39 protein-coding genes (1 of these 39 only partly in view) are annotated in these 45,078 nt (G+C 74.3%); 18 read left to right on the forward strand and 21 right to left on the reverse strand.

The window, feature by feature from the left end; genetic code table 11:
* From ACZ7MY_RS37845 to ACZ7MY_RS37855, 3 genes are all read right to left on the reverse strand, one after another.
* A protein-coding gene (locus ACZ7MY_RS37845; RefSeq protein WP_499609472.1) for a type III polyketide synthase crosses the window boundary here: on the reverse strand, positions 1–805 show its 5' portion. The gene continues 302 nt to the left of window position 1, outside the view; 805 of the gene's 1,107 nt are visible here — the first part of the coding sequence; it begins with the start codon at positions 803–805; its stop codon lies beyond the left edge, outside the window.
* Between the two features lie 360 nt (positions 806–1,165).
* Positions 1,166–2,371 carry a cytochrome P450 gene (locus tag ACZ7MY_RS37850; protein WP_499609473.1) on the reverse strand — a complete coding sequence of 402 codons (1,206 nt, stop codon included), beginning with the start codon at positions 2,369–2,371 and terminating at the stop codon, positions 1,166–1,168.
* A 224-nt stretch (positions 2,372–2,595) separates the two neighbouring features.
* Positions 2,596–2,751 (reverse strand): DUF6131 family protein, encoded by a 156-nt coding sequence (locus tag ACZ7MY_RS37855; protein ID WP_499609476.1) that lies wholly within the window; start codon positions 2,749–2,751, stop codon positions 2,596–2,598.
* Between the two features lie 636 nt (positions 2,752–3,387).
* On the opposite strand from ACZ7MY_RS37855, the gene ACZ7MY_RS37860 reads away from it, so the two are divergent.
* Complete coding sequence (locus ACZ7MY_RS37860; RefSeq protein WP_499609573.1) at positions 3,388–4,746, forward strand: glycoside hydrolase family 16 protein; 1,359 nt, start codon at positions 3,388–3,390, stop codon at positions 4,744–4,746.
* A gap of 200 nt (positions 4,747–4,946) precedes the next feature.
* Here ACZ7MY_RS37860 and ACZ7MY_RS37865 read toward each other — a convergent pair whose 3' ends face one another.
* The 3 genes from ACZ7MY_RS37865 to ACZ7MY_RS37875 all read right to left on the reverse strand — a co-directional run bounded on the left by ACZ7MY_RS37865 (position 4,947) and on the right by ACZ7MY_RS37875 (position 8,954).
* A complete protein-coding gene (locus tag ACZ7MY_RS37865; protein WP_499609480.1) occupies positions 4,947–5,669 on the reverse strand; it encodes a dienelactone hydrolase family protein in 723 nt (240 codons plus the stop codon).
* 224 nt (positions 5,670–5,893) lie between these two features.
* Positions 5,894–6,760, reverse strand: coding sequence for a GNAT family N-acetyltransferase (locus ACZ7MY_RS37870; RefSeq protein WP_499609481.1), 867 nt, complete (start codon positions 6,758–6,760; stop codon positions 5,894–5,896).
* 121 nt (positions 6,761–6,881) lie between these two features.
* The gene (locus ACZ7MY_RS37875; RefSeq protein ID WP_499609484.1) at positions 6,882–8,954 is read right to left on the reverse strand and encodes a SpoIIE family protein phosphatase; all 2,073 of its coding nucleotides are present in this window, start codon (positions 8,952–8,954) and stop codon (positions 6,882–6,884) included.
* Positions 8,955–9,168: 214 nt separating this feature from the next.
* On the opposite strand from ACZ7MY_RS37875, the gene ACZ7MY_RS37880 reads away from it, so the two are divergent.
* The gene (locus tag ACZ7MY_RS37880; RefSeq protein ID WP_499609487.1) at positions 9,169–9,735 is read left to right on the forward strand and encodes a type 1 glutamine amidotransferase domain-containing protein; all 567 of its coding nucleotides are present in this window, start codon (positions 9,169–9,171) and stop codon (positions 9,733–9,735) included.
* 30 nt (positions 9,736–9,765) lie between these two features.
* Here the strand turns inward: ACZ7MY_RS37880 and ACZ7MY_RS37885 are convergent, their stop codons facing one another.
* Together ACZ7MY_RS37885 and ACZ7MY_RS37890 are read right to left on the reverse strand one after the other, a co-directional pair.
* The gene (locus tag ACZ7MY_RS37885) at positions 9,766–10,425 is read right to left on the reverse strand and encodes a response regulator transcription factor (protein WP_499609489.1); all 660 of its coding nucleotides are present in this window, start codon (positions 10,423–10,425) and stop codon (positions 9,766–9,768) included.
* Positions 10,422–11,384 carry a HAMP domain-containing sensor histidine kinase gene (locus tag ACZ7MY_RS37890; protein WP_499609492.1) on the reverse strand — a complete coding sequence of 321 codons (963 nt, stop codon included), beginning with the start codon at positions 11,382–11,384 and terminating at the stop codon, positions 10,422–10,424. Before ACZ7MY_RS37890 ends, ACZ7MY_RS37885 begins: the two co-directional genes overlap by 4 nt.
* Positions 11,385–11,645: 261 nt before the next feature.
* Between ACZ7MY_RS37890 and ACZ7MY_RS37895 the strand changes: the two genes are divergently transcribed.
* Positions 11,646–11,927 carry a DUF3040 domain-containing protein gene (locus ACZ7MY_RS37895; RefSeq protein WP_499609495.1) on the forward strand — a complete coding sequence of 94 codons (282 nt, stop codon included), beginning with the start codon at positions 11,646–11,648 and terminating at the stop codon, positions 11,925–11,927.
* 158 nt (positions 11,928–12,085) lie between these two features.
* Positions 12,086–13,666, forward strand: a complete 1,581-nt coding sequence (locus tag ACZ7MY_RS37900) for a multicopper oxidase family protein (protein ID WP_499609497.1) — start codon at positions 12,086–12,088, stop codon at positions 13,664–13,666.
* 31 nt (positions 13,667–13,697) lie between these two features.
* On the opposite strand, the gene ACZ7MY_RS37905 is transcribed toward ACZ7MY_RS37900, so the two are convergent.
* On the reverse strand, positions 13,698–14,924 hold the full coding sequence (locus ACZ7MY_RS37905; RefSeq protein WP_499609499.1) for a DUF6777 domain-containing protein: 1,227 nt from the start codon (positions 14,922–14,924) through the stop codon (positions 13,698–13,700).
* A gap of 273 nt (positions 14,925–15,197) precedes the next feature.
* Here ACZ7MY_RS37905 and ACZ7MY_RS37910 point away from each other — a divergent pair, with 273 nt between their 5' ends.
* The 4 genes from ACZ7MY_RS37910 (at position 15,198) to ACZ7MY_RS37925 (ending at position 20,112) form a co-directional block, all read left to right on the forward strand.
* Positions 15,198–17,291 (forward strand): SpoIIE family protein phosphatase, encoded by a 2,094-nt coding sequence (locus ACZ7MY_RS37910; protein ID WP_499609502.1) that lies wholly within the window; start codon positions 15,198–15,200, stop codon positions 17,289–17,291.
* A 125-nt stretch (positions 17,292–17,416) separates the two neighbouring features.
* On the forward strand, positions 17,417–17,977 hold the full coding sequence (locus ACZ7MY_RS37915; protein ID WP_499609505.1) for a hemerythrin domain-containing protein: 561 nt from the start codon (positions 17,417–17,419) through the stop codon (positions 17,975–17,977).
* A gap of 181 nt (positions 17,978–18,158) precedes the next feature.
* Positions 18,159–18,695: a hypothetical protein gene (locus tag ACZ7MY_RS37920; RefSeq protein ID WP_499609508.1), complete on the forward strand. Its 537-nt coding sequence runs from the start codon at positions 18,159–18,161 to the stop codon at positions 18,693–18,695.
* A 70-nt stretch (positions 18,696–18,765) separates the two neighbouring features.
* Entirely contained in the window at positions 18,766–20,112 is a 1,347-nt protein-coding gene (locus ACZ7MY_RS37925) for an FUSC family protein (protein ID WP_499609511.1), read from the forward strand.
* Positions 20,113–20,165: 53 nt separating this feature from the next.
* Here the strand turns inward: ACZ7MY_RS37925 and ACZ7MY_RS37930 are convergent, their stop codons facing one another.
* The 3 genes from ACZ7MY_RS37930 to ACZ7MY_RS37940 form a co-directional block, all read right to left on the reverse strand.
* On the reverse strand, positions 20,166–20,759 hold the full coding sequence (locus ACZ7MY_RS37930; protein ID WP_499609514.1) for a malonic semialdehyde reductase: 594 nt from the start codon (positions 20,757–20,759) through the stop codon (positions 20,166–20,168).
* A 187-nt stretch (positions 20,760–20,946) separates the two neighbouring features.
* Positions 20,947–21,774 carry an alpha/beta fold hydrolase gene (locus tag ACZ7MY_RS37935; protein WP_499609516.1) on the reverse strand — a complete coding sequence of 276 codons (828 nt, stop codon included), beginning with the start codon at positions 21,772–21,774 and terminating at the stop codon, positions 20,947–20,949.
* 163 nt (positions 21,775–21,937) lie between these two features.
* Entirely contained in the window at positions 21,938–22,672 is a 735-nt protein-coding gene (locus tag ACZ7MY_RS37940; protein ID WP_499609518.1) for an SOS response-associated peptidase, read from the reverse strand.
* A gap of 98 nt (positions 22,673–22,770) precedes the next feature.
* Here ACZ7MY_RS37940 and ACZ7MY_RS37945 point away from each other — a divergent pair, with 98 nt between their 5' ends.
* Positions 22,771–23,613, forward strand: coding sequence for an SDR family NAD(P)-dependent oxidoreductase (locus ACZ7MY_RS37945; RefSeq protein ID WP_499609520.1), 843 nt, complete (start codon positions 22,771–22,773; stop codon positions 23,611–23,613).
* Positions 23,614–23,650: 37 nt separating this feature from the next.
* Here the strand turns inward: ACZ7MY_RS37945 and ACZ7MY_RS37950 are convergent, their stop codons facing one another.
* On the reverse strand, positions 23,651–24,247 hold the full coding sequence (locus ACZ7MY_RS37950) for a TetR/AcrR family transcriptional regulator (RefSeq protein WP_499609523.1): 597 nt from the start codon (positions 24,245–24,247) through the stop codon (positions 23,651–23,653).
* A 206-nt stretch (positions 24,248–24,453) separates the two neighbouring features.
* On the opposite strand from ACZ7MY_RS37950, the gene ACZ7MY_RS37955 reads away from it, so the two are divergent.
* The gene (locus tag ACZ7MY_RS37955; RefSeq protein WP_499609526.1) at positions 24,454–25,374 is read left to right on the forward strand and encodes an NAD(P)-dependent oxidoreductase; all 921 of its coding nucleotides are present in this window, start codon (positions 24,454–24,456) and stop codon (positions 25,372–25,374) included.
* Positions 25,371–26,237, forward strand: a complete 867-nt coding sequence (locus ACZ7MY_RS37960; RefSeq protein WP_499609528.1) for an SCO6745 family protein — start codon at positions 25,371–25,373, stop codon at positions 26,235–26,237. The genes ACZ7MY_RS37955 and ACZ7MY_RS37960 overlap by 4 nt, the downstream gene beginning before the upstream one ends.
* A 50-nt stretch (positions 26,238–26,287) precedes the next feature.
* Here ACZ7MY_RS37960 and ACZ7MY_RS37965 read toward each other — a convergent pair whose 3' ends face one another.
* The 3 genes from ACZ7MY_RS37965 to ACZ7MY_RS37975 all read right to left on the reverse strand — a co-directional run bounded on the left by ACZ7MY_RS37965 (position 26,288) and on the right by ACZ7MY_RS37975 (position 28,690).
* Complete coding sequence (locus tag ACZ7MY_RS37965) at positions 26,288–26,686, reverse strand: SsgA family sporulation/cell division regulator (protein WP_499609531.1); 399 nt, start codon at positions 26,684–26,686, stop codon at positions 26,288–26,290.
* A gap of 55 nt (positions 26,687–26,741) precedes the next feature.
* Positions 26,742–27,236: an ATP-binding protein gene (locus tag ACZ7MY_RS37970; RefSeq protein ID WP_499609533.1), complete on the reverse strand. Its 495-nt coding sequence runs from the start codon at positions 27,234–27,236 to the stop codon at positions 26,742–26,744.
* A 101-nt stretch (positions 27,237–27,337) separates the two neighbouring features.
* Complete coding sequence (locus ACZ7MY_RS37975; protein WP_499609536.1) at positions 27,338–28,690, reverse strand: PP2C family protein-serine/threonine phosphatase; 1,353 nt, start codon at positions 28,688–28,690, stop codon at positions 27,338–27,340.
* Positions 28,691–29,006: 316 nt separating this feature from the next.
* Between ACZ7MY_RS37975 and ACZ7MY_RS37980 the strand changes: the two genes are divergently transcribed.
* Positions 29,007–30,554 carry a GMC family oxidoreductase gene (locus ACZ7MY_RS37980; RefSeq protein ID WP_499609539.1) on the forward strand — a complete coding sequence of 516 codons (1,548 nt, stop codon included), beginning with the start codon at positions 29,007–29,009 and terminating at the stop codon, positions 30,552–30,554.
* Positions 30,555–30,639: 85 nt separating this feature from the next.
* Here ACZ7MY_RS37980 and ACZ7MY_RS37985 read toward each other — a convergent pair whose 3' ends face one another.
* Both ACZ7MY_RS37985 and ACZ7MY_RS37990 read right to left on the reverse strand, forming a co-directional pair.
* Complete coding sequence (locus tag ACZ7MY_RS37985) at positions 30,640–33,390, reverse strand: helix-turn-helix transcriptional regulator (RefSeq protein WP_499609541.1); 2,751 nt, start codon at positions 33,388–33,390, stop codon at positions 30,640–30,642.
* A gap of 98 nt (positions 33,391–33,488) precedes the next feature.
* Entirely contained in the window at positions 33,489–34,088 is a 600-nt protein-coding gene (locus ACZ7MY_RS37990; protein WP_499609544.1) for a TetR/AcrR family transcriptional regulator, read from the reverse strand.
* A 259-nt stretch (positions 34,089–34,347) separates the two neighbouring features.
* Between ACZ7MY_RS37990 and ACZ7MY_RS37995 the strand changes: the two genes are divergently transcribed.
* Positions 34,348–35,622: an MFS transporter gene (locus tag ACZ7MY_RS37995; RefSeq protein WP_499609547.1), complete on the forward strand. Its 1,275-nt coding sequence runs from the start codon at positions 34,348–34,350 to the stop codon at positions 35,620–35,622.
* 86 nt (positions 35,623–35,708) lie between these two features.
* On the opposite strand, the gene ACZ7MY_RS38000 is transcribed toward ACZ7MY_RS37995, so the two are convergent.
* Entirely contained in the window at positions 35,709–36,161 is a 453-nt protein-coding gene (locus tag ACZ7MY_RS38000) for a lipocalin-like domain-containing protein (RefSeq protein ID WP_499609549.1), read from the reverse strand.
* A 94-nt stretch (positions 36,162–36,255) separates the two neighbouring features.
* On the opposite strand from ACZ7MY_RS38000, the gene ACZ7MY_RS38005 reads away from it, so the two are divergent.
* Positions 36,256–36,885, forward strand: a complete 630-nt coding sequence (locus ACZ7MY_RS38005) for a cysteine hydrolase family protein (RefSeq protein ID WP_499609551.1) — start codon at positions 36,256–36,258, stop codon at positions 36,883–36,885.
* Position 36,886: 1 nt separating this feature from the next.
* On the forward strand, positions 36,887–38,464 hold the full coding sequence (locus ACZ7MY_RS38010; RefSeq protein WP_499609553.1) for an aldehyde dehydrogenase (NADP(+)): 1,578 nt from the start codon (positions 36,887–36,889) through the stop codon (positions 38,462–38,464).
* A gap of 30 nt (positions 38,465–38,494) precedes the next feature.
* On the opposite strand, the gene ACZ7MY_RS38015 is transcribed toward ACZ7MY_RS38010, so the two are convergent.
* Together ACZ7MY_RS38015 and ACZ7MY_RS38020 are read right to left on the reverse strand one after the other, a co-directional pair.
* Complete coding sequence (locus ACZ7MY_RS38015; RefSeq protein ID WP_499609556.1) at positions 38,495–41,143, reverse strand: tetratricopeptide repeat protein; 2,649 nt, start codon at positions 41,141–41,143, stop codon at positions 38,495–38,497.
* 63 nt (positions 41,144–41,206) lie between these two features.
* On the reverse strand, positions 41,207–42,235 hold the full coding sequence (locus ACZ7MY_RS38020) for a terpene synthase family protein (RefSeq protein WP_499609559.1): 1,029 nt from the start codon (positions 42,233–42,235) through the stop codon (positions 41,207–41,209).
* A 279-nt stretch (positions 42,236–42,514) separates the two neighbouring features.
* On the opposite strand from ACZ7MY_RS38020, the gene ACZ7MY_RS38025 reads away from it, so the two are divergent.
* The 3 genes from ACZ7MY_RS38025 to ACZ7MY_RS38035 all read left to right on the forward strand — a co-directional run bounded on the left by ACZ7MY_RS38025 (position 42,515) and on the right by ACZ7MY_RS38035 (position 44,899).
* A complete protein-coding gene (locus tag ACZ7MY_RS38025; RefSeq protein WP_499609561.1) occupies positions 42,515–43,057 on the forward strand; it encodes a hypothetical protein in 543 nt (180 codons plus the stop codon).
* A gap of 80 nt (positions 43,058–43,137) precedes the next feature.
* Positions 43,138–43,920 carry a class I SAM-dependent methyltransferase gene (locus ACZ7MY_RS38030; RefSeq protein ID WP_499609564.1) on the forward strand — a complete coding sequence of 261 codons (783 nt, stop codon included), beginning with the start codon at positions 43,138–43,140 and terminating at the stop codon, positions 43,918–43,920.
* 19 nt (positions 43,921–43,939) lie between these two features.
* Positions 43,940–44,899, forward strand: coding sequence for a GNAT family N-acetyltransferase (locus ACZ7MY_RS38035; RefSeq protein ID WP_499609565.1), 960 nt, complete (start codon positions 43,940–43,942; stop codon positions 44,897–44,899).
* Positions 44,900–45,078: the final 179 nt, after the last annotated feature.

Genomic DNA, 45,078 nt, shown 5'->3' on the forward strand with positions numbered 1-45,078 from the left:
TGATGTAGTAGTCCAGCTTGGCGGCGTTCCACGCGTGGTCCTCGGCGACCTGGCGCAGCACCGGCGCCAGGGGTTCCATGGTGCCGGGGACGCGCTTGTCGAGCTGGAAGTGGAAGCCCGTCTGGCGCACCGCGTAGGAGATCCACTCCTCGGTGTTCGGGATGAGGTAGGAGGCGTTGCGCTCCAGCCGCATCCCGGTACCGCCGCTGCCCCGGACGACGGCGGCGGCGATGCCGTCGCCGAACAGGCCGTTGGAGAGCAGCGTTCCGACACTGAAGTCCGTGGGCTGGTAGCACAGCGAGCAGAACTCGCAGGCCACGATGAGGGCGTTGGCCTCGGGGTACGCCGTGCAGAAGTCGTGGGCGCGGTTGATGGCCGCGCCGCCCGCCGCACAACCGAGCTGCGCTATGGGCAGTTGCCGGGTGTCGTGGCGGAAGCCCATCTTGTTGATGAGCCACGCGGTGAGCGAGGGCATCATGAAGCCCGTGCACGAGACGTACACGATGATGTCGATGTCCTCGGGCTCCAACTCGGCCTGGTCGAGAGCCTTTCGTACGACGGCCGGTACCCGCGCCTTCGACTCCGCCTCGTAGATCTGGCTGCGCACGTCGAAGCCCGGATGCTTGAGCACCTCTTCGATCGGCTGGATCAGGTGCCGCTTCTGAACGCCCGTGTTCTCAATGAGCCTGAGGGTCAGGCCGAGTTGCGGGTGGTCCTTGTGCAGCCGCCGTGCCAGCTCGAGCGTTTGTTCGCAGGTGATAACGTTGTCGGGTACCGAAATCACCGGCTTGCACAGAACAGCCATGGGTGGCTCCATTTCCTGCCCCTCGGCGGGCTATGGTCCATGTGGTGCGCTGCTCCGGGATTTCCGGAGCAGGCCCGTACCTGTCACGAAAATGCGGTAGGGGGTACGGGCGCATTCATCGGCGCACCCACAGGGGGACTCTCAGGAGGTCCCGGCAAAAGTCGGTTCACAAAAGGGGACCGGCCGCTGTCGAAGTGGATTCATGGCCTGTTCAGATTTGCGTCCACCAGGAAAACGTACGTCACTTGGGCGGATTCCGCATGTCGGAGCGGCCCGCACCCGTCGCCACGAGGGACGACGTGACGGGACCGGCCCCGCACCCGTGCGGGGTGCGGGGCCGGTCCGGGCCGGGGCGACGCGTCACCAGGCGACGTGCAGGGCCACCGGGTAGCGCCAGATCGACGTGGCGCTCCACCGCACCTCGTCCGCGGGCTTGGCCAGCCTCAGGTCCGGGAAGCGCCGCAGCAGCTCCCTGAAGGCCACCTGGAGCTCCATGGTCGCCAGGGGCGCGCCCAGGCAGTGGTGGCCGCCCCAGCCGAAGGTCATGTGGGGCGTGCCGGTGCGCTCCAGGTCCAGCTCGTCGGGGCGGTCGAACTTCTCGGGGTCGCGGTTCGCCGTCAGGTACGAGACGTGGACGACGTCTCCGGCCTTGATCAGCACACCGCCCATCTCGACGTCCTCGATGGCGATCCGCGGGATGCCGACGCCCTTGCGGAACGGGATGTGGCGCAGCATCTCCTCGATGGCCTGCGGGATGAGGTCCGGCCGCTCCCGCAGCATCGCCAGCTCGCGGGGGCGGGTGAGCAGGGTGTAGGCGATGTTGCCGATCTCGTTGGACGTGGTGTCCTGGCCCGTGATGAGCAGGACCATCGCCATGACGGCGAGTTCCTTGTCGTTGAGGATCTCGTCCCCGTCACGGGCGGTGGCCAGCACGCTGACCAGGTCGTCGCCCGGGCGGGCGCGCCGGTCGGCGGTGAGCTTGGTGAAGTAGTCCCGCAGGAAGGCCTTGGAGTGGACGGCGTTGGCCCGGTTGTCGGGGCTGAAGTCCATCATGGTGCGGGCGTGGCCCCGCAGCTCCCAGCTGTCCTCGTCGGGGATGTCGAGCACCTCGCAGATCGCGGCCAGCGGGAGCGGCGCGGCCAGGTGCTCCACGAGGTCGGCCGGGGAGCCGCTCCGCTCCATGCCGTCGAGCAGTTCGGCGACGACCCGCTCGATGCTGGGGCGCATGTGCTCGACGTTCCGGGGGGTGAAGCCCTTGGAGACCAGCGACCGCAGCCGGCTGCTGTCCGGCGGGTCCATGACGTTGATGGCCTCGTCCTGGACGATCGGCTCCGGCGTCATGCGGGGGAAGTCCTTGCCGACGACGGCGGCGCGGCTGAAGCGCCGGTCGGTCGTCACCGTACGCACGTCCTCGTACCGCGTGACCAGCCAGGCCTCACCCTCACCGTGCGGCAGCTTGATGCGGGAGATCTGCTCGTTCTCCATGAAGTGCTTCAGCTGCGGGTCGAACTCGAGGGCTTCGGCGAAGTCGAAGGGGCAGTTGTGCGCGGAGGAACCGGATTCCATGCGAATACTCCAGTGCACCTGGGCGTCGGGGGGACATATCACAACCAATCCCCAGCGCGCGCCGGTGACCACTGCAGGCGGCCCATCCGGGCGACCCCCGCCGCGACCGGGCGCAGGCGCGAGGACGGCCGGGCGGACGGGTGGGCGGGGCCGCGCCCGCGGCCCCGCACCCATGGGCGTGCCGCGCCCCGGAGGACGCGGCACGCGGGCGGGCTCACCCGCCGTCAGTAGTAGTGGCGGCGCCCCGCGACGGCGTGCCCCATGGCACCCAGGACCCAGAGCACGAGGCCGATGACCACGAGGATGACTCCCAGGGTCCACAGGATGGAGATTCCGGCGAGGAATCCGACGATCAGCAGGATGATGCCGAGGATGATCATGATGCACTCCCTTGCTCGGCCCTGGTCGCCGTTGCCGCGCACCGGGCCGGACGCGCCGCGGGGGCGGGCCCCGGGGCATTGACCGCGCGGTGCGCGGCCGGGCCGGGTCCCGCTCGGACGGGACCGGCCCTCGGCGTCGCCCGCCGTCCACGCCCGCGGCGTGGACCTGCCGGCTTCGCATTCACCCCCATTCCTACAGGGATCGGCTACCCGGCTCGGCGCGTTTCATGACGGCCTGATCGGTCCGGCCCGATGCCGGACGGGGTCACGACCCCTGGGAGAGAGCGCTCTCAGCAGCCGGAACACACACGGTGACATGCCCTGCCGAGGCGCGGAGGACCGCTCAACGGTGCTCTTTCGGACACCACTTGGCCCCGGCGGTGCGGGCCGCGCCCGCCCCGGCAGGACCCGCCGCCTCCAAGCAGTGAAGGCAGGGACGCATGTACTACTTCTTCTGTTCCATGTATTGACCGCGGTTCACCCCGGCGGGAAGGTGTTCCCGCCAGATGAGAGCGCTCTCAACGCTCAACCCTGAACCGCACCCTTCCCCGGCACCGATCCCGAGGAGGCATCACCCCCGTGTCCACGCGAACGACCCCCCGCAGGCGGTACGCCGCCAGACCGATCACCCTGGTGATGGCTGCCGCAGCCACCGCCACCGCCCTCTGCCTGGGCCTGCTCGGCTCGGCCACGGCCGCCGTCCCGACGGCACCGTCCGGCTGGACCACCGTCTGGAGCGACGACTTCAGCGGCGCCGCCAACACCCTCCCGTCGAGCGACAACTGGATCGTCGACACCGGCACCAGCTACCCCGGCGGCGCCGCCAACTGGGGCACCGGCGAGGTGCAGACGTACACCTCCGACACCGCCAACCTCCGCCAGGACGGTTCCGGCAACCTGCGCATCACCCCGATCCGGGACTCCGCGGGCAACTGGACCTCCGGGCGCGTCGAGACCCGCCGCAGCGACTTCGAGCCCCCGTCGGGCGGCAAGCTACGCATCGAGTCCCGCATCCAGATGCCGAACGTCACCGGCGCGGCAGCGGCCGGCTACTGGCCCGCCTTCTGGACGCTGGGCGCGCCCTACCGGGGCAACTACTGGAACTGGCCCTCCATCGGCGAGTTCGACCTGATGGAGAACGTGAACGGCGTCAACCAGGTCTGGGGCACCCTGCACTGCGGCACCAACCCGGGCGGCTACTGCAACGAGACCACCGGCCTCGGCGCCACCCGGGCCTGCCCCGGCAGCGCGTGCCAGGGCAACTTCCACACGTACGCCTTCGAGTGGGACCGCAGCGTCAGCCCCCAGCAACTGCGCTGGTACGTCGACGGTGTGCAGTTCCACTCGGTGAACTCAAGCCAGATGGACGCCTCCACCTGGAACGCGGCCACCGCGCACGGCCACTTCATCCTGCTCAACGTCGCGATGGGCGGGGCCTTCCCCGACCCGGTGGCCGGGTACAAGACGCCGACGGCCTCCACCGTCTCGGGCGTGCCGATGCTGGTCGACTACGTCGCCGTCTACAGCTCCGGCGGTGGCGGCACGCAGCCCCCGACCGATCCCCCGCCGACCGGGGGCACCGGCAGCGCGTACGGCACCCTCCAGGCCGAGTCGTACACCCAGCAGTCCGGCACCACCGTGGAGACCACGACGGACAGCGGCGGCGGCAAGAACCTCGCGTCGCTCGCGAACGGCGACTGGGCGCTCTACTCCGGCGTCGACTTCGGGACCACCGCGGCCCGGCAGTTCAAGGCCCGGGTCGCCTCCGGAGCCGCCGGAGGCGTCAGCGGCCTGGTCGAGGTACGGCTGGACAGCCGGAGCAACGCCCCGATCGGCAGCTTCTCCGTCGCCAACACCGGCGGCTGGCAGAACTGGACGACGGTCCCGGCCAACATCTCGGGCGTCACCGGCAAGCACGACGTGTACCTGACCTTCACCAGCGGCCAGCCGGCCGACTTCGTGAACGTCAACTGGTTCACCTTCAGCACGACCTGACGCACCTCCTGCCGCCCGCGGCACCCCCGGCCGGGCCCCTCCCCCGGCCGGCAGCCGCGGGCGGCAGCGTCGCCTTCGAACCGCGCGGCACCGGCGGGACCGTCACCGCCGTCGAGGAGGGCCGGGGCCCGTCCTCGACGGCGGTGCACCGGTCGTTGCCGCTGCCGCCTACCGTCCGGTGCGCGCCGGACGGCGGGGCGTCACTTCAGGTGCCGGTCGAAGAAGCGGCACCCGTCCTCCAGTTCGAACCAGGGGGTGCCGGTGTGCCCGCCCAGGTTGGCGTGCAGCGTCTTCTCCTTGCTGCCGAAGGCGTCGAACAGGTCCAGCGCCCGCTGCCGGGGGTTCCCCTCGTCGTCCCACTGCAGCAGGAACAGCAGCGGGACGGTGACCTGCCGGGCCTCCTCGCGCTGGGCCCGGGGCACGTACCCCCCGGCGAAGAAGCCCGCGGCGGCGATGCGCGGCTCGGTCACCGCGAGGCGGATGCCGAGGGCGGTCCACCCACCGGAGTACCCGACCGGGCCGCCGATCCCGGGCAGTTCGAGGAGGGCGTCCAGCGTGGCCCGCCATTCCGGGACCGCGTTCTCGACCAGCGGGCCGATGAAGGACTCGAAGATCTCGTCGACCGGCTCGCCGGCCTGCATCGCCCGCCGGAGGTCGGCGCGGGCCCGCTCGTCGGCGGCGGAACGGGGGCGGTCACCGCAGCCGGCGGCGTCGATGGTGGCCACCGCGTAGCCGCGCGCCGCGGTGTGACGGGCCCGGGCCACCAGCCGGGGATCGGCCTTGGGCAGGCCGTTGTTGTGGGACATCAGGACCAGCGGTACGGGTGCGGGTCCGGGCGTCCACAGGGTGCCGGGGGTCTCGCCGAGGAGGAATTCGCGCTCGAGGACGCCGTCGTCGAGGCGCTGTTCGGAAGTGAAGTGCACGGTCGTGCCTTTCGGGAGGGCTGTTGAACGGCGCTCCCGGACGACCTATCGCCCGACCGTGACCCCGGAGGGGAGCACCCACGTCGACATGATGTTCACGGGTACCACCTCCTGGTTCTCTCGCACGGCCTCGGGGAGACTAGCAACGCCCGCCCCGTTCCGCCAACGGGTTTTCGGGCCGGCCCGTCAGCGGCACGTGCCCTCCGGTCGACGGCCGCGACCGGCTACGCGTCCCTGCGCCGGTCCCTGACCTCGGGTCGCGGCCGGAAGCCCGCCGCGGTGTAGGTCGCGACGGCGGCGGCATTGGAGCTCGGCGTGCAGACGATCGCGCTCGACGAGCCGAGTTCCCGCAGCGCGGCCGCGGCGGCGACACTGATCGCCGTGCCGTAGCCGTTCCTGCGGTGTTCCCGGTGGACGCCCATCGGCTCGAGCAGCCCGGGCCGCCCCGGGCCGGCCGACCACACCGTCACCGCCGCCACCGCGTCACCCCGGTGGTCGTGGGCGACCAGGCACCGGGCGCCGGCGTACGGCAGGCCGCCCGCCATCGCGTGCCAGCGCTCCTCCGTGAACGTCGACGCGTCGAACGCGGCCCGTTGCACGGCGGCCCGCACGCCGGCCCGCCCCGGCCCGGTCACCTCGATCCGCACGCCCGGGTCCTCCACCGGCTGCGTGAGGTCACGGCGCAACGGCGTCCACGGCTCGTCGGTGTCCCAGCCGGCCTCGGCGAGCAGATCCTGGACCAGCGCGCCCGCCGGGGCCTCGACGTACGCCTCGCCCGCCCGCAGCACGCCGCGTCCGGGGTCGGTCACGTCCGCGACGACCTGCCGCGCCAGTTCCTCGTCCCGCAGGACGTCCGGCGCGAGGGTCAGCCGCAACAGCCCGGCACCGTCCAGCAGTCCGACGGCGAGGATCCGTCCGCCCCGGCTCCAGGTCCGTACCGCCGCGGCCGTCGCCTCCGCGCCGAACCGCCAGAACCAGCCCACGTCCCCCGGGTGCAGCTGCATCGGCGCCCCCTCGTACTGCCACTCCCCCAGCACGCCCACGGCCGCGCCCAGCCCGTCGGCTCCCGGCCTGCCCACCACGATCGCCATGCCCCGATCCCACACCACCGCACCGCCGTCCCGCACCCCGGTTTCGCGGGGCGCGGCCCCGTCGATCGCGGCGGGGCCCGGCCCCCGGTGGACGGCGAGCTCTGCGCTGCCCTGCGCTCCGTCACACGTCCTTCGGGCGCGCGATGAGGAGGGCCACGTCGTCACGGTCGGCGGGGTGGCGCAGGGCCGCGAGGAGGCGGTCGCAGGTCTCCTCGACCGGCTCGTCGGGGGCGTCGAGGAGGCGGAGCAGGTCGTCGAGGCGTTCGTCGATGGCGCGGTCGCGGGTCTCGACCAGGCCGTCGGTGTAGAGGACGAGGCGGTCGCCCGGGACGAGGTCGACGGTGGTGCTCTCGAAGGGCACGCCGCCGACCACCCCCAGCGGGGTGCCGGTGGGCAGGTCGAGCAGTTCGGGGCGCTTGCCCGCACGGACGACGACCGGGGGCAGGTGGCCGGCGTTGGCGAGGTGGCAGACCCCGCGCGCGGGATCGTGGACCGCGTAGACGCAGGTCGCGATGTAGGGGTCGAGCCCGTGGGTGATCCGGTCGAGGTGGCCGAGGACCTGGGCGGGGTCGAGGTCGAGGCCGGCGAGGGTGGAGGTGGCGGTGCGGAGCCGTCCCATGGTGGTCGCCGCGGGGACGCCGCTGCCCATGACGTCGCCGACGACGAGGGCGACCCGGCCGTCGTCGAAGGGGATGACGTCGTACCAGTCGCCCCCGACCTCGCTGCTGGCCTGGGCCGCGCAGTAGCGGGCGGCGAGTTCGAGGCGGGGGTGGGCGGGCGGGAGCTGCGGCAGGAGGCTGCGCTGCAGGGTCTCGGCGGTGCTGCGCAGTTGCTGGTGGAGGCGGGCGTTGTCGATGGACACCGCGGCGCGGGAGGCCAGTTCGCCGGCGAGGGTCTGGTCGTCCTCGTCGAAGGGCTGGGGGGTGCCGGCGCGGGCCAGGCCGAGGACGCCCAGGATCACGCCCCGGGCGATGAGCGGGACCGCCATGGCCGTGTGGACGCCCGCGCGGGCCAACAGCGATGCGGCGTCGGGGTCACGGGCGACGCGTACCAGGCTCCGCTCGTCGGCGTGGGTGATCAGACCCGGGCGGCCGGTGTCCAGGCACCGCGCGGCGAGGTGGTCGGGGGCGTAGCTGACGAGCCGGCCGGCCCTGCCGAAGGCACCGGCCGCGTCACCGGCGTCGACGCACTTGGAGGAGAGCGCGCGGAAGCGGGGGCGGTCGAGGCCGGGCTCGCCGCCGTCGTCGCGCAGCGCGGAGTCGAGGACGTCGACCGCGGCGAAGTCGGCCAGCTCGGGGACGACGACGTCGACGAGTTCGCGGGCGGTGTCCTCCACCTCGAGGGAGGTGCCGATGCGGGCGGAGCTGTCGGCGATCACGGCGAGCCGCCGCCGGGCCCGGTCGGCCTCCTGGGCGGTGCGGTGCCGGTCGGTGACGTCCACCACGGAGGTGGCGATGCCCAGGACGTTCCCGTTGCGGTCCTCCAGCCGGAAGTAGGACACCGACCAGGCCCGGTCGGCGGTGGGGTCGGCGGCCGTGCGGCCGACGACGTACCGGTCGACGATCGGTGTGCCGGTGCGCAGGACCTGCCGGAGCGCGTCCTCGGCCATCCGGAACCTGGGCCCGGGGAGCACCTCGCGGAAGCGGCGCCCGATGTGGTCGCCCTCCGTCATGCCGTGCATCCTGGCGAGGGCGGGGTTGACGGACAGGTAGCGCAGCGAGGTGTCGAGCACCGCGAGCCCGATCGGGGACTGGGCGACCAGTTGGAGCGAGAGGGCGAGGCCGCGTTCGAGCCGTTGCAGCACGGGGCGGTCGGTGGCTATCCCCAGGGCGTAGACGCGGCCGCGGCTGTCCGTCAGGCGGACGTTGCGGAACTCCGCCAGCCGGGTCGAGCCGTCCTTGTGGCGCACCGGAAACGCCCCCGACCAGCTGCGGCCGGTCTCGAGCACCTCGGTGAACAACTTCATGGCGTCGTCGCGGTGCTCGGGCCGGACGAGCAGCGGCGCCGCGTAACGGCCGACGGCCTCACCCGCGGTGTAGCCGAACAGTTGCTCCGCCTGCGGGCTCCACATGTCGATGCGCCCGTCCGACTCGAGCAGGACCGCGGCGACTCCCAGCAGGTCCATGAGTCCACTGGGGCCGAGTGCCCTGGCCTCGAGCTGATCGGCGCCGAGCGGCTGCCGCGCTTCGCTCATCGCAGGCTCCCTCTTCGCCCGCCCCTTCGCCGATCCCTTCCTCGCTTTCCGACCGTCCGCCTACCCCGGCTGCGGCGAGTGAGTCCTGCTCGTCGCCGGCCGGGCGGCCCGTACGGCCACGTTTCCCCGGCCGACTCCCGGGCAGGTGCCCATTTCGCAGGAGAAGCGCGCAGAATGCACAGAAGGCATAGAAGGCACAGAAGAGGAAAAATCCATGGCTGCAGAGTTTCCGGGCGGCCGCCGCGTCCTGGCGGTCGTCAGCAATTACGGGGTCGAGCAGGACGAACTGGTCGTCCCCGTCGAGCACCTCCGTGAGAAGGGCGCCGACGTGACCGTCGCGGCGACGCGGCGGGACGTCGTGCAGACACTGGTCGGCGACAAGGACCCGGGCAAGGTCGTGGAACCGGACACCACCCTCGACGAGGTGGACCCCGCCGGTTTCGACCTGCTGCTCATCCCGGGCGGCACGATCAACGCCGACAACCTGCGGCTGCAGGGCAGGGCGATGGACGTCGTGCGGGCGTTCGCCTCGTCGGGGCGTCCGATCGCGGCGATCTGCCACGGCCCGTGGGCGCTGGTCGAGGCGGGCGTGGCCAAGGGCAAGACGCTCACCTCGTACGCCTCGGTGCGGACGGACCTGCTCAACGCGGGCGCCGCGTCCTGGGTCGACGAGCCGGTGGTGAGCGACGCCTCCGCCGGGTACCCGCTGGTCACCTCGCGCACGCCGAAGGACCTGGACGCCTTCCTGGGAGAGGTCGACAAGGTCCTCGCCGGGTCGTGAGGCAGCCCGGCGGCCGGGGTCAGGGCGGGGTCAGGGCTCGATGAGTCCGGCCCGGATCGCGTAGCGGGTGAGTTGGAGGCGGTCGCGCAGACCGAGCTTCTGCAGGAGGTTGGCGCGGTGGCGCTCGACCGTCTTGACGCTGATGAAGAGCAGGCCGGCGATCTCCTGGGACGTGTGGCCCTCGGCGACGAGCTTGAGGATCTCCTCCTCGCGTTCGGTGATGGCGCGGGCGGGCAGGGGCTCGCCCTGGCGGGCGCGTTCGAGGTAGCTGCGGATCAGGGTGGTGACGGCGCCCGGGTAGATGAACGGCTCGTCGCGCACGGCGGCCCGGCAGGCCTCGACCAGGTCGCGGTCGGCGACGGACTTCAGGACGTATCCGCTGGCCCCGGCCTTGAGGGCCTCGAAGAAGTACTGCTCGTTGTCGTACATCGTCAGGATGAGGATGCGCAGGCCAGGGCGGAGCCTGCTCAGTTCCCTGGCGGCCTGCAGGCCGGTCATGCGGGGCATGGCGATGTCCAGGACGGCCAGGTCGACGGGCTCCGCGCGGGCCTTGGCGACGGCTTCGGCGCCGTCGCCGGCCTCGGCGACGACGGTCAGGTCGGGTTCGCCGTCGAGGATCAGCCGGACCCCCCGCCGCACCAGCGCGTGGTCGTCGGCGAGGAGGATGCGGGTGGGGGGCGGGGCGGTCATCGGGGTCCGTCCGCCGGCGGCGCGGGTACGTCGAGACGGACGTCGGTGCCGCCGCCGGGGGCGGCGCCCACGGTCAGCGCGGCGCCGATGAGCAGGGCCCGTTCGCGCATGCCGCGCATCCCGGCACCTTCGGGGACCTGGCCGAGGCCCTTGCCGTTGTCCCGGACGAGCAGTTCGGCGCCGCCCCCGGGGACGGCACCCAGGTGGATCTCCACCCGGTCCGCGCCCGAGTGCCGGGCCGCGTTGGTGACGGCCTCCTGGGCCACCCGGTAGAGCACCAGCTCGGTCTCGTGGTCGAGCGCCGGAAGGGCGGGCGCCGAATGGTCCACGTCGACGACCGTGAGCCCGGGGGTGGTGAACTCGCCGGCCAGGGCGCGCAGGGCGCTGCGCAGGCCGAGTTCCTCCAGGACGCCGGGGCGCAGCCGCCGCGCTATGCGGCGGATCTCGTCGAGCCCGGCGCGGGTGGTCTCCTGCACCTGCCGCAGGTCGTCGCCCAGGGGTCCGGGGGCCAGGTCCGCGCTGCGCCCCAGCTGCAGGACGACGGCGGTGAGGGTCTGGCCGACCTCGTCGTGGAGTTCCCGGGCGATGCGCTGCCGTTCGGCCTCCTGCGCGGACAGCACGCGGGCGCTGGTGGTGGCGCGTTCGGTCTCCAGACGGTCGAGCATGGTGTTGAACGTCGTGATGAGCGCGGACACCTCCCCGGATCCGGTGACGGCGGGGCGGCCGCCGGGGCGGAGCAGGTCGGCGGAGTTCATCGCCCGGCTCAGCCGCTGCAGCGGCGCGAGGCCGACCCGCAGCAGCAGGGCGTTGGCGCCGAGCATCGCGGCCAGTCCCACGCCGATCACCAGCGCCTCGCCCAGCAGGACGGGAGTGGAGACGGTAACGGGCCCGAGCAGCAGGACCGTGGCGACGACCAGCACCGCGCCGTTCAGCAGGAAGATCCGCCAGTACAGCGACATGGTCCCGCCTTCCTCCGGGGCCCACCCCCACCGTCCGCCGGCACCGCGGTGACGCCCGGGCGGGGACGCCGCGCTCCTCCCGCCGCGGGTGGTGGGCACCCGGGTCCCGCTTCCAGCCTGCCCCGGCCCGGGGGGTGGCCGCCATCGGGGCCGGCACCCATTTCCGTACCGCGTGATTGGGTGCCGGACCCGATGGTTCCGCAGGCGGGCGCGGGTGACGGTGGACGTGACAGGGCCCACCGTCTCCGGGAGGAGGACACCATGCCGCACCTGCACAAGGCCATCGAGGACATCGCAGCCGAGACGAGGCGCACGGACCCCCGCTTCGCCGAGGGGTTGCGGACCGGCCGCCCCTGCGCGCCACGTGAGTACCGGCGGCGGACGGGCTGGTTCCTGCTGACCGTCGCGCTCGCCTGGATCCTCATCGGCATCGTGCTGCCACAAGGGTTGCTGCTGGCGGCCGGGCTCGTCCTGGCAGGCGTCGGCGCGGCGGTGCTCGACCCCCGGCACGACGTCGTGGGACGGGGCCGCCGACGTCCCTGATCCGGGCGCCGGGCGGCGGGACGGCGGGCCGGACGGGCGCCGGGCCGGTCCGAAGGTTGTTCGCGGGGCCCGCGTGTGGCGCCGTTGCGCACGGCTCGGGCGGGCTATTGTGTCGCCGACCGTAAAATTGCGCAAATCGTCACATTTGGGAGCCCTACGTGATCGAAGGCATCGGCAGGCGCCGTTTTCTCGCCGCGGGGGCGGCCGTCGTAGGGGCGGGCGCGACGAGCAGGGCATGGGCGGGCACACCGCTTGCCGATGTACCACCGGGCGGGGTCCTGCGGAGCAAGGCCCGGCTCCCCCGCCCGTACCAGGTACCCCTGCCGATCCCACCGGTCCTCCAGCCCACGCTGCGGACCCCGACGACCGACTACTACAACATGACCCAGCGCGCGGCGAAGCTGGAGATCCTCCCGGGACTGCACACCAGCTGCTGGACGTACGACGGCTACTTCCCCGGGCCCACGATCCTCTCCCGCTCGGGGCGCACCACGGTCGTCACGCACCGCAACGAGCTGCCCCAGCCGACCGTCGTGCACCTGCACGGCGGCCACACGCCCGAGGAGAGCGACGGCTACCCGATCGACCTGACGATGCCGGTCGGCAGCCGCATGTCGTACGACGACGCGATGGCGGGCATGCCCGAGATGCACGGCTCGTCCGGCCGCATGAGCCACGGCCAGCGCAGCTACACCTACCCGATGCTGCAGCGCGCCGCGACGCTCTGGTACCACGACCACCGCATGGGCTACACGGGCCCGGCGGTGTACCGCGGCCTCGCCGGGTTCCACCTGCTGACGGACGACGAGGAGGACGCGCTCGACCTGCCGCGCGGCTCCCGCGACATCCCGCTGCTGCTCGCCGACCGGGCGTTCGGCGAGAACGGGTCGCTGCTCTACCCCGCGGTCGACTCGGGCATGCACAAGCCGGGCGTCGTGCACGCGCACCACTTCGGCATGATGGGCGACGTCATCCTGGTCAACGGCGCCCCGTGGCCGGTGCACCGGGTCAAGCGGCAGCGCTACCGGCTGCGGTTCCTCAACGGCTGCAACGTCCGGGACTTCCGCCTGGAACTGGACCCCCCGCCGCCCGGCGGCAAGGGCCTGCTGCAGATCGGCAGCGACGGCGGACTGCTGGGCCGCCCGCTGGCGCACGACAGCCTGCGCATCGCCCCCGCCGAACGCTTCGACATCGTCGTGGACTTCGCCCGCTACCGGCCCGGCACCAAGGTGCGCCTGGTCAACCGGTACGGCAGCGGCAGCACCGCGCAGGTCATGCGCTTCGACGTCTCGCCGTCGTCCCGGAAGCCGCACGACGACAGCCACATCCCCAACCGGCTGTCGCGCCACCCGGCGACGGTGCTCGACCCCAGCAAGGCCGTGGCGCACCGTACGTTCGCCTTCCGGCACTCGCGTGACGGCTGGACGATCAACAACCTGCCGTACAAGCCCGGCCGCTCACTGGCCAACGTGAAGCTCGGCTCGGTCGAGATCTGGAAGTTCACCTCGGTGTTCTTCCACTCGGTGCACGTGCACCTCGACGCGTTCCGGGTGCTGTCCCGCAACGGCAAGAAGCCGGGGGCGTTCGACGCGGGGTGGAAGGACACGGTGGCGACGGGCCCCGGCGAGACCGTCGAGGTGGCCGTCCGTTTCACGGACTACACGGGCAAGTTCATGATCCACTGCCACAACCTCGAGCACGAGGACATGGCGATGATGGCGGACTTCACCACGCACTGAGACCGGGGCACCGGTCCCGGCCCGGCATGCGTCACCTGGACGCGGCCGGGCCGGACGGCTGTCCGGGGCCCGTACCGCCGGGCGGGGGACTCTCCCCTCCCGGAGGTGCGGGCGTTCCGGGCCCGGGGGTGCGCGGGGCGGGGCCCGTACCGGGCGGCGGGGACTGCGGGGCGGTCCCGCCCCGTTCCCCCGTCGGCGTGGCGGGGGCCGCCGCCGAACCCCCGGGGGAACCCGGCGGGCTGCCGGACGGCACGCTCTGCGGCGCCGTCGTCCGCTCGTCGCCGGTGGCCTTGCCGTCGCCGCTGTCCCGGGTGAACCACTGGCCGCCGGCGGGGTCGCGCACCACGAACTCCTTCACCGGCCGGGACGCCGGCGCCACCACCACCGTCCTGGACGGCTGGTAGCCGGGCCACGCCTGGCCGACGGTGTCGGCGCCGTCCTTCTGCTCGACCGGCCGGGTCAGCGGATTGCCGCAGGCGCAGCGCACCCGGGGCAGGCCCCGGTCGTCCACCAGGACCGCGGTCCCGGCCTGCAGCACCGACTGGAAGGCGGTGGGCCGGCCGCCGCGGTAGCCGTGGTTGGTGACCCGGGTGTCGGCGCGGAGCTGGAGCGGGGTCAGGTCCCGCAGGTAGGCCGGCACCTCGGACGGCGTGAGGCCCAGCACCCTGGCGAACGCCTTGTTCTTCGACGGGTCCGCGGACAGGGCGCTGACCTGCTTCTCCACGTCGCAGCTCGCGACGTCGCGCGTGCCGCCGTACAGGCCCGGCGTGCTGCCGCTGTAGACCTGCCGCACGGTGCCCCCCGTGGCCGACGGGGTCGGCAGGGCCGGCGGCTGCGAAGGGGCGGCGGTCCCCTCGGCCGTCGACCGCGTGAACGGGTCGGGTCCCGCGCTGCCCGCGGTCTGCAGGAACAGCTCGCCGGGCTTGCCGCCCGACACCCCGCCGGGCCGGGTGTACACCACGGCGAGGGCCACCGCGGCCACCACGGCCGCGGTGAGCAGCGCCACCTTGGGCACCGAGCGCCACCACGGACGTCCGGGACCACCGTCGTCCCCGTCGCCCCCACCGCCGCCTCCGCCGTCGTCCGGCGGTTCGCCCGGTGGCGGGGGCGGCTCCCCCACGACGACCGTCGGGGTCCGGCGCCGCCGCCCGGGCGGGTCCTGGCCGGGGGGCCTGCCCTCGTCCGTTCCGTCCGGGCCGGACAGCGGACCGGCGGGCGGGCCCTCGGGACGGGCGAGCGAGGGCGGTAGAACGCTCACAGGGCTTTCCTCCACTGGTCCCGGACCGGCACGCAGGACGGACGGTGCCGCCGGCCGCGTCAGAAGCCCCACCTGCTGACCCATTGTGTGCGTCTTCCTCGCGGTCCCCGCAAGCCGACGTGTGCCGTGACGGGGCGCGCCGCGGGCCCCGTACCGGGCCGCCGCGAGGGGTGCGCCGCCACGGCTGCGGGGGGACCATGGAATCCCACCCGCAAGGGCGTCGGGGGACGGCGGACCGACCGGCCGGAACGGCAGGCGGAAGAGGCCCCCACCATGGACGACGCGGATCGGCGCACGACCGGCCCGGAGGGGCAGGACGAGGTCTCCACGGGCCCGAGCGGACTGCTGGACCTCCTGGGCGTGGCCGCGGTGCTCCTGCAGGGTGACGGCCGGGTCGACATGTGGAGCCCGCAGGCCGAGGAGCTGTTCGGCTACACGGCGCAGGAGGCGGTCGGCCGCCACGCCGCCCACCTGCTGGTGCACGACGCGCACCGCAGGCTCGTCGACCGGCTGTTCTCCGAGATCATGAAGACCGGCGAGAGCTGGGCGGGGTCCTTCCCGGTGCGCCGCAAGGACGGCAGCCGGCGGCTGGTGGAGTTCCGCAACATGCGCCTGATGGACAGCCTGGGCGACCACTACATCCTCGGCCTCGCCACCGACCGCTCCACCATGCGCGAGGTGGAGCAGGAGGTCGCCCTGTCCACCCGGCTGATCTCGCAGTCGCCGATCGGCATCGCGGTGCTGGACACCGGGTTGCGCTACCTCTCCCTGAACCCCGCGCTCGCCCGGTTCCACGGCATCCCGGTCCGGGACCACCTCGGCCGCACCTTCCGCGGCGTCCTGCCCGGGCCCGAGTTCCGGGCGGTGGAGGCCGAGATGCGGCAGGTGCTGGCGTCGGGCGTACCGATGGTCGACCGCTACATCGTCGGCCACGCGCCGTCGGGGCCGCGCGAGGAGCACGCGTGGGCGGTGTCGCTGTACCGGCTGGAGGACCACCGCGGGCATGTGCTGGGCGTCGCCGAGGTCGTCGTCGACATCACCGACCGGCACCGCGCTGCCGCGGAGGCCGACCGTGCCCGGCGCCGGCTGGCGATGATCGCCAAGGGGTCCGCCCGGATCGGCACCGCCCTGGAGGTGGAGCGGACGGTGCGGGAACTCGTCGAGGTCGTCGTGCCCGACCTGGCCGACCTCGCGGCGGTCGACATCCTCGACGCCGTCCTGGACCGGCGCGGCACCGCCCCGCCCCGGGACCCGCCGGTGTTCCGCTCCCTCGCCGTCCGGAGCGCCTACCCGACGGACGCGACCCGGGCCGTCCCGGCCCCGGGCGAGGCCGTCACGTACCACGCCGACCACCTCTCGGCCGGTTGCGTGCGCACGCTGCGCCCGCACATGATCGCCCGTGCCGGCCGGCGCGACCTCGAACGCATCAGTCCCGACCCGGGGTCGGCACGGCTGCTCGCCGAGGCGGGCGTCCACTCGTGCATGGCGGTCCCGCTCATCGCCCGCGGCGAGGTGCTGGGCGTGCTGGGCATGAGCCGGGCCCGTACGGACACCTCCTTCGACGAGGACGACCTGACCCTCGCCTGCGAACTCGCCGCCCGTGCGGCCGTGTGCATCGACAACGCGCGCTGGTACCAGCAGGTGCGCGACACCGCCGAGACCCTGCAGCGCAGCCTCCTCCCGGAGCCGCAGCCCTTCCACCCCGGCCTGGAGGTCGCCGCCCGCTACCGGCCCGCGCAGGCCACGAGCAAGGTGGGCGGCGACTGGTACGACGTCATCCCGCTCGACGACGACCGGACCGCGCTCGTCGTCGGCGACGTCATGGGCAGCGGCATCGACGCCGCCACCACCATGGGGCGGCTGCGCACCGCCACCTCCACGCTGGCCGAGCTGGACCTGGACCCCGCCAGGGTGCTGGGCCACCTCGACAAGATCACGCGCGGCCTCGACCCGTACATCGCGACCTGCGTGTACGCCCTGTACGACGCGCGCAGCGCCGAGTGCCGGCTGGCTACCGCCGGGCACCTGCCCCCGGTCCTGGTGCACGGCGACGGCTCACCGGAGCTGCTCGACCTGCCCACGGGGACGCCGTTGGGGGTCGGCGGCGTCCCGTTCGAGAGCACGGACGTCACGCTGGCGCCCGGCGACCGTCTGGTGCTGTACACCGACGGGCTGGTGGAGACCCGCGACGACCCGATCGACGAACGCCTCGCCCTGCTCGTGGACCTGCTCGGCGCCCCGGACCCCTCGGTGGAGGAGACCTGCGACCGGCTGCTGCGCGAGCTGCGCGGCGCGGACGACCACGACGACGTGGCCCTTCTGATCGCCCGCGCGGACCCGCGCCGCCGGGCCTGCGCACGTCCCTGAACAGGTGCCGCCGGGTGGGTGGTGACCGCCCCGCCCGGTGGGCTCGGCACCGGGAGGGTGGAATGCATGGGGTTCGGCCCCGGCGCACGCCCGGGCCGTACTGCCGCACGGAAAGGCGTGAGGGAATGGGACACGGCGGAAACGTGATCGCTGAGCTGCTGGCCGACCACCGCGAGGTCGAGGAGGTCTTCGACCGCATGCAGTCGATGTCGACCGGCGACCCGGCGCTGCGGGAGCTGGTGGACGAGGTGACCATCGAGCTGGTGCGGCACTCGGTGGCGGAGGAGCAGTACCTCTACCCGGCCGTCCGCGAGCACGTCGAGGGCGGGGACCGCATCGCGGACAAGGAGATCGCGGACCACGCCAGGATCGAGGAACTGCTGAAGGAACTGGAACAGCTGCCGCCGAACGACGGCCGGTTCCACCCCCTGCTGATGCGGCTGATGGACGAGGTGACCGCGCACGTCCAGGACGAGGAGGGCAGGCTGTTCCCCCTGCTCGGTGACGCGTGCACGCCCGAGGCGCTCGACGACCTCGGCGACAAGGTGCGCCGCGCCAAGTCCCTCGCCCCCACCCGCCCGCACCCCGCCGCGCCGGACACCCCTCCCGCCAACAAGATCCTCGCCCCGGGTGCGGGCCTCGTCGACCGCGCCCGCGACTTCGTGAGCGGCCGCGGCCGGTCCTGACCTCCGGCCGCACACGGGCGGCGGCGCAGGGTTCCCGTCCCTTCCGGGACCCTGCGCCGGGTCCTCGCGGGTCGCGGGCGTGATGCGGCTCATGTCGCGAAAGCGAGGTTCTGCGTACGCTGGGCGCGCCGCGCACCGGACGGGCGCGGCATCCACGCGCACGGAGGACGGTCCGCCAGGCATGCACAGTGAGTTCTCGTCGGTCATCGCCGCGGCCACCCGGTGGCTGCTGTCCGCCTACCCGGCGACCGGCGGAGCGCTCAGCCGAGCCCTGGCCGAGGCACAGGCCCGCCAGGCCGCCATGATCGCCGCCGCCCTGCGCTACCCGACCGCACTGGACGCCGCCCTGCTCGGGCTGCTCGCGCCCGGCGGCGCGGACCGGCTGGACCGGGCCTCCGGCGCCGGTGGCGACCACGAGGCCGTGAGGGAGGCCGGCACCGGCTGGCGGACCTGGGTGGACGAGGTCGTCGTGAGCTGGGCGGCCTGCCTGCTCTCCGACCCGGCCCTGGCCGCCTCCGCCGTGGCGGCCGTGGCGGCCACCGAGCACGGCCCCTCCCTGGCGGGCGACGCCCTCCGGCTCACCTCCCCCGGCGCCCACGACCGCGCGGCGTCCGTCCTCCTCCGCCACCCGGACCTGGTGGCCCCGATAGCCGGCCTGCACCGCGCCGAACTCGCCGCCCTGCTGGCCGCGGAGCCACTGGACACCTCCGCGGCGTAGCCACCGGCTCCCGTGCACCGGGAGTGATGTTCACAGGTGTACGCGGTGTTTGTTCGGGAAAAGGCAGAAGATGCCTATACGTGATGCCGTGACCTGGTTGGCCGGCCGCAGCCGGGACCCGGTCGTCACCCTGACCGCGCGGGCGACCGTCGCCGCGACCATCTCGTACGTGATCGCCGTGCACGTCAGTAGCGAGTCTGCCCCGCTGACGGCGCCGCTCACCGCCCTGCTCGTCGTGCAGGTGACGCTCTACTCGACGCTCACCACGGGCATCCGCCGGGTGAACTCCGTGGTGGTCGGGGTGCTGATCGCCGTCGGGTTCAGCGCGCTGGTGGGGCTGACCTGGTGGAGCCTGGGGCTGATCATCCTCGCGGCGCTGGTCATCGGGCAGTTCGTGCGGGTCGACGAGTTCGTCAACGAGGTGGCGATCAGCGCCATGCTGGTGCTCGGGGTGAGCCAGTTGACGGTGCAGGCCTGGGACCGCGTGCTGGAGACCCTGATCGGGGCGGGGGTGGGACTGCTGCTCAACGTCCTGTTCGCGCCGCCGGTGTGGGTGGGGACCGCCGGGGCGTCCCTCGAGGACCTGGCCCGCCGCATGCGCCACCTCCTGCTGTGCTGCGCGGAGGAACTGGACTCCCCCGCCACGGTGGAACGGGCCGCGGCACGGCTGCACGAGGCGCGCCGGCTCGACCAGGACGTGGCCGAGGTCGACACCGCGCTGCGCCGGGCCGAGGACAGCCTGCGGCTCAATCCCCGCGTCAAGGAGGGCCTGTTGTCGCGGGTGGTGCTGAGGACCGGTCTGGACACCCTGGAGATCTGCGTCGTCGTGCTGCGGGTCATGGCGCGGTCGCTGACCGACCTCGCCAAGCGGCGCGGCGCCGGCGAGCCGTTGTTCGACCGCGACGTGGCGGTCGCCCTGGAGGAGCTCTTCGGGCATCTCGGAGGTGCGCTCGTCAGCTTCGCCGTCCTGGTCACGACGCAGGTCAGCAGCAACGCCGAGGAGGCCGAGGCCCGGCTGGCCGCGGAGCTGACGGCGGCCCGCGCGAGCCGGGAGAAGGTCGCCGACATGCTGCTCGACCGGGTGCGGCAGCACCCGGGGGCGTGGCAGCTGCACGGCTCGCTGCTCGCCGAGGTGGACCGCATCCTCGACGAGCTGGCCCTGGAGCACCGTTCGCACCGGCTGATGGAGGAGCTGGACGAGGCCGCCCGGGCGCAGCAGGAACGCTTCGCCGTACTGGCCAGGCTGCGGCTCGTGGCCCGCGGCGAGCGCGTACGGCGCCGCCGTCGCGGCCACGGGGCGCCCGGCGGGGACACGCGTGCGGGACGGCCGCCGGTGCCCTCGGCCCGTACGGACCGGCCGGGCCGCGCGCCGGGCGACCGGCGCCGCCCGGCGCGCGACCGGTCGCGCTCGGGGTGACGGCCGGTCGCGCTCGGGGTGGCGGCTGGTCCCGCCCGGGGCGACGGCCGACGTCAGACGGTGGTGACGACCTCGTCGTACGGCAGGCGCGGGCCGCGCTCGCGCCAGGCGTTCTCGCCCGGCTCGCCGATGTTGACCACGGCCAGCACGGAGTGGTCGCCGTCGGGGAAGAACTCCTTGTCGACCGCGTCCGCGTCGAAGCCGGTCATCGGGCCGGCGGCCAGTCCCGCCGCCCGCACGCCGAGGATGAAGTAGCCGACCTGCAACGCCGCGTTGAAGGCCGCCGACGCCTCGCGCACCGGGCGCTCGGCGAAGAGCACCTCCTTGGCCTGCGGGAAGGCCGGGAACTGAGCGGGCAGCTCCTCGTGGAACTCGTTGTCGGCGGCCAGGACCGCGACCAGCGGAGCCGCGGCGGTCTTCGCCCGGTTGCCCTCGTTCATGTGGCGCACCAGGCGCTCGCGGGCCTCGGGGGAACGCACCAGCACGATGCGCAGCGGCTGCTGGTTGTAGGCGGTGGGGGCGTACTTGACCAGGTCGTACACGGCCTGGACCTGCTCGTCGGTCACCGGCTCCCCGGTGAAGGCGTTGGCGGTGCGCGCCTCGCGGAAGAGGAGGTTCTGGGCGGCGGAGTCGAGCCGGAGGGTCATCGGGTACCTCTGGGACGGTCGGGGGCTGGGTCTACCGCGCCACCCGGACCCGGCCACGACGACGACGCCGGGCCGGGAGCGGGGGGCGCTTCCGGTAGTTCATGACCGGATGACCCCCCGGTCGTGTGACACCGTGTCCCGGCCCCGCCCCACGGCTCCGTGCGCCGGGAGCGGGTGCGCCGCCGGCTCAGCCGCCCGCGAACTCCAGCAGATCGGCGTTGAAGCGCTCGGCGAACTTCGGCACCATCGCCAGCCCGTGCGGGGCCCCCTCGTACACCTTGTAGACCGCTCCCTTGACGATCTTCGAGCTCTTGGCGCCGGCGGCCACGATGGGCACGATCTGGTCGTCGTCACCGTGGATGATCAGCGTCGGGACGTCGATCTTCTTGAGGTCCTCGGTCGTGTCCGTCTCGGAGAACGCCTTGACGCAGTCGTAGGCGCCCTTGATGCCCACCGACATGCTCCACAGCCAGAACTCGTCACGGGTCCCCTGGCTGACGGTCGAGCCGTCGCGGTTCGCGCCGTAGAACGGGGCGCTGAGGTCCCGGTAGTACTGGGACCTGTCCGTGGCCAGGCCCTCGCGGATCTCGTCGAAGACCTCCATCGGCAGGCCCTCGGGGTTGGCCTCCGTCTTCAGCATCAGCGGCGGGATCGCGCTCACCAGCACCGCCTTGGCGACCCGGCCCGTGCCGTGCCGCCCCATGTAGCGGGTGACCTCGCCGCCGCCGGTCGAGTGCCCGACGAGGATGATGTCGCGCAGGTCGAGTTCCTCGATCACAGCCGCCAGGTCGTCGGCGTAGGTGTCCAGGTCGTTGCCGTCCCACGGCTGGTCGGACCGCCCGCCGCCGCGGCGGTCGTGGGCGACGCCACGGAAACCGTGGTCCACCATCCACTTCATCTGCGGGTCCCAGGCGTCCGCGGTCAGCGGCCACCCGTGGGAGAACACGACGGGCCGGCCGGTCCCCCAGTCCTTGAAGAAGATCCGGGTCCCGTCCTTGGCTGTTGCGTAGGGCATGATCCTGAGGCCTCCTCGCTCCGGTGGGAACGCAGGGTTTCGGGTTTGCCCGCACTCGGGCCGGGCCGAGTACGCCGTTGCTCAAACCGTAACGTCGCGGCGAGGTCGCGGCGCGCCGAGACCGGCCGCGCGGCCTCCGGGGGCAGTGCCGGGGCGGCCCGGGTCAGGCGGGCGCGTCCAGCAGGTGGGGGCCGTTGTTGCGGACGCTGTTCACCGCCGTGCCGACGGGGCGGACGGCCAGGTGACCGTCGGCCGGCGCGGTCAGGAGCGCGCGCAGTTCGTCCGGGTCCTGGTGCTCGGGGTCGAGCCAGGCGTCGTAGTCGGCGGCCGCGATGGTCAGCGGCATCCGGGGGTGGACCCGGCCGGCGGCGTCGGTGGCCTCGGTGGTGATGATCGTGCACGTGGCCAGCCAGGCGCCCGGGTCGTCGTCGCCGGCGACCTCCTTGTTCCGCCACCACTCGTACAGTCCCGCGAAGGCCATGCCCTGGCCCTGCTGCTCGGGGCCGATGAAGTAGGGCTGCTTGTAGGCCTTGCGCTCCTCGGTGGCCGGGACGGGGACCCACTCGTAGAAGCCGTCGGCCGGCAGCAGGCAGCGGCGCCGGCTGAACGCCCGGCGGTAGGCCGGCTTCTCGTGGACCGTCTCCATCCGGGCGTTGATCATCCTGGACCCGACCGCGGGATCCTTGGCCCAGGACGGGACCAGCCCCCACCGCAGCGGCAGCAACCGCCGCTCCAGCGCGCCGGTCCCCCGGTCGACGCCCTCCAGGACCGACCAGACGCTGTCCGTCGGGGCGACGTTCCAGCTCGGCGCCACGAGGGCTTCCGGGTTCCATTCGGTGACCCGGAACTGCTGCACCAGGTCCTCGGGGCGTCGGGTGGAGACGTAACGGCCGCACATGCCCACCAGCCTCCCACGCTCCTCTGACAGCGGCCGGGGCCGCGCGGGCCGGGACGGTGGGGTCGAGGAAGACGGAGGGGGGTATTACGGTCGTAAACATGACAGAGTCACCCCAGAACCGGGCCCGTACCTGGCTGATCACCGGGGCGACGTCGGGGATCGGCCGTGAACTGGCCGCCCAGGCGCTCGACGCCGGGGAGAACGTCGCCGCGCTGGCCCGCAGTACCGCGTCGCTGGCCGAACTGCGGACGGCGCACCCGGACCGGTTGCTGCTGATCGACACGGACGTGCGCGACCAGGCGGCCGTGGCGGCCGCCGTCGCGCAGGCGGTGGACCGTTTCGGTGGCATCGACGTGGTCTCCAACAACGCGGGCTACGGCCTCTTCGGGGCGGTCGAGGAGGCCACCGACGAGCAGGCCCGCGCCATCTTCGACACGAACGTCTTCGGCGTGCTCAACGTGCTCCGGGCGGCCCTGCCGGTGCTGCGCGCCCAGCGGTCCGGCCACGTCTTCCAGGGCTCCTCGCTCTACGGGCAGAGCGCGCACTCCGGCGTCGGGCTCCTGGCGGCGACCAAGTACGCCGTCGAGGGCCTCTCGGACGCCCTCGCCGACGAGCTGGCCCCGCTCGGCATCAAGGTCACCATGGTCCAGCCCGGGCCCACCGCCACCGGGTTCCTCGGCAACCTGGACGTCGCGGCCGCCATCCCCGACTACGACCCCACCGTCCGCGAGGTCCAGAAGGCCATCGGCGCGCAGCCCGCGTCGGCCTTCGCGTCACCGGCACGCATCGCGGCGGGCATCCGGACGGCCGCCGCGAGCGACAGCCCGCCGCTGCGGCTGGCGCTCGGCGTCGCCGGCGCGGACGCGATGCGCAACGCCCTGAGCGCGCGCCTGGCCGAGCTGGACGCCTGGGCCGGGACCACCCGCGCGGTCGACGCCTGACGGCTGCCGTCACGCCACGGGCCGGCGGCCCGCCGGTTCAGCCGCGCGGTGCGACGGAGGCGTCCAGCAGCGGGCCGAGTTCGCGGGTGACGGCGGTGAGGGCGCGTACGTCGCGTTCCGCCCTGGCGATGACGACGGCACCCTCGATGGCGCTGATCATCAGCGTCGCCAGCGACGGTGCCCGCCCGGCCGGCACGCCCATCCCCTCCAGCGCCCCGGCGACGGGCCCGGTCCAGGTCGCGAAGGCGGCGGCCGCCGCGGAACGGGTGGCGTCGGAGGTCCCGGCGCAGTCCACGGTGGCCGCGGCGACCGGGCAGCCGGCGTCGTAGCCGGAGGTCAGGAACTCGTCCGTCCACTGGCCGACCATGGCGGCGAACAGCCCCGCGGGGGTGGGCTCGGGCAGGGCGGCGAGGAAGCGGGCCACACGGTTGCCGGCGTAGCGGCCGGCCCAGCCGACGGCCTCGTTGACCAACTGCTCCTTGCCGCCGGGGAAGTAGTACTGCAGCGAACCCCGGGGCGCCCCCGCGTGGGTGGCGACGTCGCGCATGCCCGTCGCCGTGACGCCGCCGCGGCGGATGAGCTGCGCGGCGCTGAAGACCATGCGCTCGCGCGGACCCCGCTCCGAACCGGTCATTCGCCGACCTCCCGCCCTCTGCCCTTCCGTCCGCCCGCGCCCGGGGTGGCGGCCGTGCCCGGTGCGCGTCAGCCTAGCGACGCGCGTCGCGCACGGGGGCCGGCGGCCGGCGCCACGGGTCTATTATGACGGCTGTCATAGCGCTTATGACAGCCGTCATAACGCGCGGGTCGATCGGCCGGACGGGCCGGGGACGGCGGTGGGCAGTGACGGACGTGGGTTTCATCGGCCTGGGGATCATGGGGCAGCCCATGGCGCTCCGGCTGGCCGGCTCGGGGACGCGGCTCGTGGTCTGGAACCGTACGGCCGCCCGGTGCGCCCCGCTGCGCGCGGCCGGGGCCGAGGTGGCCGACGGGCCCGGCGCGGTGTTCGACCGGGCCCGCGTGGTGGTCCTGATGCTCGCCGACGGCGCCGCCGTCGACGCCGTCCTGGGCCGCGGCACCCCGGACTTCGCGGCCCGGGTCGCCGGGCACGTCGTCGTGCACATGGGGACCACCTCGCCCGCGTACTCGCATGGCCTGGAGGCCGCCGTGCGCGCGGCGGGCGGCCGCTACGTCGAGGCTCCGGTCTCCGGCTCCCGCAAGCCGGCGGAGGCGGGGCAGCTCGTGACGATGCTCGCCGGTGACCCGGAGGCGGTGGAGGAGGTGCGGCCGCTGCTCGCCCCGGTGTGCCGGGAGTCGTTCGTCTGCGGTCCGGTGCCCGGGGCGCTGCTGATGAAGCTCTCGGTGAACCTCTTCCTGATCACGATGGTCACCGGGCTCACCGAGGCCTTCCACTTCGCGGAACGGCAGGGCCTGGACACCGGGCAGTTCCTCGACGTCCTGGACGCCGGGCCGATGGCCAGCGCGGTGTCGCGGATGAAGGCACCGAAACTGCGGGAGCGCGACTTCTCCGCGCAGGCCGCCGCGGCGGACGTGCTGCACAACAACCGCCTCATCGCCGAGGCGGCCCGGGCGTCCGGCCTGGCCTCGCCGCTGCTGGACGTATGCCACGCCCTCTTCGGCGAGACCGTGGAACAGGGCGGCGGACGTGCGGACATGGTGGCCGTCCTGCGGGCGATCGAGGCCAGGACGGACCTCTCCGGCGACCTGGTCGCCGACGTGCCGCAGGGAGGTGGCCGGCGATGAGCGCGACCCTCACGCCGGCGGAGGCCGCCGCCACCGCCCGGCGCGTCTGGCGGCTCGCCGAACCGGTGCACGCCGTCACCTACTTCGCGCCCGAGGCGCGCGCCGCGTACGAGGAGGCGGGGCTGCGCGGCTACTGGCGCGGGTACTTCGCAGGTCGCGCGGCGCCCCTCGGCCCGGTCGGCCCGGAACCCGTCGTGGCCGCCTTCTTCGGCTTCGCGCCCGGCATGGTGGCCCGCGCCCTGCCCGGCGTCTGGGCTCTCGCGCCGCCCGAGCGCGCCCTGGAGGCGCGGCGGCGCGGGGCGGGCGCCGCGTTGCGGCGGCTGCTGGCGGGGCGGGAGGCCGCGGTGGCGGAGGCGGTGGAGCTGCTGCGTCCGGTGACCGGCGGACTCGACATCGCGGGCCGCGTGCTCGCCGCCGCGAACCTGGCGCTCCCCTCCCCCGGCGACCCGGTCGACGCCCTGTGGCACCAGGCCACCCTGCTGCGCGAGCATCGCGGCGACGGCCATGTCGCGGCGCTCGTCGCCGCGGGCCTGGACGGGTGCGAGGCGCTGGTCCTGCGCACGGGCATCGACCTGCCGCGTACGGAACTGCAGCCGCACCGCGGGTGGACCGACGGGGAGTGGGCCGCCGCGGCGGCCCGCCTCGCCGCCCGCGGCCTGCTCGGCGCGGACGGGTCCGCGACGGTCGCGGGGTGGGAGGCGCACCGGGAACTGGAGGAGGCCACCGACCGCGCCGCCGGGCGGCCGTGGGAGGCGTCGGCCCCGGAGGCCGTCGAACGGCTCGCCACGGTGCTGTCCGCCGTGGCGCGGGCCTGCGCGGTGGCGCTGCCGTACCCGAACCCGATGGGCGTGCCCGCGCCCTGAGGGGTGCCGCGAGGCGACAGCGGCCTGGCTCGGACCGGCGGCAGCCGGCCTCAGGCCGACAGCAACCCGGCGATGCAGGCGTCCCAGTTGATGCGGGTGCCCTCGGTGCCCGGCGGGACGAGTCGCGCGGTCGCAGCCAGGAAACCGGCGAGCTCGCCCGTGGCGATCTGCAGCACGGCCGTGCCGCCGGGGCCGGCGAGGGTGATCAGGGTGTGGGCGTGGTCGCCGGGTTCGACGTGGACGTCGCCGTCCCCGGCGGAGGCCGCGAGCCCGGCCAGCAGCAGCTCACGGGAAAGCACCCACTCCGCCTCGTCGGCACCGCCCGGGCCGAAGCGCATGCGGACGGTGTAGGGGTCGTCGGCCCGGTACTCGCATTCCGCCGACAGATCGAGGAACCGCCGGGTCCCGGTGATCAGCCGCAGGGACAGGTGCTCGGTGAGTGCTCGCATGGACGCCCCCTCGTGGGCCCGGTTCGGCCGCGTCGCCGCCCGGCCCGGTTGCCGTTCAGCAGCATGTCGTTGCCCTGCGCTTGCCCCCGGACGCGCGGTCCGGGCCGGGGCGACGGGGAAGATTTCGTGAAGGCTCGGCGAGCTCGCCACCGGGCGGCGTGAAGCAGGCCGTGATCGTCTTGCCGTTCGTCCGGGTCCGGGCGTGGAAGTGGTCCGCGACGGCGTTCACCAGCGCCAGTCCGCGCCCTCCGGTGGCGGTCCACTCGGGGAGCCGCACGACGGGCACCTGGTGGTCGGCGTCGTGGACGCTCACGTGCAGGCGGCTGCCGTCCCAGGTGAGGACGAGGTCGGCGGCGCTGTGCGCGTGGACGTGGGCGTTGGTCACCAGTTCCGACACCGTGAGCAGCACGTCGTCGACCGTGCCGGGGGCGTGCGCCGTCCAGTCGAGGGTGGCCAGGTGCTCACGCGTCCAGTGCCGGCCGGCGCGCGCCCCGCCCGACGCCGGGAAGGACCTCGCCCAGCCGACCGCCTTCATGGAACCGCCGGTCATCGGAGTCCTCCCTCCGCCACGGGATGCGGCGACGCCGTCCCGGTCGGGGCTCCTGCCCCAGGGGCAGGGTGGGCGAAACGGCGGTTCACCCGGGTGCCCGCTCAGGAGTGCCGGTCCGGCGCCATGACGTCGGCCGCGCCAGGGAGTTCACCGCCGATCGCGGGCACCGGGGGCAGGGCTCCGTCCGTCGCGCGCTGCGGCAGCGGCACGCCGGCGACGGCCGCCGCGCGTTCGGTGCTGTCCGGGGAGCACCCCAGCCATGCGCAGAACAGGACCGTCGCGTCGTCCTGGAACTCGCCCACCTGGTGGTCCGACACCCGGCGCATCAGACGGCACAGGGTCTCGGGCAGCGGCAGCCGGTCGGCGTGGTGGCGGATGAGGAAGTCGAGGAACCCGGTGAGGCCGAACTCCCCGCCGGTGACGGTACGCGCCTCCGGGATGCCGTCGGTGTACATCACCAGGCGGTCGCCCGGCTCCAGTTGCTCGCGGCACACCTGCGGTGCCACGCCCAGTCCCAGGCCCATGGGGTCGCCGGGCGAGCAGGCGAGTTCGGCGACCCAGCGGCCGCCGCGGATGAGGATCGGCGGGTGGTGGCCGCGGTTGACCCATTCGAAGAGGCCGGTGCCGGTGTCGAGGCGGGCGACGACGCCGGTGGCGTAGCGCGTCCCGTCGAACTGCTCGATCACCGCCCGCTCGATCTCCTCGGTGATCTCGACCAGGTCCGCCTTGCGGCGGCGCGCGTTGCGGCTGGCGCCCATGGCGAGGCTCGCGGTCAGTCCGGCCGCGGTGTCGTGCCCCATCGCGTCGAAGATCGACAGGTGGACCACCGGCCCGTCGAGCGCGTAGTCGAAGGCGTCGCCCCCCACCCGGTAGGCGGGTTCCAGCGCCGCGGAGATGACCACCCGGCCGTCCGAGTACGAGCGCGGCGGCAGCAGGCGCCACTGCATCTCGGCGGCCACGTTCATCGCCTCGGTGCGCACCGTGCGGGCGTACACGTCGCTGTAGTCGCGCTTGGCGGTGACGATGAGGGCCACCGCGTCGGCCAGCGACTGCACGTCCTCGCGGGTGCGCAAGTCGTCGCCCTCGGTCGTCACGCGGAGCAGGCCCAGCCGTTCCGAACCGCCCAGCAGCGGCACCCACCAGCGGCACTTGCCGGGACAGGAGGAGACGGCGGGGAGCAGCCGGCCGTACTGGAAGGCGCGGCCGGGCACCGTGCCCTCGATCCTCAGCTCGGCGCTGTGGTTGCGCCGGCACTCGTCCGCGCCGTCCTCGGCGAGGTTGCGCAGCACGTGGCGCTGGAGGTCGGCGAGGTAGATCGTCACATGGTCGAGGCCGGCCGGCACTGCGTGCTCGGCCACCTTGGCCGGCAGCTGCTCCAGAGGCATCAGGTGGCTGTCGGCCAGCAGGCCCGCCAGCATCCGGTGGCTGAGCCGATCCCTGTCCTGAACCGTCACCCTGCGCTCCTCGCCGCCCGCCGGCGGAGCCGGTGTTCCGGCGACCGCGCCCGGGCCGGGTGGCCCCCGTCCTGAACCCCTCCCATCGTACGCACACCGGTCACAAGGGATGTAACGGGCAGATCCCTGCGGTCACGGCCTTCGGCAGGGTGCGCCGCGTGCGCCCGATGACGTACGGCGGTACGGATGGCGGGGCGCCCCGCGGAGCGCCGTTACGTAGCTTGACGGACGCCTTTCGTCGGCTTTCGCCCTAGTTTTTGCTGTGTCCGCGGCCGAGGACCGGGCGACCGCGGACGCGTCGACACGGAGGTCTGCGATGACGGCTTACGACTACATCGTCGTCGGTGGCGGGAGCGCGGGGTGCGTGCTCGCCGCACGTCTCTCCGAGGACGGGCGGTTCCGGGTGCTGCTCCTGGAGGCGGGGCCGGCCCGGGCCGCGACGGGCTCGGCCGCGTGGTGGACGCGATCGGTCGGCAGCGGCATGGACTGGGGCGACCGGACGGTGGCGCAGCGCGGGGCGGGCCGTGCCGTGCTGCCGTACCCGCGTGGGAAGGCGCTCGGCGGATCGAGCAGCATCAACGCCATGGTCCACCTGCGGGGGCACCGGACCGGCTACGACGCGTGGGAGCGGGCGGGCGCGACCGGCTGGAACTTCGACACCCTGCTGCCCTATCTGCGGCGCAGCGAGCGGGCGGCGGGCCGTGACCCGGCGTTCCGCGGCACCGAGGGGCCCATGCGGGTGGCGCCTGCGCACCGGGTCCATCCGCTGTCCCCCGCGTGTCTGAGCGCCGTACAGGCGGCGGGGCACCCCATCAGCACCGACCTCAACGGCCGCCACCAGCAGGGCGGCGGCTGGCTGGACCTGAACATCGTCGACGGGGCCCTGCAGAGCGCCGCCGACGCCTATCTGCGGCCGGTGCTGCACCGGCCGGGCCTGACCGTGGTCACCGGGGCGCAGGTGCACCGGCTGCTGGTGCACCACGGGCAGTGCACGGGCGTGGAGTACCGCCGGGACGGCGTCGTCGAACGGGCGGGGGCGGAGCGCGAGGTCGTCCTCGCCGCCGGTGCGGTCGGTTCACCGCACCTGCTCATGCTGTCGGGGATCGGCCCCGCCGACGAACTGCGGACGCACGGCATCGGCGTCGAGGCGGACCTCCGCGAGGTCGGCGGAAATCTGCACGACCATCCGGTCACCGTCGTCAACTTCTCCGCCTCCCGCGAGGTACCCGCCCCGACGGGGCCCGCGTTCGACGCCGCCGCCGCGCTGTGCAGCACGCACGCGGACACCGCCCCCGACATCCAGCTGCTGTTCCTGTGCGCGCCCTATGTGCCGCCGACGATGGGGGGTGCGGAGAACGGCTACAGCTTCGTGGTGGGCCTGATGACGCCCCGCAGCCGCGGCTCGGTCCGCCTGGCCGGAGCGGACCCCCGGAGCGCGCCGCTGGTCGACCCGAACTTCCTCTCCTCGCGTTCCGACGTCGAGCGCCTGATCAGGGGGGTGCGCATGGCCCAGGAGATCGGCAGCGAGCAGGTGCTGAACGTATGGCGCAAGGAGGAGGTCCTGCCGGGGCCGACCGCCTTCAGCCACGGGCTCCTGGAGGACTACGTGCGGCGCAGCGTCGGCAGCTTCTTCCACCCGGGCGGCACCTGCCGCATGGGGTCCGACGACCACGCCGTCGTCGATCCGGAGCTCCGGGTGAACGGTGTGTCGGGGCTGCGGGTCGCGGACGCCTCCGTGATGCCGTCCCCGGTGTCGGCGCACCCGAACGCGACCGTGCTGGCCGTCGCGGAACGGGCGGCCGACCTCATCAGGGGCGACATGGAGGACGGGGCCGGCGGCGCGGCGGAACGTGCCGCCGCGTGATCCGTGCCGCGGCCGGGCTCGGGGGCCCCGGTGCCTCGGGGGCCCCGGTGGCTCGGAGTCCCCGGTGGCTCGGAGTCCTGGGGGCTCAGGACCCCGGGGGGAAGAAGCGGGCCAGCCGGCTGCGTGAGGTGACGCCGAGCTTGGGGAAGATCCGCGACATGTGGGTGCTGACGGTGCGGTGGGAGACGTAGAGCCGCGCGCCGATCTCCTTGTTGGACAGCCCCTCCGCGGCCAGCATCGCGATCTGCAGTTCCTGCGGGGTGAGCCGGTCGGCGGCGCGGGGCGAGCGCTGCCGGGTGGTCTCGCCGGTGGCCTCCAGCTCCTGCCGCGCCCGCCGGCTCCACGCCGCCGCTCCCAGGTCGTCGAAGGCGTCCCGGGCGGCCCTCAGCGGGGCCCGGGACTCCAGCACGCGGCGCTGCCTGCGCAGCCACTCGCCGTACGCGAGCCGCAGGCGCGCCCGTTCCAGGGACCAGCCCGTGAGGTCGGCGTCCAGGGCGGAGGCGAAGGCGGCCTCGCCCTCGTCCCCGTGGGCGAGCACCGCCCGGGCGTGACGGGCGGCCAGCCGCACGCGGGCTGCGGGCGTCCGGCCGGCCAGCGGTGCGAGACGTTCCAGCACCGCTCGCGCGTCGTCCTTCTCGCCGCAGTGCGCGGCGGCCTCGGCGAGGTCGCCCAGGGTCCACAGGGCCGTCATCACATGGTGCCCGGCGTCGGCGGGGTCGGCGAGCCAGCGCAACTGGGCGTAGGCCTCGGCGTGTTCACCGCTGCAGGACAGCGCCGTGCCGCGGGCCATGCGCACCGTCGCGTGCAGGAGGGGCGAGTTCAGGCGGACGGCGATGGTCCGGGCCTGCCCGATCAGCCGGTGGGCGGTCGCGGCGTCGTCGCGCAGGGCGGCGACGCAGCCGAGCACGGTGAGCGCAGTGGCCTCCCATTCGGGCTGGCCGGTCTCCCGGGCGAGCCTGCGCGCCTCGTCCGCGTCCAGGCGTGCCGGATCGCAGCGGCCCGTGGCCGCACGTCCCGAGGCGCGCAGGGCCAGCGCCTCCACGAGCGACGCCAGCCGCCCCTGGTGGCGGAGGCGTTCGACGGCGGCGGTGAGGAAGGGGTCCGCGCGTTCCGGCGACCCGACGCACCACAGCGCGCGGGCCGTGGTGTGCAGCGCCGCGGAGTCGTCCGTCCGGTCGGCCACGGCACGGGCGGCGTCCAGCACCGCGGCGGCGCGCTCGACGGGCGCGGCGTGCGCGGCTATCAGCAGCATGGCGGCGCACGCCGTGTCGCAGCGGCCGTCCCGTTCGGCGGCCAGACGGTCAGCGGCGCGAAGGACCTCCTCGTGCAGCGCGGACTCCCCGTTGCCCCGGTAGAGGTGGGCGGCGGCGGCACCCGTGAGCCGGACCGACAGGGCCGTCTCGCCGTCGGCGCGCATGCGTTCGGCGGTGCGGAGCAGCGTGCGCACGGCGACCGGCTCCCGGCCTCCGCAGATGATCAGGGACTCCGAGATCCACAGCAGGCGGGCGGTGTCCTTGGGCGTCAGCTCCAGCCGCTCGGTGATGCGCACCAGGCGGCGGACGAGGTCGCGGCGGCCGAGGCCGACGGCCAGTTCCGCGCTGCGCAGCACGAGGTCGGCCTGACGGCCGGCGTCGGCGAAGGCGGCGGCGTGCTCGAAGGCGTGCACGGCCGCGACGACGGCGCCCCGCCGCAGCGCCCGTTCCCCGCACCGTTCCAGCCCCTCGGCGACGGCCCCGTCCGGGGGAACGGTGGACGCGGCCAGGTGCCACACGGCGCGGTCGGGCCGGGCGGCGTGGACCGTGGCGAGCGCGGCGTGCACGGCGTTGCGCTGCGTGACGGAGGCAGCCTGGTGGATCGCGGAGCGCACCAGGGGATGCCGGAAGCGCACGGTGTCCCGGTCGGCGCGGACGAGCCCTGCGTCCACGGCCGGTTCGAGGCCGTCGACGGTGACGGGGCCGCCGGTCGCGGTGGCGGCGGCGGCCAGGACGTCACCGGTGGCCCCCTCGGTGTCGAGGGCGGCGGCCAGCAGCAGGGTGCGGGTCGTCTCCGGCAGGTCCAGGATGCGGGTCTCGAAGGCGCGTTGCAGATTGGCGGTCAGCGGCAGCCAGCGCGGGATGACCGCGACGGACTCCAGTCCCCCGGCGGCCAGGGGGAGTTCGACCAGGGCCAGCGGATTGCCGTCGGCCTCCTCCAGCAGCCGTGCGCGGACGAAGGGGGCGAGCGCCGGCGCGCCGGCGTCCAGCAGCCGCGCGGCGTGGTCGGCGTCGAGCCGGCTCACCGTCAGTTCCCCGACGCCTTCCCACAGCGGCGGCTCCGTCTCGCCCTGGGTGGCGGCGGCCAGCAGCACGACGGGGTCCGAGGACAGCCGGCGGGCGACGAAGGCGAGCAGGTCGCTGGTGGACCGGTCGAGCCACTGGACGTCGTCGACGAGCAGGAGCAGCGGCCGGTCGGCGGCGCACTCCGCGAGGAGGTCGAGCACGGCGAGGGCGATGCGGAAGGGCTCGGGGCGGCCGACGTCGCGCAGGCCGACCGCAGCGAGCAGCGTCTCGCGCTGCTGCCCGGGGAGGCGGCCGGTGTCCTGGAGCACCGGGCGCAGCAGTTGGTGGAGCCCCGCGAACGGCAGGTGGGACTCGGCCTGCACACCGGCCAGGGCGAGCACCCGCCGTCCCTGCTCGGCCGCCCGGTCCTGGGCGAGGGCCAGCAGCGTGGTCTTGCCGATCCCGACCTCGCCCCGCAGCACCAATGCGCCGCCGTGGCCGTCCACGGGGCGCAGTAGGGCCTCGATCGCCTCGGTCTCGGCCTGCCGGCCGACCAGGGAGGGGATCCGTGTCGCCATGGTCCGCCCTCGCGGCTTCCCGGTACTCGTACACTCACCACCGTACAAGGGGATGAAAGGGTTCATTCCCACCGGGCCGCCGGGGGCGGGGGGTGCGGTCAGACCTCGGCCGGTGCGGGCGCGGGCGCGTCCGCGTCCTTCAGACGTCCGGCGACCATGGTCAGGATCTCGTCGGAGAGCCCGGGGTCGGCGACCGCGCGCGAGATCAGCATCGCGCCGACGAGGGCGCTGAGGGTGACCATGGCGTCGGCCTGGGCGGCTTCGGGGTCGTCGCCCTGCGCCGCCTCACCGATGAGTTCGAGGTAGTTGCGGACCTGCTGCTCGTAGGCCTCCTTCAGCGCCTCGTCGCCGCGACCGGCGGCGGCGCCGAGGGTCACCAGGCCGCAGCCGGTACCGGGGGCGTCCCGGTGGCGGGCGCTGAGGTAGGCGTCGATGAGGCCCGAGCGGGGCGCCTCGGGGTCCCTTCGGGCGGCCGCGGCCATCTTGTCCTCGCCGTCGGCCAGGGCCAGCGCGGCGGCCTGGCCGATCAGGTCGTCGCGCGACGTGAAGTGCTTGTAGAAGCCGCCGTGGGTGAGCCCGGCCTCCTGCATGAGGTCCGCGACGCCGGGGCGCGCCATGCCCTCCTCGCGGATCCGGCGGGCGGCGATCCGCAGGACCTTCTCACGCGACTCGGCCTTCGCTGCCTGCGAGTGACCCATCGCCTGACCTCCCGGGTGTAGGTCGGACCGGACCGACCCATGTGGATGACGGACATCATACACCGCCCCACCGGAACGCCCCGGCGGCCGCACCCGGGGCCCGCACGGCCCCGCACGGGCCTTTGACATGCAGGATGACACGCATCATCCTGTTTGTGAGGATGACGTCAATCATCCAGGACCGCACCCGGCGCCAGCCTCCACCGGAGCAGGCCCCGCCACCGCTCCCCTCCCGCCCGCGAACCCTCCGCGAGGACCCATGACCACCGCAGCAACCCGGCCGGACGTCAAGCGGGGAACCCTCCCCGTCTTCGCCACGGCGACGGCGATCACGGTCGCCAACATCTACTTCACCCAGCCCCTCCTCGACCAGATCGCCCGGGGCTTCGGCATCTCCGCCTCCGCCGCGGGCCTCGTGGCCACGGCGGGGCAGATCGGCTACGCGCTGGGCATCGTGGCCGTCGTCCCGCTCGCCGACCGGGCCCGGCTGCGCCGGCTGTCCCGGGTCCTGCTGGCGGTGACCGCCGTCGCGCTCCTCGCGGGTGCCGCGGCGCCATCCGTCGCCCTGCTGGGCATGGCGACCCTCGTCCTGTCGGCGAGCACGGTGCTCCCGCAGGTGATCATGCCGACGGTCGCATCCATGGCCGCCCCGGGCCAGGCCGGACGGGTCCTCGGGGCGGTCGGCACGGGGCTGACGATGGGCGCCCTGCTCTCGCGCACCGCCTCCGGGCTCATCGCGGAGGCCGCGGGCACCTGGCGGGCCGGCTTCCTGGTCGCGGCGGCGGCCACGGCCGCGCTGCTGCTGGTCCTCCCCCGCTACATGCCGGCCGGGCGGCCCGACGGGGCCGCGGCCTCCGGCGGCTACGGACGGCTGCTGGCCTCGCTCCCCCGGCTGCTCGTGGACCACGCCCCCCTGCGCCTGTCGGCCGCGCTGGGTGCGACGCTCTTCGCCTCCTTCTCCGCCTTCTGGTCCACGCTCGCCTTCCACCTCACCGCACCGCCGATCGGGCTGGGCCCGGCCGTGGTCGGCCTCTTCGGCCTGTGCAGCGTTCCGGGCGCACTCGCCGCCCGCTACTCGGGACGGCTCACCGACCGCTGGGGCCCGCTCGCGGTCAACGCCCTCTCCGCCGTCTCGGCGGTGGCGGCCTTCGTCCTCTTCGGGGCCGCGGGGCGGTCGCTCGTCGTCCTCGCCGTCGGCTGCAACCTCCTCGGCTACGGGGTGACCAGCGGCCAGATAGCCAACCAGGCCCGCATCTTCACCGCGGCACCGGCGATCCGGGGACGGCTCAACACGGTGTACATGTTCGCGGTCTTCGCCGGCGGCGCCGTCGGTTCGGCCGTCGCCGGCGTGCTCTTCTCGGCCCGCGGCTGGCACGGCGTAGTGGCGGGCGGTCTGGGCTTCCTGCTCCTCGCGGGCCTGACACTCGCCCGGTACGGCCTGCGCGCCCGCCGTACCGGCACCCGTCCGGGTGACGACGCCCGGCCCGGCGGGACGGACGCGGACAGCGCCGCGGCTCCCGCCGTACGCGCGTAGTCGCCTCCCGTACACGGACGCGGAGCGCGGGCCATGGCGCCCGCGCTCCGCGTCCGCGTACGGGGGTCGCGCACCGGGGACGGCCGCTACCGCCCCGCGCGCTCCCAGGTCAGGACGCCCGTGCGGAGCGCGCCCCAGATCCTGCCGGGGCCGGGCAGACTCAGCCGCAGCCGGCGTCCTGCCAGGTCGGCGATCCGCGTCTGGGAACCGCCCACCCAGTTGGGGAACAGGCTCATCTCGACGTGGTGCACGACCGTGTCCGCCGCCGGGACCTCGAAGGTGCCGGCGTACGCGAGGTAGCCCGCGGCCGCCGCGGCCAGTTCCCCGGGCAGCCCCTCCTCCAGCCGCCCGTGGCGGAACTCCGGGCGCCCGGCCCGCATGATCTGGGCCGCCATGCACCCGTCCGGGCCGTAGGTGAGCAGGCCCCGGGGCCGCGGCCCGAAGGGCTCGACGACCTCTCCGGTCACGACGTCGGTGGCCTCGTAGGACACCAGGCGCCAGCCGCCGGTCAGGGATGCGCGCAGTTCGTCAGGGGTCATCTCGGTACCTCGCCGTCGTTCCTTGACTTACAGGATGACGAGAGTAATCCTGATTGAGGATGATGCAAATAATCCAGATGGGAAGGGACCCGTCATGACCGACACCTACGACCCCACGCGCACGGCGATCCTGCTGGTCGACCCCTACAACGACTTCCTGTCCGAGGGCGGCAAGGTCTGGCCCGTACTGGAGCCCGTCGCCACCGAGGTCGGCCTGCTCGGCAACCTCCGCGCCGTCGTCGGCGCGGGGCGCGCCGCCGGCCAGAAGGTCTTCTTCGTCCCCCACCGCCGCTGGCAGGAGGGCGACTACGAGGACTGGCAGCACCCCAACCCGACGCACCGCCTCATCCAGGAGCGGCACACCTTCGCCCTCGGCACCTGGGGCGGCGAGTTCCACCCCGACTTCCGGCCCGCTGAGGGGGACGTGGTCGTCCAGGAGCACTGGTCGCAGAGCGGGTTCGCCAACACCGACCTGGACTTCCGGCTCAAGCAGCAGGGCATCACGCACGTGGTCGTCGTCGGGCTGCTCGCCAACACCTGCATCGAGTCCACCGGCCGCTACGCCATGGAGCTCGGCTACCACGTCACGCTCGTCCGCGACGCCACCGCGGCCTACCGCCCCGAGATGATGCACGCCGCCCACGAGCTCAACGGCCCCACCTACGCCCACTCCATCACCACCACCGCCGACCTGCTGAAGACCCTGGGGAACGGAGACCACTGACATGCGACTGACCGGAGAGATGTCCATAGGCGCGTCGTCCGTCCCCGCGTCCGAGGGCACGATGAAGGCGCTCGACCCGGCGACCGGCGAACCGCTCGGACCGGAGTTCGCGCTCGGCGGGGCGGCCGAGGTCGACCGCGCGGCGCGACTTGCCGACGAGGCGTACGACAGCTACAACCGCACCGGCCTCACGGAGCGCGCCGCGTTCCTCGAACTCATCGCGGACCGGCTGGAGGGGATCAAGGGCGAACTGGCCGAGCGGGCGGCCCTGGAGACGGGTCTGCCGGCCGCACAACTGGAGGCGGAGGCGGTCAAGTCCGCGGGGCAGTTCCGGCAGTTCGCCGACGTGGTCCGGCAGGGCCGCTTCCGGCAGGCCGCCGTCGACCCGGCCCAGCCGGAGCGCCGGCCGAGGCCGCGCACGGACCACCGCATGCAGAGGATCGCGATCGGTCCGGTGGCGGTCTTCGGCGCCAGCAACTTCCCGATCTCGTACTCGGTCGCGGGCGGCGACACCGCCGCCGCGCTCGCCGCGGGCTGCCCGGTGATCCTCAAGGCCCACAACGCCCACCCCGGCGCCTCGGAGCTGCAGGGGCGCGTCATCCAGGGCGCCGTCGCCGACTCCGGGCTGCACGAAGGCGTGTTCTCGATGGTCCGCGGAGCCGGCAACGCGATCGGCGAGGCCCTGGTGGACCACCCGCTGGTCAAGGCGGTCACCTTCACCGGCTCCGAGGGCGGCGGAATGGCCCTGTACCGGCGGGCGCAACTGCGTCCCGACCCGATCCCGGTCTTCGCCGAGATGACCAGCGTCAACCCGACCTTCGTCCTCCCCGCGGCCCTGGCGGCGCGCGGCAACGAGATCGGCGACGGCTTCGCCGAGCGCATGCTCGTGAACGTCGGCCAGGCCTGCCTGAAGCCGGCCGTGCTGCTGGCCGTCGACGGCCCGGGGTACGCCGAGATGCGCGAGGCGGCCGCGGCGCGGGTGGGCGCCATGGGCGCGCGGACGATGCTCACCCCCGGCATCCACGACGCGTACGGCCGCGGGGCGCAGCGCCTGCGTGACTCGGGTGCCGCGACCGTGGCGGTGGGCCCGGAGGCCGAGGGCGCGTTCGAGGGCCGCGCACAGCTGCTCGAGGTCGACGGCGACCGGTTCCTGGCCGAACCCACGCTGGCCGAGGAGGTCTTCGGGCCGGCCGCGCTCCTCGTCCGGCTGAGCGGCACGGAGCAGATGACCGAGGTGGCCCGGAGCTTCCGCGGCCAGCTGTCGGCGACGATGCACCTCGAGGAGGAGGACCACCCGCAGGCCGCCCGCCTGCTGCCGGTCCTCGAGCGCCGTACCGGCCGGATCGTGGTGAACGCCTTCGCCCACCCGCAGGAGGTCGGCCACGCCACCGTCCACGGCGGCCCGTTCCCGGCGACCACCGACAGCCGGTTCACCTCCGTCGGCATGAGCGCGATCGAGCGCTTCCTGCGGCCCGTCACCTACCAGGGCTTCCCCGAGGCCCTGCTCCCCGAGGCGCTGGCCCCGGACAACCCGCTCGGGCTGTGGCGGCTGGTCGACGGGCACGTCACCCGCGACTGACCGTGCGCCGAGCGCGGGGGCGCGGCGCGGTCACGGGAAGCGGGCCAGCTCCTCCCGGGTCCTGGCGATCCAGGGGTGCTCCTCGCCGAGGTGGCGCACACGGTCCTGGAGGACCTGGCGCAGCAGCCGGGCGGCGCGCGCGGCGTCGCCCGACGCGCCCACCGAACAGGCGTGGGCGTTGCGGCTGTTGAGGGTGGACGGATGGTCGTCGCCGAGGACGCGGGTGCGGTCCTGGACGAGGATCTCCAGCAGCGCCGCCGCCTCCCCGTGGCGGCCGGCGGCGGCCAGGCAGCGGGCGTGGCCGCCGCGGGCGGTGAGCGTCTGCGGGTGGTCCTCGCCCAGCCGTTCGCGGCAGTCGTCGACGAGCCGCTCGCAGCGGCCGGCGGCCTCGGCCGTACGGCCCGCCCGCAGGACGCAGCGGGCGTGGGCGGCGCGGACCGCGAACAACTGCGGGTGCCCGGCGTCGAGGATCTGGCCGCTCTCGGTCAACAGCGCTTCCAGGAGCCGTACGGCCTCCTCCGCCGCCCCGGCCTCGCTGAGGAACACCGCCTGGTAGCGCCGCCAGAGCAGCGGGATGGGGCTGTCCGGGCCGTGGGCGCCGGCTCCGCGGCCGTCCTGGATCAGGGCGTCGAGCAGGGCCGCCGCACGGCCGGGGTCGCCTGCTTCGCCCAGGAACCGGGCCCGGCCGTGGCGGACGGCGAGGGTGTCCGGGTGGAGCGGGTCGAGGACCTTCAGGCAGTCCTGCAGGAGTTCCTCGAAGAGCCCCGCGGCCCGCGCGGCGTGCCCCGCCTCGCCGAGGAAGTGGGCGTGGTGGCGGCGGTTGTTGAGGGTGTAGGGGTGGTACGGGCCCTGTGTCCGGGTCCGGTCGGCGACCAGGCTGTCGAAGAGCCGGGCGGCCTGTCCCGGGCGGCCGGCGTCGCCGAGCAGGTAGGCGTAGCCGTAGCGGCTGCTGAGGGTGTGCGGGTGGTCCGCGCCCAGCAGACGGGTCCGGTCGGCGAGCACGGACTGGAACTCGGCGACCGCCTCGTCGAGCCGTCCCGTCTCTCCGAGGAACAGCGCGAGGTTGTTGCGGCTGTTGAGGGTGTGGGAGTGGTCGCGGCCGAGCACACGCGTACGGTCCGCGATGACACCGCGCAGCAGGCCGACGGCCTCCGCGGGGTGGCCGGCCATGCCCCGGTAGCGTGCGTGGGAGTTGCGGTTCTCCAGCGTCTCCCTGGCGTCGGGGCCGCCGCGTCCCTCGGCCTCCTCGACCAGTTCGCGGTAGAGGTCCGCGGCGCGCCGCGGGTCGCCCGCCTCCCCCACGCAGGTGGCGTACCACTGACGCGGCAGCTGACCGGGGTCGGCGCCGGCCTTGTCGAAGGCGGCCATGGCGTGGTGCAGGTCGCCGCGCTGGTAGGCGGTCGCGCCGATGTCCAGGGCGCGCACCGGGTCCGCGTGGTCGATGAGGATCTCCCACACCTCGTCCGGGATGCGCGGCGGGGGCACCTGCTCGTCCAGCGTCTGGTGCAGGTAGTCGAAGGCGAGGTACGCGCCGTCGTCGCGGGGCAGCAGGAGGCTGGAGGTGGCGTGCAGGGGGTCGGTGGCCCAGCTCAGCGCCTCCTCCCAGGACTCCGGCCGGAGGCTGCTGCCGCCGTGCAGTTCGAGGTGGATCTCGTGGAGGCGGCGCAGGACGTCCTCCGGAAGCGGCCGGTGGTGCCCGGCGCGCCGCGCGTCCACGGCACCGGCCACCAGGGCGGCGGCCCGCGGGCGGGTCCCGGCCGCCCAGGCGTTGCGGAAGTCGTCGAGCAACTGGGGCGCCGCGGCGAGGTACTCGGCCACCCCGCGGCTGCCGGTCCGGGCGCCGTTGACGGCGGCCCTGATCCTCGGGTCGTCGGTGTGGTGCTGGGCCCGGGCCAGCTCCGCCTCGCTCCAGGTGCGGTCGACCCGCACGACGGAGGCCAGCCGCAGCACCTCGCGGCCCGAGCGCAGGACGTCGCCGCCGGGCTCGTCGTCGGCGGCGGAGCGGGCGCCGAAGCGGATGTGCTGGCGGGCGCTCATGGTCGCCACCACGGCGACCCGGCCCGATCCGGCGTCGAGCAGCCGCTGCACATGACCTGCCCTCAGCCCACCCGCGCCGAGGTAGTTCTCCAGGTCGTCCAGCCACACCACGGCCCGGTGCCACCGGGACACCGGGTCGACGAGCGCGACCATCGCCTCGCGGCTGTCCGGGACGACCAGCCGGTGGCGCGGGAAGTGCTTGCGCACCACCTCGTACGCCAGGCGGGTCTTGCCCGCCGTGGAGTCCCCCACCAGCAGCAGGAAGCCCCGGCCGCCGCTCAGCACCGCCTCCGCCTGCGGCATCGCGTCACGGCCGACGAACACCGGGACGCGGCCGAAGCCCGCCGTCCCGCCGCCGCCCGGCGCGGCTGGGTGGACGCCGAGACCGATGGGGTCGGCCACGTCCGCGACCAGCGGGGCCGTGCCGCGCCGGGAGATCCGCAGCAGGCCGGGCAGTGCGCGCCGGCGGCCGGCCGTCTGCTCCAGCGCCCGGCTTCCCGAGGCGGCCGCGGTCTCGGTCGCCGCCCCGGCCACCGCCCCCGGCGGGCCGAGCAGTACGGTCAGCGCGGGCCGGGCCAGCCCCGCGAGCATCCTGAGCAGCCAGCCCGCCGCGCCCGCGGTGCGGCCCCTCCCGGCAGCCATCGCGTACTCCCCCCGTTCCCCCGGTACTTCCCTGCCGTGGTGCATTCCCGGTGGCGCCGCGGGCTATCCCCCCGGGGCGCGGTAGCGGTCGGAGGCGTACGAGAAGTCGAGGAAACCGCGGGCCCAGGCGTGGATGCCGTCCGCGTACTGGCAGACCGCCGCGAGTTGGGCCGGACTGAGGTCGCCGGCGAGGGCTGTGGCGTACAGGTCGCGCGTCGCGGTGCGCAGGGCGGCGACGCGGCGGGCGTGCCACAGCCGCGTCTGCTCGACGGCCTCGTCCAGCGTCAGGCCGTGGTGCCGGCGCAGGACGAGGACCAGGTTGGTGGTCTCCCCCGAGCGCAGCTCCTTCTCCACCGAGAACAGGTCGTTGGTCCAGCCGATGACGTCGGCGGCGGCCTCGCGCAGCGCGCGGCAGGCCGGCGAGTACCAGACCGCCGCGGGCAGTTCCGACTCCTGGGCGTACTCGATGAGGTCGAAGCACCAGCCGGTCGCACCGGAGACCCGCCGCCAGGCGACGTACGCCTCGGGGGTGGGCACCTCGTGGCCGGCCCGGATCCGGATCGAGTCCTGGTTGGTACGGATCCAGGCGGCCAGGTGGCGGCGGAAGCGGTCGCCCCAGGCGGGCCCCATGACGGCGGTCACGCGTGGCACCACCTCCGCGAGGACGCGGACGGCCGGCGGCGCCGACGCGGGTACGGCGCGCGCCCAGCCGCCGACGGCACGTGCCATGGCGTCGAGTCGGCCGCCGGTGCCCGTGACCGGGCCGCTGTCGCTGTCGTCGTCGACGGCGAACATCCACAGCGTCAGCCGGGCCAGCTCCGTCAGGCGGGCCGGAGCCGCCCACGGCCACACGTGCCCGGCCATGGCGACCTGCCGTTCCCGGCCGGCCTGACCCGAGGTCGGCGCCGAGAGCAGGCCGGCGCGCCGGGCCCACGCCATGACCTGCGGCTCCACCTGCCCCAGGGCGGGATTGAGCCGTGACGGGCCCGGTACGTGGACGGGCCCCCCGGCCCGCTCCCGTACCGTCCCGCGGCTGTGCGCGGCCCGTCCTCCCGGGCCGTCGACACGGACGAACGCAGACGTCTTTCCCACCGGGATCCCCCCTTCCCGGGCCGTCGGCGACCCGGGCAAGGACGACGAGTTCCAGCCATCCCCGTCCCGGTTCCTACCCCGCGTCCGGCCACCGGACGCCACGAACGGGCACGTGCCGTCAGAAACCGTCACAGTCGGGCGAATGAGGCGGGAACCCTTTCCGTCCCCGTCGCGTCATGATCCGGGCGGGCACCGGACGTCCGTCGCTCCTTCACGTCGCGTCCATGTCCACATCACCGTTCATCTCCAAGTCCACCGACACCTTCACCGAGGAGAGAAGTGCACAGACAACGCCGCCCGTACTCCGCCGCCGTGGCCGCCGCGCTCCTGGCCGCCCTGCTGGGCGCTTGCGGAAGCCCGGACTCGGGCGCCGTGGCCGGATCCAGGCCGTCGGCCGCCGCTTCCGCCGGGACGCCCACCGCGGTCGCGAAGGCGGACCCGCCCGTCACGGGGAGGCTGGACGACCACCGGCACGTGGCGCGCAGGACGACCACCGGGCGGCGCCCGCACATGGTGCAGCGGTGCACCGACCGCACGCGGCAGGTGCGGCACACGTCCTCGAGCGGTTCCGGCAAGCGCAAGTCGACCCGGACCTGGTACACCACCGAGCACTACAAGGACTGCCGGAAGGTCCAGCAGGGCACCGAGTCCTACAGCCGCGTGGTGTCGGCGGAGCGCTGGTGCGTGGAGCTGGACGACGTCGGCGGCGACCGTACCCGCGACGACGTCTGGTACAAGGTCGACTCCGCCACCTATCGCACGGCCGCCGGCTCCGAGGAGGGCACCCCGATGTCCTTCACCCCTCTGGCGAGCGGCTGCTGAGGCCCCGGGGCGACGCGGGACGGCGGGCGCGGGCGTAATACGGGTGCGCCGCGTCGGGTGCGTCTGCCATCCTCGCGCCCATGTCCACGTTCCGTGATCTCCTCGCAGAGGGGGAGGCCGTCCCGACCGAGGGCTGGGACTTCTCCTGGTTCACCGGCCGCGCCACCGAGCAGCGCCCTTCCTGGGGCTACGCCCGGCTGCTCGCCGAGCGGGCCGCGCGGGCCGGGGCCGTGCTCGACATCCAGACCGGCGGCGGGGAGGTCCTGGCGACCGTGCCCACCGCCCCGCCGGTGGTCGCGGCCACGGAGTCGTGGCCGCCCAACCTGGAGATCGCGCGCCGCAACCTGGCGTCCTTGGGCGCCACCGTCGTGGAGGCCGGGGACTCGGCCGACCTCCCCTTCCCCGACGGCCGCTTCGACCTCGTCGTCAGCCGCCACCCGGTGGTGACCCGCTGGGACGAGGTGCGCAGGGTGCTGCGCCCCGCGGGCACCTACCTGTCCCAGCAGGTCGGCGCGGGCTCGGTGCGCGAGCTGACGGACTACCTGATGGGGCCGCGACCGGTCGCCGCGCACGCGACCCCTGACCCCTTCACGACCACCGCCGGCTCCAGCCCGGCGGAGGCCGCCGCCCACGCCGAGGCGGCGGGCCTGGAGGTCGTGGACCTGCGCCAGGAGGCACTGCGCATGGAGTTCCACGACATCGCCGCCGTGGTCCACTTCCTGCGCAAGGTCATCTGGATCGTGCCGGGCTTCACGGTGGACGCCTACCGCGAGCGGCTCGCCGAGCTGCACGGCTTCATGGAACGGCACGGACCCTTCGTGGCGTACTCGCAGCGCTATCTGATCGAGGCCCGCAAGGGCTGACCACGGGAAGCAGACACCGGTGAACGCACCGACGACCAGGCCGTTCGCGGCGTCCGACCTCGACGCCGCGGCCGGCCTCCTCGCCGCCCGCCACCGTCGCGACCTCGCCCGCGAAGCGGCACTCGGCCCCGGTTTCGCCGAACCGGCCGCCTGCGCGGCCCTGCTGCGGGACGCCTGGGAACGGGCCGCCCGCGGCGCGGTCGCGGAGACGGCGGACGGCACGCCCGCCGGGTACCTCCTCGCCGTGCCCGGCGACGACGTCCGCGGACGGCACATGTGGACGGGTCCCGGACACTACGCGGCACGCGACGAGGGCGTACTGCGTGAGCTGTACGCGGGCCTGTCCGGCCCGTGGCTGCGCGAGGGGCGGCTGCACCACTACGCCGTCGCGGCCCCCGACGACCTGCCGGCCTGGCTCTCGCAGTGCTTCGCCTACGAGCAGGTCCACGCCGTGACGGACCTGGCGGCCGGGGCGGGCCGCTTCCACGAGGACGTACGGGCCGCCGGGCCGAAGGACCTCGCCGCGCTGGAGCCGCTGTTCGGCCTGATCGCCGACGCGCACACGGGCCCGCCGGTCTTCGCCTTCGTCGAGCCGTCCTTTTACGAGGGCCTGCGCCCGGGCCACGCGGAGCTGCTGGCGGACCCGGCCGTGGCGTACTGGCTCGCCGAAGGGCCGGAGGGGGTACGGGGCTTCTGCGTCATGCGGCCCGTGCCCGACGACGAGGTGTCGCTGACGGCACCGCGCGGTTCCGTCGAACTGCTCCTCGCCGCGACCGTTCCCGAGTGCCGGGGCAGCGGGGTGGGGCGCCGGCTCACCGAGCACGCCTTCGCGGACGCGGCCCGGCGCGGGTTCCGCGTGTGCGTGACGGACTGGCGGGCGGCGAACCCGCTCTCGTCGGCGTTCTGGCCGCGCCGCGGCTTCCGTCCCGTCGCCCACCGTCTGCACCGCCTCCTCGACCCGCGGCTCGCGGCGGGCTGAGGCGGGCTGAGCCGGGCCCTCTCCCGCGCATCGCGTGCCGGGCGCCCGACGGCGCGCGCCGGCCCGCGACACGGCGGGGGACGTCCTAGGTGTATTGACCCGCAGCGTTGTTGACGCGGCTGATCGGGGGCTTGCCTCCGAGTGCGGTGTGGCAGCGGTGGTGGTTGTAGGTGTGGAGG

The organism is Streptomyces sp. NPDC111520 (assembly GCF_055635295.1).

Excerpts from the sequence above, each read along its gene's own strand:
- ACZ7MY_RS37970 (WP_499609533.1), bottom strand. The coding sequence starts at position 27,236 with ATGACCGGCGGTTCCATGAAGGCGGTCGGCTGGGCGAGGTCCTTCCCG.
- ACZ7MY_RS37920 (WP_499609508.1), top strand. The coding sequence starts at position 18,159 with ATGCACAGTGAGTTCTCGTCGGTCATCGCCGCGGCCACCCGGTGGCTG.
- ACZ7MY_RS37880 (WP_499609487.1), top strand. The coding sequence starts at position 9,169 with ATGGCTGCAGAGTTTCCGGGCGGCCGCCGCGTCCTGGCGGTCGTCAGC.
- ACZ7MY_RS37875 (WP_499609484.1), bottom strand. The coding sequence starts at position 8,954 with ATGAGCGAAGCGCGGCAGCCGCTCGGCGCCGATCAGCTCGAGGCCAGG.
- ACZ7MY_RS37965 (WP_499609531.1), bottom strand. The coding sequence starts at position 26,686 with ATGCGAGCACTCACCGAGCACCTGTCCCTGCGGCTGATCACCGGGACC.
- ACZ7MY_RS37855 (WP_499609476.1), bottom strand. The coding sequence starts at position 2,751 with ATGATCATCCTCGGCATCATCCTGCTGATCGTCGGATTCCTCGCCGGA.
- ACZ7MY_RS37895 (WP_499609495.1), top strand. The coding sequence starts at position 11,646 with ATGCCGCACCTGCACAAGGCCATCGAGGACATCGCAGCCGAGACGAGG.
- ACZ7MY_RS37950 (WP_499609523.1), bottom strand. The coding sequence starts at position 24,247 with ATGACCGGTTCGGAGCGGGGTCCGCGCGAGCGCATGGTCTTCAGCGCC.
- ACZ7MY_RS37945 (WP_499609520.1), top strand. The coding sequence starts at position 22,771 with ATGACAGAGTCACCCCAGAACCGGGCCCGTACCTGGCTGATCACCGGG.
- ACZ7MY_RS38010 (WP_499609553.1), top strand. The coding sequence starts at position 36,887 with ATGCGACTGACCGGAGAGATGTCCATAGGCGCGTCGTCCGTCCCCGCG.
- ACZ7MY_RS37910 (WP_499609502.1), top strand. The coding sequence starts at position 15,198 with ATGGACGACGCGGATCGGCGCACGACCGGCCCGGAGGGGCAGGACGAG.
- ACZ7MY_RS37915 (WP_499609505.1), top strand. The coding sequence starts at position 17,417 with ATGGGACACGGCGGAAACGTGATCGCTGAGCTGCTGGCCGACCACCGC.
- ACZ7MY_RS37995 (WP_499609547.1), top strand. The coding sequence starts at position 34,348 with ATGACCACCGCAGCAACCCGGCCGGACGTCAAGCGGGGAACCCTCCCC.
- ACZ7MY_RS37925 (WP_499609511.1), top strand. The coding sequence starts at position 18,766 with ATGCCTATACGTGATGCCGTGACCTGGTTGGCCGGCCGCAGCCGGGAC.
- ACZ7MY_RS37885 (WP_499609489.1), bottom strand. The coding sequence starts at position 10,425 with ATGACCGCCCCGCCCCCCACCCGCATCCTCCTCGCCGACGACCACGCG.
- ACZ7MY_RS37860 (WP_499609573.1), top strand. The coding sequence starts at position 3,388 with ATGGCTGCCGCAGCCACCGCCACCGCCCTCTGCCTGGGCCTGCTCGGC.
- ACZ7MY_RS37890 (WP_499609492.1), bottom strand. The coding sequence starts at position 11,384 with ATGTCGCTGTACTGGCGGATCTTCCTGCTGAACGGCGCGGTGCTGGTC.
- ACZ7MY_RS38005 (WP_499609551.1), top strand. The coding sequence starts at position 36,256 with ATGACCGACACCTACGACCCCACGCGCACGGCGATCCTGCTGGTCGAC.
- ACZ7MY_RS37935 (WP_499609516.1), bottom strand. The coding sequence starts at position 21,774 with ATGCCCTACGCAACAGCCAAGGACGGGACCCGGATCTTCTTCAAGGAC.
- ACZ7MY_RS37980 (WP_499609539.1), top strand. The coding sequence starts at position 29,007 with ATGACGGCTTACGACTACATCGTCGTCGGTGGCGGGAGCGCGGGGTGC.
- ACZ7MY_RS38000 (WP_499609549.1), bottom strand. The coding sequence starts at position 36,161 with ATGACCCCTGACGAACTGCGCGCATCCCTGACCGGCGGCTGGCGCCTG.
- ACZ7MY_RS38015 (WP_499609556.1), bottom strand. The coding sequence starts at position 41,143 with ATGGCTGCCGGGAGGGGCCGCACCGCGGGCGCGGCGGGCTGGCTGCTC.
- ACZ7MY_RS37985 (WP_499609541.1), bottom strand. The coding sequence starts at position 33,390 with ATGGCGACACGGATCCCCTCCCTGGTCGGCCGGCAGGCCGAGACCGAG.
- ACZ7MY_RS38030 (WP_499609564.1), top strand. The coding sequence starts at position 43,138 with ATGTCCACGTTCCGTGATCTCCTCGCAGAGGGGGAGGCCGTCCCGACC.
- ACZ7MY_RS37960 (WP_499609528.1), top strand. The coding sequence starts at position 25,371 with ATGAGCGCGACCCTCACGCCGGCGGAGGCCGCCGCCACCGCCCGGCGC.
- ACZ7MY_RS37850 (WP_499609473.1), bottom strand. The coding sequence starts at position 2,371 with ATGGAATCCGGTTCCTCCGCGCACAACTGCCCCTTCGACTTCGCCGAA.
- ACZ7MY_RS37940 (WP_499609518.1), bottom strand. The coding sequence starts at position 22,672 with ATGTGCGGCCGTTACGTCTCCACCCGACGCCCCGAGGACCTGGTGCAG.
- ACZ7MY_RS37990 (WP_499609544.1), bottom strand. The coding sequence starts at position 34,088 with ATGGGTCACTCGCAGGCAGCGAAGGCCGAGTCGCGTGAGAAGGTCCTG.
- ACZ7MY_RS37930 (WP_499609514.1), bottom strand. The coding sequence starts at position 20,759 with ATGACCCTCCGGCTCGACTCCGCCGCCCAGAACCTCCTCTTCCGCGAG.
- ACZ7MY_RS37870 (WP_499609481.1), bottom strand. The coding sequence starts at position 6,760 with ATGGCGATCGTGGTGGGCAGGCCGGGAGCCGACGGGCTGGGCGCGGCC.